Source organism: Bacillus sp. N1(2025), from assembly GCF_053470005.1.
The window spans coordinates 1-56,711 of the sequence record NZ_JBLTJB010000004.1; the positions used below are offsets into that span (position 1 = coordinate 1).

The 56,711-nt window shown below is 47.5% G+C and carries 58 protein-coding genes, 4 riboswitches and 1 other annotated feature (1 of these 63 running past the window's edge); of the genes, 19 read left to right on the forward strand and 39 right to left on the reverse strand.

Features of this window, described 5'->3' with window-relative positions; genetic code table 11:
• Nucleotides 1–22: 22 nt before the first annotated feature.
• Nucleotides 23–916, reverse strand: a complete 894-nt coding sequence (gene htpX / locus ACNFN4_RS10215; RefSeq protein ID WP_007407207.1) for a protease HtpX — start codon at nt 914–916, stop codon at nt 23–25.
• Between the two features lie 148 nt (nt 917–1,064).
• Between htpX and ACNFN4_RS10220 the strand changes: the two genes are divergently transcribed.
• Together ACNFN4_RS10220 and ACNFN4_RS10225 are read left to right on the forward strand one after the other, a co-directional pair.
• Nucleotides 1,065–1,766 (forward strand): DUF1836 domain-containing protein, encoded by a 702-nt coding sequence (locus ACNFN4_RS10220; RefSeq protein ID WP_182072636.1) that lies wholly within the window; start codon nt 1,065–1,067, stop codon nt 1,764–1,766.
• A 135-nt stretch (nt 1,767–1,901) separates the two neighbouring features.
• Nucleotides 1,902–2,096 carry an alpha/beta-type small acid-soluble spore protein gene (locus ACNFN4_RS10225; RefSeq protein ID WP_003154717.1) on the forward strand — a complete coding sequence of 65 codons (195 nt, stop codon included), beginning with the start codon at nt 1,902–1,904 and terminating at the stop codon, nt 2,094–2,096.
• Between the two features lie 6 nt (nt 2,097–2,102).
• Here the strand turns inward: ACNFN4_RS10225 and ACNFN4_RS10230 are convergent, their stop codons facing one another.
• From ACNFN4_RS10230 to ACNFN4_RS10245, 4 genes are all read right to left on the reverse strand, one after another.
• A complete protein-coding gene (locus ACNFN4_RS10230; protein WP_014417566.1) occupies nt 2,103–3,272 on the reverse strand; it encodes an anti-sigma factor domain-containing protein in 1,170 nt (389 codons plus the stop codon).
• On the reverse strand, nt 3,269–4,024 hold the full coding sequence (gene sigI / locus ACNFN4_RS10235) for an RNA polymerase sigma factor SigI (protein ID WP_003154719.1): 756 nt from the start codon (nt 4,022–4,024) through the stop codon (nt 3,269–3,271). The genes ACNFN4_RS10230 and sigI overlap by 4 nt, the downstream gene beginning before the upstream one ends.
• A gap of 276 nt (nt 4,025–4,300) precedes the next feature.
• The gene (locus ACNFN4_RS10240) at nt 4,301–5,083 is read right to left on the reverse strand and encodes a TerC family protein (RefSeq protein ID WP_032874684.1); all 783 of its coding nucleotides are present in this window, start codon (nt 5,081–5,083) and stop codon (nt 4,301–4,303) included.
• Between the two features lie 246 nt (nt 5,084–5,329).
• The gene (locus ACNFN4_RS10245) at nt 5,330–5,965 is read right to left on the reverse strand and encodes a DedA family protein (RefSeq protein ID WP_369878818.1); all 636 of its coding nucleotides are present in this window, start codon (nt 5,963–5,965) and stop codon (nt 5,330–5,332) included.
• 136 nt (nt 5,966–6,101) lie between these two features.
• Between ACNFN4_RS10245 and ACNFN4_RS10250 the strand changes: the two genes are divergently transcribed.
• The 3 genes from ACNFN4_RS10250 to ACNFN4_RS10260 all read left to right on the forward strand — a co-directional run bounded on the left by ACNFN4_RS10250 (nt 6,102) and on the right by ACNFN4_RS10260 (nt 9,231).
• Nucleotides 6,102–6,284, forward strand: coding sequence for a hypothetical protein (locus tag ACNFN4_RS10250; RefSeq protein ID WP_021493792.1), 183 nt, complete (start codon nt 6,102–6,104; stop codon nt 6,282–6,284).
• Between the two features lie 227 nt (nt 6,285–6,511).
• On the forward strand, nt 6,512–7,393 hold the full coding sequence (gene ku, locus ACNFN4_RS10255; protein ID WP_007610913.1) for a non-homologous end joining protein Ku: 882 nt from the start codon (nt 6,512–6,514) through the stop codon (nt 7,391–7,393).
• Between the two features lie 2 nt (nt 7,394–7,395).
• Entirely contained in the window at nt 7,396–9,231 is a 1,836-nt protein-coding gene (locus tag ACNFN4_RS10260) for a DNA ligase D (protein ID WP_182072634.1), read from the forward strand.
• Nucleotides 9,232–9,240: 9 nt separating this feature from the next.
• On the opposite strand, the gene ACNFN4_RS10265 is transcribed toward ACNFN4_RS10260, so the two are convergent.
• The 4 genes from ACNFN4_RS10265 to ACNFN4_RS10280 form a co-directional block, all read right to left on the reverse strand.
• Complete coding sequence (locus ACNFN4_RS10265) at nt 9,241–9,795, reverse strand: YkoP family protein (protein WP_007407215.1); 555 nt, start codon at nt 9,793–9,795, stop codon at nt 9,241–9,243.
• 178 nt (nt 9,796–9,973) lie between these two features.
• Nucleotides 9,974–10,438: a MarR family winged helix-turn-helix transcriptional regulator gene (locus ACNFN4_RS10270; RefSeq protein ID WP_007610911.1), complete on the reverse strand. Its 465-nt coding sequence runs from the start codon at nt 10,436–10,438 to the stop codon at nt 9,974–9,976.
• Nucleotides 10,439–10,580: 142 nt separating this feature from the next.
• Nucleotides 10,581–10,763 carry a Fur-regulated basic protein FbpA gene (locus tag ACNFN4_RS10275; RefSeq protein ID WP_015388327.1) on the reverse strand — a complete coding sequence of 61 codons (183 nt, stop codon included), beginning with the start codon at nt 10,761–10,763 and terminating at the stop codon, nt 10,581–10,583.
• An 89-nt stretch (nt 10,764–10,852) separates the two neighbouring features.
• Entirely contained in the window at nt 10,853–11,008 is a 156-nt protein-coding gene (locus ACNFN4_RS10280) for a hypothetical protein (RefSeq protein ID WP_003154733.1), read from the reverse strand.
• A 193-nt stretch (nt 11,009–11,201) separates the two neighbouring features.
• Here ACNFN4_RS10280 and ACNFN4_RS10285 point away from each other — a divergent pair, with 193 nt between their 5' ends.
• Nucleotides 11,202–11,534: a MerR family transcriptional regulator gene (locus tag ACNFN4_RS10285; RefSeq protein ID WP_014417562.1), complete on the forward strand. Its 333-nt coding sequence runs from the start codon at nt 11,202–11,204 to the stop codon at nt 11,532–11,534.
• Nucleotides 11,535–11,569: 35 nt separating this feature from the next.
• On the opposite strand, the gene mgtE is transcribed toward ACNFN4_RS10285, so the two are convergent.
• The 3 genes from mgtE to ACNFN4_RS10300 all read right to left on the reverse strand — a co-directional run bounded on the left by mgtE (nt 11,570) and on the right by ACNFN4_RS10300 (nt 14,920).
• Nucleotides 11,570–12,925, reverse strand: coding sequence for a magnesium transporter (gene mgtE / locus ACNFN4_RS10290; RefSeq protein WP_007407216.1), 1,356 nt, complete (start codon nt 12,923–12,925; stop codon nt 11,570–11,572).
• 234 nt (nt 12,926–13,159) lie between these two features.
• Nucleotides 13,160–13,325: riboswitch (M-box (ykoK) riboswitch) on the reverse strand.
• Between the two features lie 106 nt (nt 13,326–13,431).
• Complete coding sequence (locus tag ACNFN4_RS10295; RefSeq protein WP_003154740.1) at nt 13,432–13,569, reverse strand: transcriptional regulator SplA domain-containing protein; 138 nt, start codon at nt 13,567–13,569, stop codon at nt 13,432–13,434.
• A gap of 88 nt (nt 13,570–13,657) precedes the next feature.
• Nucleotides 13,658–14,920, reverse strand: coding sequence for a glycoside hydrolase family 18 protein (locus tag ACNFN4_RS10300; protein ID WP_007407217.1), 1,263 nt, complete (start codon nt 14,918–14,920; stop codon nt 13,658–13,660).
• 148 nt (nt 14,921–15,068) lie between these two features.
• A riboswitch (TPP riboswitch) is annotated at nt 15,069–15,182 on the forward strand.
• 179 nt (nt 15,183–15,361) lie between these two features.
• Between ACNFN4_RS10300 and ACNFN4_RS10305 the strand changes: the two genes are divergently transcribed.
• The 3 genes from ACNFN4_RS10305 to ACNFN4_RS10315 are packed head-to-tail and all read left to right on the forward strand — an operon-like array spanning nt 15,362 to nt 18,321.
• Complete coding sequence (locus tag ACNFN4_RS10305; RefSeq protein ID WP_021493795.1) at nt 15,362–15,961, forward strand: ECF transporter S component; 600 nt, start codon at nt 15,362–15,364, stop codon at nt 15,959–15,961.
• Nucleotides 15,948–17,585, forward strand: coding sequence for an ABC transporter ATP-binding protein (locus tag ACNFN4_RS10310; protein ID WP_021493796.1), 1,638 nt, complete (start codon nt 15,948–15,950; stop codon nt 17,583–17,585). Before ACNFN4_RS10305 ends, ACNFN4_RS10310 begins: the two co-directional genes overlap by 14 nt.
• Nucleotides 17,560–18,321: an energy-coupling factor transporter transmembrane component T family protein gene (locus ACNFN4_RS10315; RefSeq protein ID WP_022553447.1), complete on the forward strand. Its 762-nt coding sequence runs from the start codon at nt 17,560–17,562 to the stop codon at nt 18,319–18,321. The genes ACNFN4_RS10310 and ACNFN4_RS10315 overlap by 26 nt, the downstream gene beginning before the upstream one ends.
• A gap of 45 nt (nt 18,322–18,366) precedes the next feature.
• Here the strand turns inward: ACNFN4_RS10315 and ACNFN4_RS10320 are convergent, their stop codons facing one another.
• Nucleotides 18,367–19,200 carry an STAS domain-containing protein gene (locus tag ACNFN4_RS10320; RefSeq protein ID WP_014417557.1) on the reverse strand — a complete coding sequence of 278 codons (834 nt, stop codon included), beginning with the start codon at nt 19,198–19,200 and terminating at the stop codon, nt 18,367–18,369.
• A gap of 219 nt (nt 19,201–19,419) precedes the next feature.
• Here ACNFN4_RS10320 and ACNFN4_RS10325 point away from each other — a divergent pair, with 219 nt between their 5' ends.
• Complete coding sequence (locus ACNFN4_RS10325) at nt 19,420–20,379, forward strand: S8 family peptidase (RefSeq protein ID WP_014417556.1); 960 nt, start codon at nt 19,420–19,422, stop codon at nt 20,377–20,379.
• Between the two features lie 139 nt (nt 20,380–20,518).
• Nucleotides 20,519–20,673, forward strand: a riboswitch (SAM riboswitch).
• 83 nt (nt 20,674–20,756) lie between these two features.
• On the forward strand, nt 20,757–23,045 hold the full coding sequence (metE, locus tag ACNFN4_RS10330; protein ID WP_182072632.1) for a 5-methyltetrahydropteroyltriglutamate--homocysteine S-methyltransferase: 2,289 nt from the start codon (nt 20,757–20,759) through the stop codon (nt 23,043–23,045).
• 48 nt (nt 23,046–23,093) lie between these two features.
• On the opposite strand, the gene yeiL is transcribed toward metE, so the two are convergent.
• On the reverse strand, nt 23,094–23,765 hold the full coding sequence (gene yeiL, locus ACNFN4_RS10335) for a transcriptional regulator YeiL (protein ID WP_053285017.1): 672 nt from the start codon (nt 23,763–23,765) through the stop codon (nt 23,094–23,096).
• An 81-nt stretch (nt 23,766–23,846) separates the two neighbouring features.
• Between yeiL and ACNFN4_RS10340 the strand changes: the two genes are divergently transcribed.
• Nucleotides 23,847–25,031 (forward strand): MFS transporter, encoded by a 1,185-nt coding sequence (locus ACNFN4_RS10340; protein ID WP_014417553.1) that lies wholly within the window; start codon nt 23,847–23,849, stop codon nt 25,029–25,031.
• A gap of 239 nt (nt 25,032–25,270) precedes the next feature.
• Nucleotides 25,271–27,028 (forward strand): BclA C-terminal domain-containing protein, encoded by a 1,758-nt coding sequence (locus ACNFN4_RS10345; protein ID WP_038851967.1) that lies wholly within the window; start codon nt 25,271–25,273, stop codon nt 27,026–27,028.
• A gap of 22 nt (nt 27,029–27,050) precedes the next feature.
• On the opposite strand, the gene ACNFN4_RS10350 is transcribed toward ACNFN4_RS10345, so the two are convergent.
• From ACNFN4_RS10350 to ACNFN4_RS10365, 4 genes are all read right to left on the reverse strand, one after another.
• Nucleotides 27,051–28,178, reverse strand: coding sequence for a glycosyltransferase (locus ACNFN4_RS10350; RefSeq protein ID WP_025649651.1), 1,128 nt, complete (start codon nt 28,176–28,178; stop codon nt 27,051–27,053).
• A gap of 4 nt (nt 28,179–28,182) precedes the next feature.
• On the reverse strand, nt 28,183–28,647 hold the full coding sequence (locus ACNFN4_RS10355) for a hypothetical protein (protein WP_017417627.1): 465 nt from the start codon (nt 28,645–28,647) through the stop codon (nt 28,183–28,185).
• Nucleotides 28,648–28,668: 21 nt separating this feature from the next.
• A complete protein-coding gene (locus tag ACNFN4_RS10360) occupies nt 28,669–29,247 on the reverse strand; it encodes a hypothetical protein (protein WP_071181730.1) in 579 nt (192 codons plus the stop codon).
• 140 nt (nt 29,248–29,387) lie between these two features.
• A complete protein-coding gene (locus tag ACNFN4_RS10365) occupies nt 29,388–29,798 on the reverse strand; it encodes an organic hydroperoxide resistance protein (RefSeq protein ID WP_022553455.1) in 411 nt (136 codons plus the stop codon).
• Between the two features lie 73 nt (nt 29,799–29,871).
• Between ACNFN4_RS10365 and ACNFN4_RS10370 the strand changes: the two genes are divergently transcribed.
• Nucleotides 29,872–30,381, forward strand: a complete 510-nt coding sequence (locus ACNFN4_RS10370) for a MarR family winged helix-turn-helix transcriptional regulator (RefSeq protein WP_014417547.1) — start codon at nt 29,872–29,874, stop codon at nt 30,379–30,381.
• A 27-nt stretch (nt 30,382–30,408) separates the two neighbouring features.
• On the opposite strand, the gene ACNFN4_RS10375 is transcribed toward ACNFN4_RS10370, so the two are convergent.
• From ACNFN4_RS10375 to ACNFN4_RS10410, 8 genes are all read right to left on the reverse strand, one after another.
• Nucleotides 30,409–30,834, reverse strand: a complete 426-nt coding sequence (locus tag ACNFN4_RS10375; RefSeq protein WP_007610880.1) for an organic hydroperoxide resistance protein — start codon at nt 30,832–30,834, stop codon at nt 30,409–30,411.
• Between the two features lie 113 nt (nt 30,835–30,947).
• The gene (gene proA, locus ACNFN4_RS10380; RefSeq protein ID WP_029973060.1) at nt 30,948–32,195 is read right to left on the reverse strand and encodes a glutamate-5-semialdehyde dehydrogenase; all 1,248 of its coding nucleotides are present in this window, start codon (nt 32,193–32,195) and stop codon (nt 30,948–30,950) included.
• Nucleotides 32,192–33,304, reverse strand: coding sequence for a glutamate 5-kinase (gene proB, locus ACNFN4_RS10385; RefSeq protein ID WP_448200150.1), 1,113 nt, complete (start codon nt 33,302–33,304; stop codon nt 32,192–32,194). Before proB ends, proA begins: the two co-directional genes overlap by 4 nt.
• Before the next feature lie 68 nt (nt 33,305–33,372).
• Nucleotides 33,373–33,586, reverse strand: a binding site (T-box leader).
• 85 nt (nt 33,587–33,671) lie between these two features.
• Nucleotides 33,672–34,574 carry a formyltetrahydrofolate deformylase gene (purU, locus tag ACNFN4_RS10390; protein WP_003154764.1) on the reverse strand — a complete coding sequence of 301 codons (903 nt, stop codon included), beginning with the start codon at nt 34,572–34,574 and terminating at the stop codon, nt 33,672–33,674.
• 74 nt (nt 34,575–34,648) lie between these two features.
• A complete protein-coding gene (locus ACNFN4_RS10395) occupies nt 34,649–34,963 on the reverse strand; it encodes a DMT family transporter (protein ID WP_007407235.1) in 315 nt (104 codons plus the stop codon).
• Nucleotides 34,963–35,301: a DMT family transporter gene (locus ACNFN4_RS10400; protein ID WP_053285021.1), complete on the reverse strand. Its 339-nt coding sequence runs from the start codon at nt 35,299–35,301 to the stop codon at nt 34,963–34,965. Before ACNFN4_RS10400 ends, ACNFN4_RS10395 begins: the two co-directional genes overlap by 1 nt.
• A gap of 66 nt (nt 35,302–35,367) precedes the next feature.
• Nucleotides 35,368–35,476, reverse strand: a riboswitch (guanidine-I (ykkC/yxkD leader).
• Between the two features lie 12 nt (nt 35,477–35,488).
• Entirely contained in the window at nt 35,489–36,034 is a 546-nt protein-coding gene (locus ACNFN4_RS10405; RefSeq protein WP_053285022.1) for a GNAT family N-acetyltransferase, read from the reverse strand.
• A gap of 99 nt (nt 36,035–36,133) precedes the next feature.
• A complete protein-coding gene (locus tag ACNFN4_RS10410) occupies nt 36,134–36,652 on the reverse strand; it encodes an acyl-CoA thioesterase (protein WP_021493808.1) in 519 nt (172 codons plus the stop codon).
• 189 nt (nt 36,653–36,841) lie between these two features.
• Here ACNFN4_RS10410 and ACNFN4_RS10415 point away from each other — a divergent pair, with 189 nt between their 5' ends.
• Together ACNFN4_RS10415 and ACNFN4_RS10420 are read left to right on the forward strand one after the other, a co-directional pair.
• On the forward strand, nt 36,842–37,702 hold the full coding sequence (locus ACNFN4_RS10415) for a dimethylarginine dimethylaminohydrolase family protein (RefSeq protein WP_179156007.1): 861 nt from the start codon (nt 36,842–36,844) through the stop codon (nt 37,700–37,702).
• A 70-nt stretch (nt 37,703–37,772) separates the two neighbouring features.
• Nucleotides 37,773–38,822 carry a lactonase family protein gene (locus ACNFN4_RS10420; RefSeq protein WP_448200151.1) on the forward strand — a complete coding sequence of 350 codons (1,050 nt, stop codon included), beginning with the start codon at nt 37,773–37,775 and terminating at the stop codon, nt 38,820–38,822.
• A 27-nt stretch (nt 38,823–38,849) separates the two neighbouring features.
• Here ACNFN4_RS10420 and ACNFN4_RS10425 read toward each other — a convergent pair whose 3' ends face one another.
• The 10 genes from ACNFN4_RS10425 to ACNFN4_RS10470 form a co-directional block, all read right to left on the reverse strand.
• The gene (locus tag ACNFN4_RS10425; RefSeq protein ID WP_007610864.1) at nt 38,850–39,821 is read right to left on the reverse strand and encodes an ABC transporter ATP-binding protein; all 972 of its coding nucleotides are present in this window, start codon (nt 39,819–39,821) and stop codon (nt 38,850–38,852) included.
• A gap of 3 nt (nt 39,822–39,824) precedes the next feature.
• Entirely contained in the window at nt 39,825–40,724 is a 900-nt protein-coding gene (locus ACNFN4_RS10430; RefSeq protein WP_232489561.1) for a C40 family peptidase, read from the reverse strand.
• Nucleotides 40,721–41,818 carry a mandelate racemase/muconate lactonizing enzyme family protein gene (locus tag ACNFN4_RS10435; RefSeq protein WP_115940858.1) on the reverse strand — a complete coding sequence of 366 codons (1,098 nt, stop codon included), beginning with the start codon at nt 41,816–41,818 and terminating at the stop codon, nt 40,721–40,723. The genes ACNFN4_RS10430 and ACNFN4_RS10435 overlap by 4 nt, the downstream gene beginning before the upstream one ends.
• A 6-nt stretch (nt 41,819–41,824) precedes the next feature.
• Complete coding sequence (locus tag ACNFN4_RS10440) at nt 41,825–42,760, reverse strand: S66 peptidase family protein (protein ID WP_022553463.1); 936 nt, start codon at nt 42,758–42,760, stop codon at nt 41,825–41,827.
• A gap of 87 nt (nt 42,761–42,847) precedes the next feature.
• Complete coding sequence (locus tag ACNFN4_RS10445) at nt 42,848–44,467, reverse strand: peptide ABC transporter substrate-binding protein (protein ID WP_115940860.1); 1,620 nt, start codon at nt 44,465–44,467, stop codon at nt 42,848–42,850.
• Nucleotides 44,464–45,492, reverse strand: coding sequence for an ABC transporter ATP-binding protein (locus ACNFN4_RS10450; protein ID WP_448200152.1), 1,029 nt, complete (start codon nt 45,490–45,492; stop codon nt 44,464–44,466). Before ACNFN4_RS10450 ends, ACNFN4_RS10445 begins: the two co-directional genes overlap by 4 nt.
• A gap of 5 nt (nt 45,493–45,497) precedes the next feature.
• A complete protein-coding gene (locus ACNFN4_RS10455) occupies nt 45,498–46,445 on the reverse strand; it encodes an ABC transporter permease (RefSeq protein ID WP_017417615.1) in 948 nt (315 codons plus the stop codon).
• Nucleotides 46,446–46,450: 5 nt separating this feature from the next.
• A complete protein-coding gene (locus ACNFN4_RS10460) occupies nt 46,451–47,377 on the reverse strand; it encodes an ABC transporter permease (protein WP_007610853.1) in 927 nt (308 codons plus the stop codon).
• A 14-nt stretch (nt 47,378–47,391) separates the two neighbouring features.
• The gene (locus tag ACNFN4_RS10465; protein ID WP_007407248.1) at nt 47,392–48,216 is read right to left on the reverse strand and encodes a M55 family metallopeptidase; all 825 of its coding nucleotides are present in this window, start codon (nt 48,214–48,216) and stop codon (nt 47,392–47,394) included.
• A gap of 155 nt (nt 48,217–48,371) precedes the next feature.
• Nucleotides 48,372–49,931: an MFS transporter gene (locus tag ACNFN4_RS10470; RefSeq protein ID WP_022553466.1), complete on the reverse strand. Its 1,560-nt coding sequence runs from the start codon at nt 49,929–49,931 to the stop codon at nt 48,372–48,374.
• Between the two features lie 288 nt (nt 49,932–50,219).
• Between ACNFN4_RS10470 and htrA the strand changes: the two genes are divergently transcribed.
• Both htrA and ACNFN4_RS10480 read left to right on the forward strand, forming a co-directional pair.
• The gene (gene htrA / locus ACNFN4_RS10475) at nt 50,220–51,569 is read left to right on the forward strand and encodes a serine protease HtrA (RefSeq protein ID WP_152908836.1); all 1,350 of its coding nucleotides are present in this window, start codon (nt 50,220–50,222) and stop codon (nt 51,567–51,569) included.
• A gap of 99 nt (nt 51,570–51,668) precedes the next feature.
• Entirely contained in the window at nt 51,669–51,845 is a 177-nt protein-coding gene (locus ACNFN4_RS10480; protein WP_014417532.1) for a hypothetical protein, read from the forward strand.
• Between the two features lie 88 nt (nt 51,846–51,933).
• On the opposite strand, the gene ACNFN4_RS10485 is transcribed toward ACNFN4_RS10480, so the two are convergent.
• The 3 genes from ACNFN4_RS10485 to ACNFN4_RS10495 form a co-directional block, all read right to left on the reverse strand.
• Nucleotides 51,934–52,905, reverse strand: a complete 972-nt coding sequence (locus tag ACNFN4_RS10485) for a glycosyltransferase family 2 protein (protein WP_182072622.1) — start codon at nt 52,903–52,905, stop codon at nt 51,934–51,936.
• An 11-nt stretch (nt 52,906–52,916) separates the two neighbouring features.
• On the reverse strand, nt 52,917–55,094 hold the full coding sequence (locus tag ACNFN4_RS10490) for an ArnT family glycosyltransferase (protein ID WP_182072620.1): 2,178 nt from the start codon (nt 55,092–55,094) through the stop codon (nt 52,917–52,919).
• Between the two features lie 183 nt (nt 55,095–55,277).
• Nucleotides 55,278–56,228, reverse strand: coding sequence for a ring-cleaving dioxygenase (locus tag ACNFN4_RS10495; protein WP_007610844.1), 951 nt, complete (start codon nt 56,226–56,228; stop codon nt 55,278–55,280).
• A gap of 322 nt (nt 56,229–56,550) precedes the next feature.
• Between ACNFN4_RS10495 and ACNFN4_RS10500 the strand changes: the two genes are divergently transcribed.
• Nucleotides 56,551–56,711, forward strand: partial view of an APC family permease gene (locus ACNFN4_RS10500; protein WP_061862107.1) — the 5' end (the start) only. It continues 1,156 nt past the right edge of the window; the window shows 161 of its 1,317 coding nt (coding positions 1–161); its start codon is at nt 56,551–56,553; its stop codon lies off the right edge, out of view.

Consider the following 56,711-nt stretch of genomic DNA (forward strand, 5'->3'; position numbering starts at 1 on the left):
CGATTGTCAGAGGTTTTGTTGATTATTTTGCTTCCAGCCTGCGGATGCGCTCATCGAGATCAGGGTGTGTGGAGAACAGTGACGAATGCTTTTTACCGTTAATTTTTAACGTCTGCACCGCCGTCTGGTCCTCTTCATTCACATGTCCTGTATAAGACTTCAGCGTACGCAGGGCGTGAATCATTTTATCCTTGCCGGCAAGGTCTGCACCGCCGCGGTCAGCGTGAAACTCTCTATGGCGCGAGTAAGCGAAGACGACAAGACTGCCGAGAATGGAAAAGATAATCTGAAACACGATCATCGCGATAAAATGAACGACCGGCGCGAGGTCTTCTTTGACAAAGCGGCTTGCAACCCATGCCGCGATTCGGGAAAGGAATACAACGAACGTATTGACGATTCCCTGCAGCAGCGTCATCGTGACCATATCACCGTTTGTGATGTGTGCGACTTCATGGGCAAGAACCCCTTCCACCGCAGCATCATCCATCTGCTGCAATAAACCTGAAGAAACCGCGACAAGCGAACGGCGCTTAGAAGGTCCGGTCGCAAAAGCATTGACCTCCGGGGAATGATAAATGCCGACTTCAGGCATTTTCGTCATCCCTGCGGCACGGGACAATCTGTGCACACGGTCAACCAATTGCTGTTCTTCATAGCTGAGCGACTGTTTCTTCGGATTTAACACCCGGACGCCCATCATCGTTTTGGCCATCCATCTGGACATTCCGAGAGAAATAAAAGAACCGACAAAACCGACGACAAGACTGAACACGAGCAATGCCATCAGATCAATGCGGCCATTTTGTATATACGAGCCGACACCGGTAACGCTTGTAATAATCGTAAGCACAATTCCGATTGTCGTAATGACCAAAAGGTTCGTTAAAATAAACAGAAATATTCTTTTCGCCATAATTACCTCCGTCTTTTTTAAGATCAAAAGAACTTATTTACTTAAATTATAAATGATCTGTTTGAAAATGCAACAATTTCGACGTATGATGTTAATGTAATTCTCAGTGATATTAAAAAGTGAACACGTAATCAATCAGAGGTGAACCATGAACACGTTTAAACTGACCCGAACTGATATGGTCCGGCTTCTTTACGCGCTAAAAGGCCAAGGAGACGCAACCCCTCTCCAAATCTTATTGCAATCAGCGGATATGACCTTGGATGAGGCGGAAAGCCGTCTGCATATCCCTGAATTTCTGACGAGATTCGAACGAAAAAAAGAGAAAAAGGAATACGGGCTTTCAACTAACGAGATTGTCGAGCTGGGAAATCTGTGCGAGCTGACGTCTTTAAAATCAACCGCCGTCCAAAACTGGGTGAAGCGCGATATTAAAGATTTAATCGGCCACCCCTTACTCGGCAAAAAATATACAATTGAACAAGCTGTCATCCTTCTCATTGTACGTGATTTAAAATCAATTTATGACTTCGAACATATACGCGGCATATTAAAAATCGCTTTTAACACGATCACAGACAGATCAGACGACGTCATCAGCCCGATCAGCTACTATGAAAGCTGCGCCCAAGTGATTGATTATCTTCATCATAAGGCAAACCCGCCGATAAAGGAAACGAGCCTGCAGGAGCTCGTCGAAGAGCAGACGGACAAGCTCAAAGGCTGCTTTAAAGAACTCGGAAGCGGACAATGGAACAATATCAGATCCATAATCGCCGTCACGGTGCTCTCCGTTTTGACTTTCCATATTCAAGCCTCAGCCTACAAAATGACCAGCCATTTATTATAATTCATAATGCTTCTTCGCCCCGGTGTCTGCGCCGGGGTTTTTTTGCTGTACAACAATTGCCAGCATAATCAATACCGTTCCGTTTGAAACTAAAACGCGAAAACACATCTTGCCAGAGAAAAGGAGATGAAAAAGATGGCGAGCAGAAATAAACTCTTAGTTCCAGGGGCTGAGCAGGCACTTGACCAATTTAAATACGAAGTGGCTCAAGAATTCGGCGTGAACCTTAGCTCTGATACAGCAGCACGCGCAAACGGCTCTGTAGGCGGGGAAATGACAAAACGTCTTGTACAGCAGGCTCAATCACAATTAAACGGGAAAAATCAATAATGCAGCTTATTCGCCGGGGCTTCTCGGCGAATTTTGATATTTATCGGCATTCTCCTTTCCGTGCCGGTAGCCGTTCGGATTCCTTCGGTCTGACGAATCTTCATGATGCCGATAGGATTCCCAATGTTCATTGCGATCATGATTCCAGTAATGATTGTAATACTTTTGCTTAGGCTCTTTGTCATTTCCGTTTTCCTGAGGATTTTGTGTTGGGGGCTGCTCTGTTTCCCCATCTTGTTCCTTCTGTGTGTTTTCCTCTGATCCGGAAGCTGCATTTTTTTCGGTTTGCTGATTGCCGTCCTGACTGTCCGGCTTCGCTTCTTCCGTACCGGGCGTTGTTTCATTGTTTCCCGGCTTCTCTGCTGCCTTTTCTTCATCAGGAGCTGTCTTTTCATCAGCCGCCGGCTTGTCTGTGTCCGGCTGCTCGCTTTGATCAGCGTCTGTTTCGGTATCTTTTTGATCTGTTTCATTGCCGTCGGTTTGCTTTTCAGGCTGTTTTTCTTCTGTTTTCTTTTCGTTTCTTCTTATGTAGCTGCCTGTTGACATCCCTTCCTGTTTTGCTTTTTCTCTTGTTTCCATATCAGATTCAAGCGATTGGACCTGGTAGGTGCCCTTATATTTTTCAGTCATGTCAGCCAGCTGTTTTTTAACGCCTTTTTTATATGTATTGTCATCTGTATTTTCATAAACCGTGGAAATTAAAATCTCTTTTGATTCCTTTACATATCCATGCTTGCTGCAATCGGTAATAATATTACTGATGACTTCCTTAAAATCGCTGCTTTTCCAATCTCCGATGTCACTGATGACCTGTTTGGCGTCATGGTTCAGCGGTGTCAGTTCAATGACTTCATATTTGCTGTTTAAAGCCATTTCAATGCTGGGATTAATGTCAAGCGTCATATACGCGTAAGCTTTGTTATCAGAAAAAACCGGGAGCAAAATTAAAATAAACAAAATAATAGCAGTCATCGTAAACACTCCCAATTTAAAAGGGCGCAGTTTCAGAAAATCAAAAAAGCTGGCCCTTCTTCCCATACGCGTTTCGCCTTCGAACGTAATTTCCTCTCCGATTTCACAAGTGCGGTGATCATTTTTTGTTTTTAAAAATTGTCCGTCAGGGGTTAGCAACGTGACGAATTTTTTATTTTTCTCTACTATGATCCCTCTTCTCATGAGTGCAACACCCCTTTAAGATAATCTTTTAAATAAATATAATCACCGGTAATAATAATACTCATGGCGATGATATATTTTCGGTTCCGTTCGATCGTTTTTCTGCTGACCGACACGAGCTGCTCCAGCTGTTTGACAGGAAGCTGTTTTTTCTGGTGCAAAATGGACGCCAGCTCTTCATTTTCAACAAGCGTGTAGGCAACCTTAATCGCATTCTGCCTCGCATCTGTATGCTTCGGCGATTGTTCCAGCAGCTCTTTAAAAGACAGGCCGTATTCTTTCAGCTGCTTCTGAAAAAAAAGAATTTCTTCCCGGCGCTGTTCCTGTTCTATCTGTTTGCGGTATTCATCAATGGAAAGCTCCGCTTCGATAAGGCTCTGCGAAGATTCCTGGTCGTCGCCTTCCTGCACATCCATATTGATATGCTGAGCGGTTCTTGCTTCTTTTCTGATATAGTCTATCACTTTTCTTTTTATAATCAGCTCTGCAAATGCAAGCAGCGAATTACCTTTTTCAGCCGAATACTTTTCAATGGCTTCGTTAAACGCGATCAGCCCGATGCTGAATTCGTCGTCTTTTTCATCTATATATCGTTTACAAACGGATGAAACCGTCTTCGCGATAAAAGGCTTATATTGCTGTATTAAATCGTTCTGCAGATCTTTGTCGCCTTTTTGTATTTTTTCAACAGATGTTTCAAGCGTTTGCTTCTTTTTTCCCAATTTAAACAAAAGGCTAAGCACTGGTTTCACCTCAGTTCCTCCCTATAACTACTCATAATCATAGCTAATTTAGTAGGGATTCGCAAAGGAAGAAAAAGAGAAATCGATTTCATTTGTCTCAATTATGACAAGCCAATAAGACGTACTATACATGATTTCGTGCCCCCATGCAGAATTAAGGGGGTTTTCTCTGTGTTTTTTGTAACAATGCTGTTATAAAATTGTTATCATATGTCTTAAATGTAAGCGTTTCAAACAAAAAAGGGAACCTGCTTTTTAAAAAGCCAGACTCCCTTTTTGATCATTTTACGCGTGTTCTCTTTTTTCCGATTCCGCGCCAGACTCTATTTGTTTTGCTCCTGACATAAACCATCCGCAAACCGCGATGGCAGCCAGAACCGCCCAGAAAATGATTTTCCAGGCCGCCGAATGGATGACATCTGCCGGAATTATACCGAGTTCCTCATGGGCCAATGTATAAAGAGCGAGCTTTACTCCTACCCATCCGACAATCACAAATGCCGCCGTTTCAAGGCCCGGCCTGGTTTTCAGTAAGGATACGAACATTGATGCCGCAAAACGCATAATGATTAAACCGATTACGCCGCCGGCTAAAATAACGAGAAACTGACCGCCGTCCAAGCCGCCGATGGCAGGAAGCTGTGTTCCCGGGAGCGTTACGGCAAGCGCGACCGCCGCTAAAATGGAGTCAACGGCAAAAGCGATGTCCGCGAGCTCCACTTTCAAGACAGTCTGCCAAAACCCGCTTTCTTTCTGCGTTTTCTGACCGTTGTTATCTTTAAATACATACCGCTTCAGCAAATGGCTGACCGCAATGTAAAACAGATATAAAGCGCCGACGGCCTGGACCTGCCAAACATTCACCAGAAAAGAAATGGCGAACAGCGACCCGAAACGCAAAATAAATGCGCCCGCCAATCCGTAAAATAAAGCCTTCTTCCTTTGTTTTTCAGGAAGATGCTTCACCATCACAGCCATCACCAGCGCGTTATCCGCCGCCAAAATCCCTTCCAGCCCGATTAAAACGAGAAGAACCCATCCATACTCCAATAATAATGCAAAGTCCAATCCATTCCCTCCGTTTCTTTTTTCTATCATCCGAGCTTATACCGGCGGTTTTTTTACGCAAAAAAGACCTTTGCCGATATAAGGCAAAGGTCTTGCTAGACATGAATGATTGGCATGCCAACAAAGCCGATGGATATGATCCATGAATTGACGACTTTGTTTCCGGAATATCCGGACGCTACTCCCCTTTGGGATTTCAAGAAATATTTGTTTATACGCTCATGATAAAGCCTGTTTCATCATTTGTCAACGCTTAACTTTTTTAACAAATTGAGAAATTTTTTCTGTTTTGGCCCGCTGTTTTCTTCTCTTTAAAAACATCCAAAGAATGAGAAGCAACACAATGAATATACCGAGCGGCAGCATATATTGATCGAGAATGGAACCGACGCTTTTCCAATTTTCCCCGAGTTTCATTCCCAGGTATACGTAAGCAAATGTAATCGGCAGCATCGCTGCATATGTATATAGAGAGAACACCCAGACATTCATCTTCGCAATGCCGCACGGCAAAGAAATCAGCGTCCTGACCCCCGGTATAAAACGGCCGCTGAACGCGACCAAACCTCCGTGCTTCTGAAAGAAATCATCTGATTTCTGCAGGGATTCGGGTTTTATCCATATATACTTTCCATATTTCAGCAAAAACGGCCGACCGCCCAGCCTGCCGATTCCATATAAGACAAGCGGACCTGAAACACCGCCGAGCGAACCGGCAAACACGGTCCCGGCAAGCGTCATATCCCCTTTTGAGACCCAATAGCCCGCAAGCGGAAGAACAATTTCCGCCGGGATGAATTCTATACTGAGCGCCAAAAAAATCCCGGCGTAAGATAAGCTTTTAAACGCCTCTATTATTGAGATGATGAAATCTTCGATGATCTATCACTCCCGGCTTACGTCTATATTCCGAAACTTAAGAATGATTTTAACACAAAACCTTGAGGCTGAAATATCTTTTAGACATGCCCGTTATAAATGTGAGTCGTTTCAGATCGGTATAGCGGGAGGGAATGACATGAGCAATACAACGTCCCGCCTGTCTCCTGATTGCTTGTCTGGCGGCGTTTACATCACTGAAGATCTCCGGAAAAGTTACCCTTCGCGGGAAGCGGCGGCTGACCGCGGATTCAGTTCATATGGGAGCGGGAAATTCTCTCAGTCACTACATGGGAATGCGTGGGCATTTCCCGGGGAATGATTTTGTATAATCTTTTTGATTACCACTGATGATTTTCAGGGACTTCAGCGCTTTAAAGAACTTACCGATTCACTGATTGTAAATAGAGAATTCATTTGCTTTTCAGCCGACCATTGCCGCCTGAGGAAATGGAACAGCCGCTCCATGAAGGACCGCAACACCCATAAGTTGCTACACATGGAACGGACCCGTTTATCCACAATAAAGACAAAAAGGAGTTTTTATTCATGCACACGATGTGGAAGGGTTCGATCAGTTTCGGTCTCGTCAATATCCCGGTCAAGCTCTTTGCGGCCACTGAAGATAAAGATATAAAATTCCGCAGTCTTCATAAAGAAGACCATGCGCCGATTAAATACGAAAAAATCTGCACCGGATGTGAAAAAAGTCTGGAACCTGATGAAATCGTGAAAGGCTATGAGTATGTAAAAGGGAAATACGTCATTATGACAGACGAAGACTTGAAAGACGTAAAACAGGAACATGAAGAAAAAGCGGTTGAGATTGTTGACTTTGTCCAGCTGCAGGAAATTGATCCGATTTATTTTAACCGGTCGTATTATGTCGGGCCGGGAGATAACGGCACAAAAGCCTATACACTTCTGCGGGAAGCGCTGAGAACGACGGGTAAAATCGGGATTGCCTCCATTACGATCCGCTCTAAACAGCAGCTTGCGATTCTTCGCGTGTATGACAACTGCATCGTGATGGAATCCATTCATTATCCGGATGAAGTCAGAAATGCCGGACATGTGCCGGGCGTTCCCGAGCAGACAGCCGTTAATGAAAAAGAGCTGCAGACGGCGATTACGTTAATTAATGAACTGACAACCGAGTTTGACCCGGAACAATACGAAGACACATACCGGAAAGCCCTTCTCGCTAAAATTAACGATAAGCTCGAACATGAAGAAGCGGGCGTGACACCGGCTGCTGCCGGCCCGCGCGAAGATGTCATTGATCTTGTCAGCGCGCTTCAGGCAAGCATTGACCGGACGAAGCGGCCGGATCGCGAACAGGCTGCACCGGCGCGGACAAAAGACGCCGCGTCAGCAGGCGGCGGAGGCAAAAAGCAAAAGACGACCAGACAAAAAGCCGGAACGTCTTAATCATGGTGCTGACGATGCAGCCGATTTTGACCTCTGTACCGCCTGAAGGCAGTGAGTGGCGCTATGAGGTAAAGTATGACGGATTCCGCTGTCTTCTCCGCATAGACGAAAGCGGCGTTACATTAACCAGCAGAAACGGACAGACGCTGACGAATCAATTTCCGGAAATCACGGCTTTTGCGGCCCGGTGTTTTCAGCACATGAAAGACAGGTTCCCCATTACGCTTGACGGAGAGCTTGTCTATTTAATCAATCCGTACAGAGCGGACTTTGAGCATCTTCAAATCCGCGGACGTTTAAAACGGACGGAAGCAATTGAAAGCACCGCTGATAGACGGCCATGCCGCTTTCTGGCATTTGATCTCCTCGTTCTGGAAGGCGCCGGCACCGTCTCATTACCGTATGTGAAACGGAAGCGCGCCCTTTCCAAACTGTTTAAAGAAGCAAATCTTCCCGCCTGCCCTCATCACTTAGCGGAAGAAGCGATTCAATACATTCCGGAACACACTGACTTTGATGCGCTTTGGGACAAGGTCGTCCGCCATGACGGAGAAGGTGTCGTAGCAAAAAGAGCATCAAGCGGCTGGGCGGAAAATAAACGCTCTCCCGACTGGCAAAAGTATAAACATATGAAAACGGCACATGTGCTATTAACCGGATTTAATCCGAAGAACGGGTATGTAACAGCCTCTGTTTTAAAAGACGGCACCGCCGTCCCGATCGCTTCCGTTTCCCACGGCATGCAGTCGGAAGAAAAAAACGCCGTCAGAACCATTATGGAGACCCACGGAAAAAAACTGCCAAGCGGCGAGTATACACTTGAGCCTTCTATCTGCATGACCGTGCAGTATTTAACCATATTGCAGGACACGCTGCGTGAAGTATCTTTTGTGTCTTTTCAGTTTGAAATGGATTGGACGGAATGCACGTATCAGCAGCTTATCCTCCGCTCTAAAACGCTGCCGCCGAAGCTGCAGTTCACAAGCCTGGATAAGATCGTTTTTAAAAAACGTGAAAAAACGAAAGCAGATTTCCTTAGTTATATGGTGAAAATGAGCGATTTTCTTATGCCCTTTCTTAAAGATCGGGCCGTCACGGTGATCCGTTATCCGCACGGCGCGCCTGGCGAATCTTTTTTTCAAAAAAACAAACCGGACTACACGCCGGACTTTGTCTCAAGCGTGTTTGACGGGAGCCACGAGCACATCGTATGCAGCAGCATACCGTCACTTCTATGGCTGGCCAATCAGCTGGCGCTTGAATTTCACGTTCCGTTTCAGACAGTGCATTCTGAAAGACCCGCAGAGATTGTCATTGACCTTGATCCTCCGTCAAGGAATGATTTTCCCATGGCAGTGGAGGCTGCGCATGTGCTGAAACAGCTGTTTGACTCATTCAGCATTACGTCATTCCCGAAGCTCTCCGGAAATAAAGGCATTCAGCTCTACATCCCGCTTTCACCGGAAGCATTCACCTATGAAGAAACCCGTGCGTTCACAATGCTCATCGCCGATTATTGCGTCAGGACGCGCCCGGATCTTTTTACGACAGAGCGGTTTATCAAAAACCGAAACGGCAGGCTCTACCTAGATTATTTGCAGCATGCCGAAGGGAAAACCATTATCGCCCCCTATTCGACCCGGGGCAACGAATTGGGAACGGTTGCGGCTCCCCTTTATTGGAGCGAAGTCAACTCCTCTTTAACACCTGATGATTATACGATCGATACAGTAGTGAACCGCGTCAGGACAGAGGGAGATCCGTTTTATGATTTTTACCGGAATCCGCAGGACGGCCCGCTTTCAATCGTGCTTGAGCAAATCAAGAGAAAGAGCTGACGCTTTTTGTCAGCTCTTTTCAGTCTGATACGTGCACATCAATTTTTCTTTGGAAATAAATAAATAGCAGGAGTAAGGAATGTTTTTGAGGGTGAGCTGTTTTGCAGTAAAGTATAAAATCGGAATATGGGCCGCTTTCTTAAACAGCCTGTAGCAGCCGCTGGACGGTTTTATCACATCAAAACCGAGTCTCGCCGCTCCTTTATGAAGCATTGTAATGCCGACGACTCCCTTAATCTCGTCTTTCCGTTTATGCTGGTTAATATAATCCGCTAAATGAGGCATGGATTGATATACCTTCTGATATAGCATAATCCCCCTTCTGACCGCGCTTTCAATAGGCTGCAGCTCTTTCAGGAGTTTGACATTATGAAGATGAATCTTAACTAACACGTCGTTTTTTTTAATTCTGGTTCCGTCGCTCAGGATGACTTCTTTTCCTTTATATCTTGTCAAACGGACGCGGAATACATTCGATTGCCGTTTATCAATCAGCGTCAGCCGGGTAAAGAAGAAATAAAGCGGATCAAGTAAGTACCATATAGACAGCAGACAGCTTCTCACATGTTCACCTTCTTTATATTCAAAGCACCCTCATATTTTGGCATGGGGCATGTCACATTATGATTGGTAAATAATGATGCCGACCTGTATCAGCTTATGCAAAAACCGCTTCAGGCTCTACTGTCCGGAACAGAAAAAAACACTCTTCGTGAAGAAGAGTGTTTGTATCCGCTTTCTTTTAACGGAAAAGCAAATGCTGGCTGTGAATTCCCGCTTTTTTCAGTAAGGCTATCAGCTGTTCCTGTTCTTCAGGCATAAGTCCTGAAAACGCTCTCGCAATTCTCAATGAATGAATCGGATAAATTTTATCCAAATACTCGTTTCCTTTATCAGTTAAATGGGCGTAAACAGACCGTTTGTCCTTCGGGTCTTGTTCTCTGACCAAAAACCCGTTTCTTTCAAGCTTGTCGATGACATAGGTGACATTCCCGCTGACAAGCAAAAGACGCGACCCGATTTGCTGAAGCTTTTGCGGTCCTCTCGTATAGAGCAGCTCCAAAACGGCAAATTCAGTCGGATTAAAACCGTGTTCTTTACTGTCGCGGATGCTGTGTTCAGACACACTCTTGAAAGCCCTTGCAAAAACTTTGTACAAATTCATCGAACGCATCACTTCTTCTTCGTTAAATGATAATCTCATCATATCTACCCCGTATTTAAGATTTTTATAAAAAAATAATGTAAACCCTTACAATTCATAAGAGTCGTTCTTTGTTTTATATTCTATTCGTGCCGTTTTTCAGAATTCCTTCTTTTTTATATAAAAAAATACCCTTATACATCATTTAATTTGTATAAGGGTTCCGTTCTTTATAGGGAATGTTCCGAAAAAAATACGCGTATTCCTTTCTCAGCTCCGTAATTGTCATGGAATTGAGTATTTCTTTCGTATAGACTCCGATCTGAAGAAGCTTTTTGGAATAATGGTTTCTCTCTTTGTCCAATGCATTTTGAAGCAAATGACTCATGGCGGCCTCCTTTGTTTTCCGTTATTCTATGATCAGAATAACGCTTTTATATCAAAGACGTATAAAGCCATTGTAAAACTTCTGTAGGATTATGATGTTTTTCGGTAAAGTCCGTTCTGGACGGCTCTGAGCAGCGGAAAAGCATGTTCCCCGGCAAGCTGCATGAACGCCTCCAGCATTTCATCGCGTTTCATATCTAATTCAATGATTTCTTTTGCCAGCGAAACCGCTTTTTCTTTCTCCATTCCTATCCTTCCTCCTCATTGTGTCTGTACAGTAAGCATAAAACGGGGCAAAGGACCATGCATTAACCTTGTCAATTTTTCTGCCGCTTTTTTTCTAAAATTTTCTATTCCGCGTCAGAAAACCTGACAAGCGTCAGGTTTTTTCTCTTTTTTTCTTATATAATATGAGTAAAAGACATCCAGGGGTGGAAAAATGACGGCAGACGAACAATCTTACAAAGATAAAAAAGTAATCTCGATCGGCATTGTAAGCGAATTAACCGGATTGTCAGTCAGACAGATCAGATACTATGAAGAACGGAAATTAATCTACCCGCAGCGATCATCACGGGGAACGAGAAAGTATTCCTTCGCGGACGTTGAGCGGCTGATGGATATTGCCAACAAGCGGGAAGACGGCGTGCAGACGGCTGAGATTTTAAAAGACATGCGAAAAAAAGAACAGGCTCTCAAAAACGACCCGCAGCTCCGCAAAAAAATGCTGGAAGGACAGCTTAATGCTCATTTTAAGTATAAAAACCGCTGATCAAAAAAGTCCGCCTCCTGTGAGACGGACTTTTTTTATAAAGCATGAAGAAATGCAGTTGCAATGCCGAAATAAATTAATAAGGACAAAATATCGTTCAGCGTCGTAATCAGCGGTCCTGATGCAATCGCCGGGTCAATGTTCAGTTTATGAAGAATAATAGGGACGATCGTTCCGGCCATCGTACCGATAATCAACGTTGCAAGCAGCGATGAACCGACGACAAAACCGAGCGTTAAGTCTTTCTGCCAGACGGTTGCGACAATCGTAATCGCGATCGCACAGACGATGCCGATATAGATACCGGTTCTTAATTCACGGAAAATCAGTTTAAAGATGGTTTTTTTATTCATTTCTTCTTTAGCCAGTCCTCTGATGACGACGGCGAGTGACTGTGTGCCTGTATTACCCGTCGTTCCCGCAATCATCGGCATGAAAAATGCGAGGGCGACTACTTTTTGCAATGTATCTTCAAAATAATTCAGAATGCTTCCGGAAATCAATCCGATAAACAAAAGCAGAATGAGCCACGGCAAACGGCGGTACGCCGCAACGTACGCTTTCGTATCAAATGTAATCGCCTTACCGGAGGCTGCGAATTTTTCGTAATCTTCATCGGCTTCTTTAATCACGACGTCAATAATATCATCGACAGTGACAATACCGACAAGCACATGATTTTCTTCCACGATCGGAATGGCTAAAAAGTCATACCGCTGGATCAGCCGGGCGACTTCTTCCTGGTCTTGGAGCACCCCGGCCGAGATGACACGCGTAAACATGAGATCCTGCACTTTATCGTCAGGCTCGCCGAGAATTAAATCTCTGTAAGAGAGCACTCCGACAAGCTGCTTGCTGTCATTAATCACGTACAAATAATTTATTGATTCTGCGATTTCTGCAAAGCTTTTCAGCTTCACGACCGCATCTTTTACTGTATAATGCTGCGGAATCCAGACGAAGCGGTTCGTCATCATCCGGCCCGCCGATTCTTGCGGATAGTTCATCAAAAGCTGTACGGCCTTTGATTCCTCAGCTTCCATGCTGGATAAAAGCTGTTCTTTCAGTTCTTCATCCATCTCTTCCAGCAATGCGGCGAGATCGTCGTTATCCATTTTATTCATTGCGAGAGTGGCTTTCGTTTTACCGACTTTATGCAAAACGGCAAGCTGAAATTCCCGCTCCAGCTCTCCGATCATGTCGGTGATGTCATCAACCGTCATATATGACAGATAGCGGGCCCGGTGCTTTTCCGGCATTTCTTTAAACAAAAATGCCATGTCATAGGGCTGAAGCTCATCTATCATGTTTCGGAATTCTTTTATTTTTCCGTCCCGCAATAAAATGATAATGCGTAATATGAGTTCGTCATAGGTCATGTTTTGGACCATCGGGACTCGTACCTCCTTTACGGAGACGCGCCGTCCGTCAAGGGAAGTGCGGCGGTTTGTCTCCTCATCATGTCGTCACTGGTTATCTGGCTGTATATGGGTACTTCTTCTGACATACTCGAATGGGGAGAATCCATACTCCGCACCTCCTTATCATGCTCAGTCGTGTACGTTTTGAGGCATAAAAAAAACCTTCCGATATGAAGGCGAAAACAAGCACGGCAAATAAACGTGCGGGGCCTCCAATCGTAGAGCTTTAGCACTGTATGGCATAGGACAGCCATCCAGCTGCGTTAAGAATCACCTTATGTCGATGATTCCTGTTGACCCATTGGCGTCTTTGGACATTTTTGGGCAGCAGCGTATCTCCATACAGGAGCCTCACCTAACGAAGTTCTTATTTGAATTGACACACTGAGATTACAGAAAAAAAAGGAATGTGTCAACCTTAAATTTGTGATTTCAGCACATGCCTATAAAATAAACGGAATAAAGGCATAAAGCCCTTATTCCGGCAAATCGCTTTCATCCTCTTCTGAAAGGAAATGATAGGATTCATGCAGCATGAGCGCGTACTCCCCTTCTTTTGTCGGATGCGGTACATACTCAGCCTCGTTGATATACTGCTCTTCCCTTTTCTTCATATGACAGACCTCCTGTTCAATTTTAGATTGTCCAAAAGAAGACCCGTTATCATAGGAAAAAAAATCACTTGCGGAGGGGGACATGCAGCTATATTTTTCGGATCGTGAAAAAGTTCCTAAGCAGCCACGGGCCCGGTTTGAAACCGAGCGTTAATTGCCACGCGCCGATCGCCTGCAGTCCGAACTCCCGAACGAGAACCATTTTTTCACTCATGCTCCGCACATCCTCAAACCACACTTCATGCGTTCTTCCATTTTCATCAGTATACCGGAAGTAAGGGGAACGCTCCTGCTGGGAATAACGGATCACTGATTGATGCTTCATGGCCGTTTCCATGGCGCGCTGATTGGAGATGGCGGATCCGATCGTTCCGGGACGGTACGGAATCACCCAATCATACCCGTACAGCGGAACACCGAGAATCACTTTTCTTCTCGGCACCCTGCTGATGGCAAAATTGATCGTTTGCCTGACCTCTGTCAAAGGCGCCACGGGTCCCGGCTCACTGCCGGCGTGGTGCCAGTCGTACGCCATAATGAACATATAATCGACGACGGCTCCGATTCCGCCGTAATCATATCCCCTCAGCCACGGCACTGCATCACTTGTTTTCGCCGGAACCGATATCGTTAACGCGAGCTGATGCTCTGAAAGCCGGGTTTTTAACTGCCGGAGAAATCCTGTGAAGAGGTCCCTGTCAGCTTCTCTGACCCGTTCAAAATCGATATTTACACCGCCGTATCCCTTTCTTACGGTTAAGGAGACGATATTGTTGACGAGATTCGTTCGTGCCGTCGGATTTTGCAGCACTTGATGGGCTAATTCCGGACTGAATCCCCCTTCTGTCAAATTTGTAATAACGGCAAGCGGGCGCACTCTGTTCTGCCATGTGGTTTCTATTGCGGTTCTGTCGTTTAAATCGTTAATGATATCTCCGTTCGGGCCAAAATGATATTCAAACAAAGAAATCGCCGAAGAATACGGCGCAAAATCATTAATTAACTCTCTATCCGCTTCAGGCGTCCGAATGACATAAAATTGCAGGGTTCCCGCAAGATAGTTAGAGATATCAGGGATCTTCACTTTCATACCCGCCCGCAGCCGGTTCGGCGGAATATCCGGGTTTGCCTGCATCAGCTGCATCTGCGGCACATAAGCCTTACCTGCGATAACGGCATACGTATCATTCGGCTGAACCGTATATTCATTAAGAGGGATTAAAAGCGCCTGCCCCGGAACGATATTCGTTTCCTCAAGCCCGTTGACGCTTCTGATGCTGTCAACAGGGTATCCGTACTTTCTGCTGATGGAAAATAACGAGTCGCCAGACTGCACTGTATGAACAAACATAGATGTCCTCCGTTTCCTTTTGATCAAAAGGGCTCTTCTTATCTTTATGAATGATCATCCGGTCCGATTCCAAACTCTGTTTGGAGAAAGGCTGTTTACAAATCAGACATGATCAACTATGATGATGTCATCATAAAAAACTGTATAGGAAACGCACTAGGGGTGCTGTTATCGGCTGAGATAAAACATGCGGCAGGCGTGTTTTGATCCCTTATAACCCGATCTGGATAATACCAGCGTGGGGAAGTGCAGATTGACCGGAGCGCAGGGTTTTTCCCCATGCGTTTTCGTTCTGCTGCTGCATATTCCCTCGGATATGCAGTTTTTTATTTTTCATTAAAAAACGGGGGAGGACACCGCAATATGAAACTGAATATAAACCGCCTGTAAAATCATCTCTTTCATACATACGACTATCCGATAAGAAAGCAGGAGATCACAATGAAAAATTGGAAAATGAGAGAAATTGTCGTCATGTCCGTCATCAGTGTTGTATTTGCTGTCATTTATTTAGTATCAACTCATGCAAGCAATATAGCGGCAGGGTTTTTCGGCCGAATGAGCTACGAACCGATTTACGGTATCTGGTTTATCGTCTCGGTAATTGCCGCGTACATTATTCAAAAACCGGGAGCGGCTCTTGTTTCTGAAATCATCGCCGCGTTTGTGGAGTGCTTACTCGGAAATCCGTCAGGGCCGATGGTGATTCTGATCGGGATCGCACAGGGAATCGGTGCGGAAGCGGTCTTTTTTGCGACACGCTGGCGGATTTATACCCTGCCCATGCTTCTTTTATCCGGTATGGGATCTTCTGTGACGAGCTTCATTTATGACTTGTTCGTTTCCGGATACTCTGTTTTGAATCCGGGTTTATTAGCCGTCATGCTTCTTGTCCGTCTGATCTCAGGTGCGCTTCTTGCCGGCCTTCTCGGCAAAGCAATCAGTGATGCGCTGGCTTACACAGGGGTGCTGAACGGCATGGCGCTCGGAAAACAATTCAAGAAGAAAAAGAAACAGGTGAACCAAGATGCAGGCATCTGAGCCCCTTCTATCGGCCGGCTGTCTTACCTTTTCTTATGATCAGGATGAAAAGCCGATTCTTCAAAACGTGTCCTTTCAGCTCCGCAAAGGAGAGCGGGCTTTATTGCTCGGGCCGAGCGGATGCGGCAAAAGCTCGCTCGCTCTTTGTTTAAACGGTCTGTACCCGGAAGCATGCGATGGGGTTCAATCGGGCACCGTTTCTTTATACGGAACACCTCTTTCACACCTGACAGAACCCGCCGCCAGATCCATCGGCGTCGTGTTTCAAGATCCGGACCAGCAGTTTTGCATGCTGACGGTTGAAGATGAAATCGCCTTCGGCTTGGAAAATTTGCAATATACAAAAGAAGATATGGACGCAATCATCAATGACGTTTTAGAAAAATTAGAGATCACTCATCTGAAAACGCGAACGATCGCTTCGCTGTCAGGCGGTTCAAAACAAAAAGTGGCGCTTGCCTGTATCATTGCGATGGAACCGGAACTCATTATTTTGGACGAACCGACGGCACAGCTTGATCCATATTCCGCACGTGAATTAGTGCGGCTGATCAAAGATCTACAAGCAAAAAAAGGCTTCGGCCTTCTCGTTATCGAACATCAGCTTGATCATTGGGCGCCGTGGATGGACAGGACGATTGTCCTTGACGAAACGGGTCAGAAGGTGATGGACGGAGAGACGGACGTTATCTTTGAAACAAAGATTGAAGAGCTGATGCAGCTCGGCATTCCGATTCCGCGTGTGATCTCATTGCAGGAGCACGTCAGCATTCCTTTTACATTGTGTAAAGAAAAGCTGTTTCACGAACCTGTACCATCTCTGCCCGAACCCCGGCCCGCCGCGCTTTCGGCAGAAGACGCGCTGAGCGTTCACGAGCTGTCATTCTCAAGAGGAGCAGACGTCATTTTTCAGGATGTGAGCTTTTCCGTAAAAAAAGGTTCAATCACCGCGATTGCCGGCCCTAACGGAACAGGAAAATCCACGCTCCTTTCTGCCGCGGCCAAGCTCATCCGTCCGCTGAGCGGAGACATCAAAATAGACGGCAGACCGATTGATTCCTATTCTGAAAAAGAGCTGCGGCGGCTGACCGGATATGTTTTCCAAAATCCTGAACACCAGTTTGTCACAGATTCCGTCATTCAAGAGCTGATGTTCGGTTTTGAAAGCAGCAGACCCGCAAAGGAGAAAGCTCTTCAGCTGTTAACCCGATTCGGCCTGAGACGCCATGCCTCACAGCATCCGTTTTCTTTAAGCCAAGGACAAAAACGCCGGCTCAGTGTCGCGACAATGCTTATGCACAATGTGAACGTTTTGATGCTTGATGAACCGACTTTCGGACAGGATGCCAAAACGGCGCGGGAGTGTATGCAAATGCTCCGTGAGATTCAAAAGGAAGGAACGGCTGTTTTGATGGTGACACACGATATGGAACTCGTCTCAGATTATGCCGACACGATCCTTGTGCTCTGCGGCACGAAACTGGTATTCCGGGGAACTCCCGACGCTTTATTTTCTGATAACACCGGGATCGCCGAGCAGGCGCATTTGGCTTTGCCGCTGCGGTATGAATGGATGAAACACGACAGGAGGCGGAGAAATGAACTTGCGGCTGGAGGCTGTTAACCCGTCAATAAAGGCGGCGGCTGTATTGTTATGCGTCATTATGCTGTCGTTTATTTATAATCCGTACACCCCTGCTTTGTTTTATATCATCATTGCGGGAGGCGTCCTCTCGGCGGGGCGTGTGCCGCTGAAAAAATGGCTGCTGTTCACGATTCCGTTTGTCATTCTGGCCTTCGGTTCTTTATGGACAGCCGCCGTATTCGGAAACGTCCCGACAACCGGAAGCAACCTGCTGTTTAAGCTCGGGCCGATTGCCGTCAACAGTGATAACGCGGCGCTCGGGATTTCTATCGCGTTTCGTATTTTATGTTTTTCCGCTTTGTCGATGATGTTTCTTTTCACAACCGATCCGATTCTGTTCATGCTCAGTCTGATTCAGCAGTGTAAGCTGCCGCCCAAGCTTGCATACGGCGTTATCGCGGGGTTCCGGTTTCTCCCTCTTCTGAAAGATGAAATCCTGATCATCCGGCAGGCGCACAGAATCAGGGGCGCGGCGTCTGATTCAGGGCTGAAAGGAAAGCTCTCCGCCTTCAGGCGCTTCACCATTCCGCTATTGGCAGGCGCAATCAGAAAGGCGGAACGCACGGCGATCGCGATGGAATCTAAAGGCTTTACGGGGAGCCGAAACCGCACGTTTTACAGAACTGTTACCGTGCGCCGCGCCGACTGGTGTTTTTTCCTGCTCGTGCTTCTGTTATTCGGCGCAAGCTGGCTCATTTCATTGTTGTTTGTATAAAAACAGGCCGCCGGAGTGATTCGGCAGCCTGTTTTGTTATGTATGTTATTGATGATAATTGAGAGCCTGAGCGAGATTGGACTTGATCGTAATATCTGAGAAATTAATGCCGAGCTGTACGGCGGTTTGAGCGATTTCCGGCCTGATTCCGGATAAAGTGGACGTGACGCCGATCAATTTCAGCGCCTCAATTAATTTAAAAATCTGATGCGCCACCATCGTATCGACAACCACTACACCCGATAGGTCAATAAACAGATGTTCAATCAGCCGTTTGGCACATGTGCTCAGCGTATTTTCAAGAATGAATTTGGCGCGCTCCGTGTCAATATCGCCGACAAGCGGCAGCAGCGCCGTCCGTTTGCTCAGCGTGATAACCGGAGAGCTTAACTCCAAAATCATTTCTCTTTGCGCGTTCAGCTGCATTTTCGAGTTATGCTCGGCATGATCGACAAACGTGTAAATCGTAAAATCAAATACTCGTACAATTAAATTCTCCCATTTCTTCCTTTCTCCCTCTGCAAACGAAGATTCATGTTTATCGGCAAACGCATCATAATAACTGATGTATAGCCTCCGGTTTCTCATGAATTCACGGACCACATACTGGACGGGTGTATCCAGATGCTTCTGGTCTTTCGCGAGCTCAATCACCCACTGCTCGAACTCTTCTAAAAATTCTTTTTCCGGCATGATATACATTTTATTAATATGCCGGTAAAATTCTTTATCCTGCTCCGTCAGTTCTTCTGTGATGACAGGATTTGCCAAAGAATAAACCGAATTCGGGTCCGAATCTTCCATCGTTTCGATCCACTCTTCCGCAATTTGATCCGCTTGTTCTGTAAAATAGTCGTATAATGCTTCATTTATCTTCATATCTCTTCTCCTTTCCCATTTCCAATTATAGCGTCAGCGGGTCATGAATGAAAATAAAAGCTGTTAAACTATCCATTTATTTGAAATTTTTTAGTGCAATAGATTACGCCTTTTTTATGAAAATGCTTCAAATGACTCTTTCCGACCGGCATGCTCTGCCATAAAATAGTAGCAACACCCTTGTATCCACTCGCAAGCATAAAAAAGGAGGGCTTTTTTATGAATGGTGAAATGCATTTGATTCCTTATGTCACGGATGAACAGATCATGGATGTGAACGAGCTTCCAGAGGGTATTAAAGTGATTAAGGCGCCAGAGTTGTGGGCAAAAGGGTTTAAAGGCAAGGATATTAAAATCGCGGTGCTTGACACAGGCTGCGACATCAATCATCCTGATTTGAAAGACCGGATTGTCGGCGGGAAAAACTTCACCGATGATGACGGAGGCAAAGAAGACGCGATTTCCGATTATAACGGACACGGGACACACGTTTCCGGAACGATTGCCGCCAATGATTCAAACGGCGGAATTTCGGGTGTCGCGCCGGAAGCAAGCCTCTTAATTGTTAAAGTTCTCGGCGGTCAAAACGGCAGCGGCAAATACGAATGGATCATTAACGGCATCAACTACGCCGTTGAACAAAAGGCCGATATCATTTCCATGTCACTCGGCGGGCCAAGCGATGTGCCTGAATTGAAAGAAGCCGTCGCAAATGCGGTAAAAAGCGGTGTTCTGGTCGTTTGCGCGGCAGGAAACGAAGGCGACGGAGACGAGCGTACAGAGGAACTGTCGTATCCGGCCGCTTACAACGAAGTGATCGCAGTCGGATCAGTCTCAATCGCCCGTAAATCGTCTGAATTTTCAAACGCCAATAAAGAGATTGACCTAGTGGCTCCGGGAGAAAATATTCTCTCCACCCTTCCCAACCATAAATACGGGAAGCTGACGGGCACTTCAATGGCCGCCCCGCATGTGAGCGGAGCGCTTGCCTTAATAAAAGGGCTTGAACAGGACGCGTTTCAGCGGACGCTTTCTGAGGCTGAAGTCTACGCCCAGCTCGTGCGGCGGACCCTTCCTTTGGACATCGCCAAAACATTGGCCGGGAACGGGTTTCTGTATTTAGACGCGCCTGAAGTGCTGATGGAAAGAGCCGAACAGGCACAGCTGCTGTCTTTCTGATATTTTTCTCATATAATGAATGGTCAGCTTGTCACATCACCAATTTTTAAAATGTGAGATTTTCTATTGACAGTGATCTGAATAAGCTGATAAGATAACCAACAAATGATGTAACTTTTCAAAAAAATTGAAATACTTTCTCTTATCGAGAGTTGGGCGAGGGATTGGCCTTTTGACCCCAACAGCAACCGACCGTAATTCCATTGTGAAATGGGGCGCGTGATTTTTGCGCCGAGACGACTGTCTCATAAGGCACGGTGCTAATTCCATCAGACGTGATCTGAGAGATGAGAGAGGCTTACATTTTGAAGTTAAAGCCTCTTTCTCTCATGAGAAAGGGGCTTTTTTGTTACATCTCACTTAAAGGAGGAAACTTAATGACAACAATCAAAACTTCGAACCTCGGTTTTCCGAGAATCGGCTTGAACAGAGAATGGAAAAAAGCGCTTGAGGCTTATTGGAAAGGAAACACTGACAAAGAAACGTTTCTTAAAGAACTTGACGGTTTATTCTTATCAGCTGTCAAAACACAGCTTGACCAGCATATCGATATCGTGCCGGTCTCTGATTTCACCCATTATGACCATGTGCTTGATACAGCCGTCAGCTTTAACTGGATTCCGGAAAGATTCCGCAGCATCACGGATCCCGTTGATACATACTTTGCGATTGCCCGCGGTGTAAAAGACGCCGTTTCCAGTGAAATGACGAAATGGTTTAATACCAACTACCATTACATCGTTCCTGAATATGACGAAAGCATTGAATTCCGTCTGACGAGAAACAAACAGCTTGATGACTACCGCCGGATCAAAGAAGAATTCGGAGCGGAAACGAAACCTGTCATCGTCGGTCCGTACACATTCGTCACGCTTGCGAAAGGATACGAAGAATCAGAAGCGAAAGCGATTCAAAAACGCCTTGTTCCTCTTTATGTTCAGCTGCTGAAAGAGCTTGAAGCAGAAGGCGTCAAATGGGTTCAGATTGATGAGCCTGCCCTTGTGACAGCTTCTTCTGAAGACGTCCGTGCCGCCAAAGACCTCTATGAAGCGATCACAAAAGAGCTTTCAGGACTGAATGTTCTCCTGCAGACATACTTTGATTCGGTTGATGCATATGAAGAACTCGTTTCTTATCCCGTACAGGGAATCGGGCTTGACTTCGTGCATGATAAAGGCAGAAACCTTGAGCAGCTGAAAAAGCACGGCTTCCCGAAAGATAAAGTGCTGGCAGCCGGTGTGATCGACGGGCGCAACATTTGGAAAATCGATGTTGAAGAACGCCTTGATGCAGCTCTGGATATCCTCAGCCACGCTGACGTTGAGGAATTATGGATTCAGCCTTCAAGCAGCCTTCTGCACGTGCCGGTGGCAAAACACCCTGACGAGCACCTTGAAAAGGATTTGCTGAACGGCCTGTCATACGCTAAAGAAAAACTGGCGGAACTCGGCGTCTTAAAAGAAGGGCTTCTGTCCGGCAAAGCGGCCGTCAGTGAGCAGATCGAAGAGTCAAAAGCGGCACTTAAGGCTTTAAAAGCATTCGCAACAGGAGCGAACTCAGCTCAAAAAGAAGAGCTGAATCAGCTGACGGAAAAAGATTTCTCCCGTCCGGCAAGCTTTGAAGAACGATTGGCGCTGCAAAATGAATCACTCGGTCTTCCCCTTCTGCCGACGACGACAATCGGAAGCTTCCCTCAATCTGCCGAGGTGCGGAGCGCACGGCAAAAATGGCGGAAAAAAGATTGGACGGATGAACAGTACCAAGCCTTTATTAATGCGGAAACGAAGCGCTGGGTTGACATTCAGGAAGAAATCGGCTTAGACGTGCTCGTTCACGGAGAATTTGAGCGGACGGACATGGTGGAATACTTCGGTGAAAAACTGGCCGGATTCGCCTTTACGAAATATGCATGGGTGCAGTCTTACGGTTCACGCTGCGTACGTCCGCCTGTCATTTTCGGAGATGTCGAATTTATCAAACCGATGACGGTAAAAGATACGGTCTACGCCCAATCGCTGACGGAAAAACACATGAAAGGCATGCTGACGGGACCTGTCACCATCTTAAACTGGTCATTCCCGCGTGTGGATATTTCAAGAAAAGAAATCGCCTTCCAGATCGGGCTTGCCCTCAGAAAAGAAGTAAAAGCGCTTGAAGATGCCGGTATCCAAATTATCCAAGTGGATGAACCCGCGCTCCGCGAAGGACTGCCGTTAAAAACGCAGGATTGGGATGAATATTTAACTTGGGCCGCAGAAGCATTCCGGTTAACGACGTCTTCTGTGCAAAATGAGACGCAGATTCATACGCATATGTGTTACAGCAACTTTGAAGATATCGTAGATACGATCAATGATCTTGACGCGGATGTCATTACAATCGAACACAGCAGAAGCCACGGAGGATTTTTAGAATACTTGAAAGAACATCCTTACGTGAAAGGCCTCGGACTCGGTGTATACGACATTCACAGCCCGCGTGTGCCGGCAACTGAAGAAATCTATCAAATTATTGATGACGCGCTTGAAGTGTGTCCGACTGACCGCTTCTGGGTAAACCCGGACTGCGGACTGAAAACAAGACAGCAGGAAGAAACCGTTGCGGCATTAAAAAATATGGTCGACGCCGCGAAACAGGCACGAAAAAAACAAGCTCAGCTTGTATAATGAAAACAGCCATCCGCAAATCGCGGGTGGCTGTTTTTTCTGGGCGTGCTACTTATTCTTCAGCGCTTCTGCAAGTTCATATAATGAATCATGCTGCTTAATTTGATAGCCCCGCCCTTCTTTTTGCAAATACCCTTTTTGGCAGAATTGCGTCAGCACATGCAAGAGATGACGGTAAGATACACCCAAATAATCACAGACCGTTACGTGCTTCTCTTTATAAACCCCTTCATAAGCCGTCTGCAAAATAAAATCAGCAAGCCGGTTTTCAAGCGGGAACGCCAGACTTTGTGAATATTTCGAAGCCATAAGCGTTGCCTTAGCACTTAAAAACTTAGCCAACTCACGCAGGAATTTCGCATCCTGCAGCAATTGCGCGCGGCAGCGGTAAATAGGCAGAGCAAAACAAACAGTCTTCGCTGAGGCTTGAATTCCTTTTGTGTAATACACTTCATGTAATAGTTCCATCTCTCCGATGTAATCATTTTTGTTGATAAAATTAATTAAAGAAACTTTCCCGTTTTGATGGGTTACATATATTTTCGCTTTTCCTTCAATCACGTAAAACAGGAAGTCAGGCCTCCTGCCCTCTTGAATCATCCATTCGTCCCGCTCATATTCGTGCACTTCCATAAACTTTTCAGCGGGGAAAGAGAATAAATGCGCGATTGAGTGTTTTTCTAACTGATGCCGCTTTTTCTCGCCTTTATAAATTTCCATCGTCCACCCCAAAAATATGAGATATCTCATATTGTCTTTATGTCTTTACATGATAACATGCCAATTAAAGGAGGAACGGGAATGAAAGCATATCGCTGGATGAGTCTGCATTTTTTTAGTTTTTTTATGACATGGGGTGTTTTTCTGCCCTATTGGACGGGATGGATGGTGCATATAAAAGGGGTTTCCGTATCCGAAGCCAGTTTCATTATGAGCCTGGGCTTGGCGGCAAGAGGGATTTCCACATTATTTTTCTTCCCTTATTTATCAGGAAAATTCAGCAGCAAAGCCTTATTAAACGGCGCCAGAATCGGGACGCTTCTCGCACTTTTATGTTATATTCCCGCTGATTCTTTTCAAAGCCTGCTTCTTGTCACATTAGTGCTGCATGTGTTTTACCCTGCTTTAATGCCTGCTTTAGACAGCGCTTGCGGCGTCCTTGTACAGCATAACGAATTAAAGGCTTATGGGACAAGCCGCCAGTGGGGGTCCGCGGGTTTTGTTTCAGCCGGCGTCATCCTGTCCGTCTTTACAGGTATATTCGGAGATCAAGCGATTTTATGGGCACTGCTTTTGGGCACCCTGATATTCGCATGCCTCAGCTTTATGCATGCACCAGCTGTTCTTTCAAAACGGCCGGAAACAGACCGCGCAAGAAAAGAGGGTATGTTTGCCTTATTCCGCATCAAATATTTCGGTCTGGTGCTCGCAATCGTTATCTTACTGCAGGCGGCACATGCATCTTACTACAATTACGGTTATCTCTTTTTGCAGGAAATCGATGCGCCCGCATATGCCATCGGAATCATCATCAACATCGCCGTTATCGCGGAGATTATCTTCTTTGCAATCGCTGACCGATACTTTCATCAATTTACGGCAGGCTCTTTGCTCGCCTTGGCGGCGCTTGGTGCTACCGTACGCTGGATACTCGTATTTGCCTTTCCGCATGTCATCATTTTCTGTATTGCGCAGACGCTGCATGCCTGTTCATTCGCGATGGGACACTATGCATTTATGAAATACTTAATTAAGAATATTTCACCGGCGCAAATCCCGAAAGCCCAAGGCATATATTCAGCGCTTGCTCTCAGCTGGAGCACTGCGGTATTTACTATTTTCGGAGGTTTTTTATATGAAATTGAACCCCGGTATGCCTTTATCGGAATGATTGTTTGTACGATACCATCCATGCTTCTCGCCCTTTTATACAGAAAACTTGAAATGAAAAAGAGAGTTTTTGCAGGAAACGCTCAAGATATGTAGCCATCGCTTTATAGACGATCACATGTCCCGCTGTCATTTTGACCGATTTGCGAATGCTGTGCGATGTATTTTCTCTATATTTAAAGTATTTCCTTCATATATGATGAATTTAATGCGGGAATTCGTTCAGAAACTTGGACAGAGTCAGTGAATATACTGATACAGTACTGCTTACGCTTATTTCGGGGAACTTTGTTCGTAATAAAATGATTTTCAGCCAACTCATAAGGAGGGACATTGTGTCACAGCCTAATTTGCCTAATATCACCCCTGTCGTTACACTTTCCAGAGACGATACCATTAACCTTCTTCTTTCGTCAATTGCTATGGAAGAGCTGGGAATGGCACATATTCTGAATGCGGAAGGGGAAAAAATCCAATACGCGCTCGGAACGATTCCCGGATTAACAGGGCCCCCGTCAAGTCTTGCGGATATTCTGAACTTGAATGAGAGCGTCCGTGATACGCTTGACAGCTTAATGAAACAGGAGCTTCTTCTCGGTTCAAAATTGGACAGTATCTCAAATATCCCTACACTGGCGGGACCGACTGGTGCTACGGGGCCGACGGGACCAGCCGGCGGGCCCGCAGGACCGACGGGAGCAATCGGCCCGGCCGGAGCGACGGGGCCAACCGGACCGACCGGGCCGACGGGGGTCACCGGTGCGGGTCTTCAAGGGATTGTTGCTTTTAATCCGCTGATTGCTCCCACTTATACACCCGGACAGGTTGTCTTGTATAACGGAAGCTCCTATGTCGTGAACACAGCTTCGCCAGCAGGGATTCCGGATACGTCTGCCGATTATACGCTTTTAGCTGCCGCAGGATCAACCGGGCCGATCGGACCAACAGGCGCTACAGGAGCCGGATTGACAGGATTGACAGATTTTGATCCCGCTGCTGCGCCTTTTTATACAGCGGGGCAGGTTGTATTGTATGAGGGTGCTTCTTATCTCGTAAATATCAATAACCCTTCAGGCATTCCCGGGACATCGCCGGATTATACACTGCTTGCCGCCGCGGGGCCGACCGGGCCGACAGGGGTCACGGGCGCCGGACTGCAAGGCATCGTACCGTTTGATCCCCTCGCCGCCGCTGCCTATACCGCCGGACAGCCAGTTACTTTCAACGGCAGCTCTTACGTCGCAAACGTAAACAGCCCGGCGGGAACCCCTGGAGCCTCAGCTGACTATACACTTTTAGCTGCGGCGGGAATCACCGGCGCTACTGGCGTTACCGGACCGACCGGAAGCACCGGCGCTACTGGCGGCACCGGACCTACCGGGATCACCGGCGCTACTGGCGGCACCGGACCGACTGGATTTACCGGCGCTACTGGCGGCACCGGACCTACCGGAAGCACCGGCGCTACTGGCGGCACCGGACCTACCGGATTTACCGGTGCTACTGGCGTTACCGGACCGACCGGATTTACCGGCGCTACTGGCGTTACTGGACCGACCGGAAGCACCGGCGCTATTGGCGAAACCGGACCGACTGGAATTACCGGCGCTACTGGCGTTACCGGACCGACCGGAAGCACCGGCGCTACTGGCGGCACCGGACCGACTGGAATTACCGGAACAAGTCTGACAGCAACTTCCGGCTATGCAAGCAATACGGGCGGCGGTGTTGTCGCAGTTATTGTCGGCGGCACGACCATTTCTTTACCGAATGAACAAAACCTTTCGGCGGATATAACGGCTAATGCCGCAAATACCGTATTCACCGTTGCTCCGGCGGGACGTTACTATATCTCCTACCATATTAATTTAACGGCCGGCCTGCTTGTAAGTTCGCGTATTTTAATCAACGGCACTCCTCCTGCAAGTTCGATTATCGCCCCGGTCGCGTCTTTGGCAAACTTTAATAACTCCTTTATTGTGACTTTGCCAGCAGGCAGCACCATCCAGCTTCAGCTGTTCGGATTATTGGGTGCGGCCACATTGCTTGGAGGAAGCGTCGGTGCAGCTTTAAACATTATTCGATTATCTTAATGGAACATGCAAAAAAAAAGGATCAGGCGTTTGTCCGCTGATCCTTTTTTAATTGAGACAGAAGCTCTTGCGCGGGTTTAAATTGAGGATTGAACTTCACGGATTTTTTGGCGTAAGCGATGGCCGTCATATCATGGTTTAATTCAGCATGGCATTTTGCCATATAATAAAAAGCTCTGAAATCGGCGGCACCTTTTAAAATTAAGTGATCAGCGTTTTCTCCTTCAACCTGCGTTCCGTTTTCAAATGCTTTGATTGCCGCTCTGTACTTTTCCAAATGATATAATACAAGGCCTTTATAATAATGAAGATTGCTGTAATCAGGATATAGCTTGAGCACTTTTTCAATCCCTTGTTCGGCTTCTTCATACCGTTTGAGCTCAAGCAATATTGTATATTTCAAATAATACAGGAGAGACGGAGGCATTCGTTTTTCGCTTAAAAATTGAAAAATTGAGCCGTTGACAAGATGTAATGCTTTTTCATAGTCTTTTATTCTGTAGCATTCACTTGCCAAATGATAGACAAGCCACGGATCAGGATTTTCCTCTGAAAGCTCTTCATTTAAAATACTGATATTCCGTTTATGTTTTTGCTTGATCTTTTCTTCCTGCTCCAAGTAGCCGTAGTGATGAATCACACATGGGAGCGTGAAAAAAGCATTGTTTTCTTCCTCATTGGAAGCCGAGATATTCTCGTGAATTCTGCCTTGATACAGAAGGCCTTTATGATTGCGGAACAGTCTCGGCTGCATGCTTTCAAACGCTTCGTTTTCATCGAGCTGCTTCCCCGTATAATTGATGATTTTCAAAAGGCCCCGGCTCGGTAATCCGTCATGAAGCAGCGAAGTTAAAAAGCGGCCCGTCTCCTGATCGAGCTCTTCATCCGCGTCAAGCATTAAAATCCAATCCCCTTCGGCATGCTGCAGGGCGTAATTTCTGGCCTTTGCGAAATCATTCTCCCATTCGAAATCAAACACTCTTGCCTGAAAGCTTTTGCAGATATCTTTTGTATTATCTTGTGATCCGGTGTCTGCGATGACGATCTCATCAACGATGTCTTGTACACTTGATAAACAACGGGAGATGTATCTCTCCTCGTTTTTCACAATCATGCAAAGAGTCAGTTTACATTCAGCATTTCCGCTCATTTTCTCACCTTTCCCGATTTTGAAGTTGTTGATTGAACCAAGGCCGTTCAGGAGTGCCGTTCATCGTTATGATGACAGGCCGCACCCATCTGACGGCAGGTTCGGCAGTTGATTCTGCATCCCATTCCTGAAGCTGTCTGACAGCCCGCTTCGTAATGGGATGCGCCCGGAATTCGCGCGGGCTTTCAAAAATGAATTTTTTCGTTCGTTCCGTCACTGTCTTCATTTCATGAAAGTGCCGCTCATACATCTGCTTCTGCTCTTCTTCCAGGCTGACCATTAAAAACAGACGGCCGCCAGTTTCCATCTGCCAGCGGCACAATGCGGAGAACAGCCTGATTTCTTCTTTGTAATCTGAATCCCTTCTTTTATCCACGGTCACAGATAATATATTTAACAGCGCAATCGTGAGGCAATGCATGGCTTCAAAAGATGTCTGTTTCGCTTTTGAGATGCTTGGATACGGCATATGCTTCACCCGTCTCTTTTTTTATGAACGCTCCCCGCCTTTTTTCTTCCAACCGCAGTCCTCACAATCCCCGCACTCACAGCAGCCAATGCGGCCGTAAAACAGGCCGTCACACGGATCTTCAGGATGCGGATTCGGAAAGCACGGGTCGCATGGATCTTCCGGATCATCCGGATCACTGGGATCGTCCGGATTCCACGGGTCATCAGGATCGCCCGGATCACTCGGATTACTTGGGTCGTCCGGATTCCATGGGTCATCAGGATCGCCCGGATTACTCGGATTGCTTGGGTCGTCCGGGTCCATACAGGCTTCAGAATCCTGTAAGAAGATAATGTCCTCAAGCTTCGTCTGCAAAAGGAGTTGTGATTTCATGACGGTGCGCAGGAGCCGTTCAGTGCTTCTATTGATTGATGACAATTCCTCCAAGGAGGGATCGCCGGAAGCGCCGAGAAACATTTGAATCCTTTCCGCTTCCGCCTGCAGAATATGGGATAGTCCGATTTCTTCCATAGCCACGGATGAAAGAAGGAGGTTCAGGGTCTCACATCTGGAGAGTGTAATGTCGGGGGTGATGTTCGGTATGTTTGGAAGAGACATCGATTTCTCCCTCTTTTCTCTTGGTGTCATTATGCAAAAGTGCTATATCGTATTCTTATTCCGGGAGAGAAGAGATCATTACTGATGTTTTCGTTAATAAAATATCCCGGATATAAAATCCGGGATATTCGTTCGTTGATTTATTTTAATTCAAGTTTGACGTCTACATTTCCTCTTGTTGCTTTTGAATACGGACAGAACTCGTGAGCGGCGTGCACTAGCTTCTCCGCCGTTTCTTTGTCAAGATCTTTTGTATCAATGACGAGCGTTACGCCGATTTTGTAACCTCCGTCACTCTCATCTTTTAAAAGGCTGACCTGTCCTTCAATTTCAGAGGTCATGTCGATTTTTTGTTTTTGGGCGGCAAGCTCAAGCGCTCCCCCAAAGCAGGCAGCATACCCTGCCGCAAAGAGCTGTTCAGGGTTTGTGCCGGTTTCTCCGTCTTTTTTTGCATTCGGCATGATGATGTCAAAATCCAGCACCCCGTCGTCGGATTTAATATGTCCTGCTCGTCCGCCGACTGCGGTCGCTTTTGAAGTAAATAATGCCATTATTATCAGCCTCCTCATTGTACTTACTGTATATATTGCCCCTGCTCATATTTTTAAACATGAGGAATAGGAAATGGATCGTTTTTCGGCTACAATAGGGGTAACGTTAACAAACAAAGAGTTGGTGAAAGAAGTAATGGCAGAAAAAGATTTTGAACATATGAAACTTGAGAATCAGCTTTGTTTTTTGCTGTACGCAAGCTCAAGGGAAATGACGAAACGGTACAAACCGCTGCTTGATAAGCTCAACGTAACTTATCCCCAGTATTTGGCGCTGCTTTTATTATGGGAGCACGAAGAACTGAATGTGAAACGGATGGGTGAGCTTTTGTACCTGGATTCCGGAACGCTGACACCGATGCTGAAACGGATGGAGCAGCACGGAATCATCATGAGAAAGCGGTCGGCTGAAGACGAGCGATCCGTGACGATCAGGCTCACAGATGAAGGACGGGCCTTGCAGAAAACAGCGGCGGATATTCCCATTGCCATGCTGGAACAGACGGGACGGTCAAAAGAGGAATTAAAGCAGTTAAAGCAGTCGCTTTATGAGGTTTTGAATACGCTGCACGGCAAAAAATAAGGATGCCCCGAATGGGCATCCTTATTTTTATTCTGCTGCCAGAAGCTTCACTTCAATATTTCCCGCTGTCGCTTTTGAATACGGGCAGACACCGTGCGCTTTTTGAATAAGGGCTTCAAGCTCCTGTTTATCAATGCCGGATGCTTTGACCTCAAGCGTAACGCCTAGTTTATATCCTTGGTCTGCTTCATCTTTCAGCAGACTGACATGCGCAGTGACCTCTGTTTCAATACTCAGACGCTCTTTTCTCGCTACGAGCTGAAGAGCGCTGTCAAAGCAGGCTGAATATCCTGCGGCAAACAGCTGCTCAGGGTTTGTGGCATGTTCGAGCTTTTTTGCTCTTGGCGTTCCCGGCATGGCAACATCAAGATTCAGCACTCCGTCAGAAGACGTGACTTTCCCTTCACGTCCGCCGGCGGCTGATACGGTTGCAGTAAATAATGGTTTTGTCATGTGAATTCACCTCTATTATATTGTGTACAATTTAATATTACACAATATAATAGAAACCGTCAATCTTTCCGCATAAAAAAAGCCTACCCTTTTTGAAGGATAAGCTTAAAAGATTATACGCGGATTTGTCCGTTTCCTTTGATGATGATTTTTGTAGATGTTAACGCCGGAAGCCCCATTGGCCCTCTCGCGTGAAGCTTTTGCGTGCTGATGCCGATTTCGGCTCCGTATCCGAATTCAAAACCGTCCGTAAACCGGGTTGAAGCATTATGATACACGGCGGCGGCGTCAACGGCGGTCTGGAAGTAAGCCGCATGCTCGGCGTTCTCCGTCAGAATGGCTTCTGAATGGTTTGTGCCGTACTGCTGAATGTGGCGGACCGCCTCCTGTACGTCCTGCACCGTTTTCACACTGAGAATCGGCGCCAGGTACTCCGCTCCCCAATCGGCTTCTTCTGCTTGTTTCGCTTGAGGCTCCAGTCTGCAAATCACCTGGTCTCCTCGGAGCTCCACCCCTTTTTCTGTCAGCTGATTCAGCAGCTTTCGTCCGTGTTCTTCGGCCCATTTTTCATGAATCAAAAGAGATTCAATCGCGTTGCAGACCGAAGGACGCTGTGTTTTGGCATTGATGACGACCTCGCTTGCCATTTGAGGATCTGCTGACTCATCTATGTACACGTGGCAATTGCCCGCTCCGGTTTCTAAAACGGGTACGGTTGATTCCCTGACCACAAGATCAATTAAATTTTTACCGCCGCGCGGGATCAATACATCCAGCCCGCCATTTAATGTAAAGAGCTGTTTGGCGGTTTCTTTGCTTGTATCTTCTATGAGCTGAACGGCATCAATCGGAAGCTTTGACAGCCCCAGTGCGCGTTTCATCACACTGACAAGCGCTATGTTGCTGTGGATGGCGGAAGAACTTCCTCTGAGCACAACCGCGTTTCCGGTTTTCAGGCAGAGTGTGGCCGCGTCTACGGTAACGTTCGGTCTGGCCTCATAGATCATGCCCACTACTCCGAGGGGCACGCGGATTTTTTCAATAGATAATCCATTCTCTTTTTGAATGGTCTCCAGCGATTCACCGACGGGATCTTCAAGACCGATTAATAGTTCCACGGCGTCCGCGATATCGAGCAGGCGTTTTTCATCAAGAGTCAGCCTGTCAATAATGTCAGGTGTCAGTCCTCTGTTCCGTCCCGCTTCAATATCTTTCTGATTCTCTGTTAAAATCAGCCGGCGTTCATTTCTGAGTCCGTCTGCAATACATTGGAGCGCTTCGTTTTTTTCAGCCGTCGTTTTCATGACCATTTCGGCAGCCGCTTCTTTTGCCAAAGCCGCTTTTTGCAATACTTCACTCATTTGTGTTCCCCCTCGTCAAATAAATTCACCCAATCATCTCTGTGAATCACTTCCACCTGCTTCGTTCCTGAAAGCTGGTCGCTCCGCTTCCCTTTGGCTTCTAAAATTTCATCGGATGAGTACTGCGTCTGCCCTTTGCCGATAATGCCGCCGGGCCCTCTGACTTCCACTACGGCCCCTTTCGGAAAACTGCCGCAGACACCGGCGACGCCGGCCGGGAGGAGACTTGACCCGTTATGGATCATCGCCTGCTCCGCTCCCCCATCAATGATGATTTCCCCTGATATCGGAGAATGAAACATGATCCATTGCCGTGTATTATTCACTGAGGACAGGTCTTTATCGCCGATATAAGTGCCGTCGCCTTTTCCGTCTAAAATTCCCATCAGTTTTTCCCGTCCGGAGCCGGTTCCGATAAACACCTTCACCCCGAGCGACAATGCGGTCTGGGCGGCGAGAAGTTTTGACTTCATGCCTCCGGTGCCGACCTTTGAGCCTGCTGATCCGGCATATCCAAGCAATTCAGGTGTGATGTCATTCAGATAGTCGAACCGCTTTGCGTCCGGGTTTTCATTCGGATTGGCATCGTACAGCCCGTTAATGTCTGTGATAATCATTAATTGGTCTGCATGAATCAACCCGCTCACCAGCGCCGACAGCATGTCGTTATCACCAAACGTCAGCTCTTCGACTGATGTGGAATCATTCTCATTAATAATCGGCACGACGCCACGCTCCAACAGTTCCATTACAGTGGCATAGGCATTTCTGTACCGCTCTCTTTTTGAGAAATCATTTCTTGTTAATAAAATTTGTGCCGGTGTCAGACCGTATCTTTTTAAATGGTCCATATATTGCTGCATTAAAAGCGTCTGGCCGACTGCGGCAGCTGCCTGCTTTCCTTTTATCGTAACGGGTCGCGACGGATAGCCGAGAGCGGAAAAACCCGCTGCCACGGCGCCTGAGGTAATGAGGATCACTTCATGCCCGTTTTCTTTTAATAAAGAAATGGCTTCCGTATGTTCCTTGATTTTTGCTTCATCAATACTTCCGTTACTGTTGGTGAGCGAGCTGCTCCCGATTTTCACAACAATTCTTTGTTTTTTCATCATTTCTCCTCCGTGGCAATCAATCCAAACCGGCTCTGTCAATAAAAAAAGCCCATTCCGTCCTGAAAAATAAGGACGAAATGGGCTTTCCGTGGTACCACCTTGTTTGAACGCGTTTTTCACGCGTCCCGCTTTCCTGTAACGCCAGGTTATCGCGCCTGAGTTTTCCCCTCAGGACTCCAAGGCAGGTTCGGCAGGTTTCATGCGGCAAAATGTTTCAGCGGGTCATTTTGCTCTCTGTCACAGAAAGTTCTGCGTACTGATCCTCTTCAACGCTCAATGATTTTTTTATATTATGCAAAGAAAACAGGTTCTTGTCAAGACATTTTCATCCATAAAAAACAGTCCGCCTCCCCGCGGACCGTCATTAATTAAATACGATCGTTTTGTTTCCGTGAACGATGACGCGGTCTTCCAGATGCCATTTTACGGCTCTTGCCAACACGCTCCGCTCAATCGTTCTGCCGATATTCTTCAGATCCTCTGCGTGATCTCTGTGATCGACGCGTTCAATATCCTGTTCAATAATCGGCCCTTCGTCAAGATCGTCCGTCACATAGTGAGAAGTCGCGCCGATTAATTTCACTCCGCGCTCATAAGCCCGTTTATACGGATTAGCGCCGATAAAGGCCGGCAGAAATGAATGGTGGATGTTAATAATCCGATTCGGATGGGCAGATACAAAATCAGACGTCAAAATCTGCATGTATCGGGCAAGAACGATCACATCAATCTTATACTGCTCCAGCAGCTCAAGCTGGCGCCGCTCCACTTCGGCGCGGATGTCTTTGTTAGCTTTCATGTAATGGAACGGAATATTCAGCGGTTCGACCACTTCTTTGGCCTCTTCGTGGTTGCTGATGACGACCGCAATTTCGGCCATCATATTGCCGCTTTGCCATTCCCAAATCAGTTCATGAAGGCAGTGCAGCTCCTTCGATACAAAGATCGCCACTCGCTTCAGCTCACTTGCCAGAGACAGGCTCCATGTCATGCCGAATGTCTGGGCGATTGAGGCGAACGCCTGCTGTAAGTCCTCTTTTTTCTCACGAATGCCCTTACAGTCGAATTCGATCCTAAGAAAAAACCGTCCGCCTTCAGGGTCAGTCGTGTATTGATTTGATTCAATAATGTTTGCGCCATGTTCAAACAAAAACGCCGACACGGCCGATACAATTCCCGGCTGGTCGGGGCAGCTGACAAGCAGGCGCCCTTTTTCCTCATTCCCGCGGCGGTATTCTTTCAGCCGCTGTGTCATATATGAATTCATCTGTTTTAATCCCTCGTATCTTCATAATTCGTAACTTACTAATAGATTATACTGAAGATTTGATAAAAATCAATTTACGAAAGAATTTTCAGCCCTACGGCAGCGCATAAAATAAGCGCAATGAAAAAGATGCGCTTCGCATCCTTCTGCTCGCCGTAGAAAAGAATGCCGGCTAATGCGCCGCCCGCTGTGCCGATACCGGTCCAGATCGCATAGGCCGTGCCCATCGCGATCGTCTCCATCGCATAAGAAAGCAGGGAAAAAGAAGCCGCAAATCCGGCGATAATGAAAAGAATCCATTTGACTTTCTTTTCTTTTTGAAATTGATTCATTAAAATGACCCCGAGCATTTCACAAAGACCCGCGGCTATCAGGCTGATCCAATGCATTACGCCTTCTCCTCCTTCGTCTCAGGCTTATCCTGTGTGACCAGCTTTAATCCGATGACACCGATCAGCAAAACGCCGATCAGCACGATTTTCACCGGATCGGCCTGTTCTTTGAAAAGCAGGATTTCACTGAGCACGGTGCCCGCTGTCCCGAGTCCGGTAAAGACCGCGTATACCGTTCCTACGGGCAGGCTGTCTGTCGCCTTGATTAATAGATAAAAACTGATGATGATTCCCATAATCGTGCCGCTCCACGCCAGTGCTGAATCAGCATGTTTCAGGCCGGTGACCCATACCACTTCAAATACGGCCGCTATGACCACTAAACCCCATTTCATGTTCTTCACCCTTTCTGTATCCGGACAATACAAAAAAGCCCGGATAGTCGTCTCTCATGAGATTGACTCTCCCGGGCTTTTTTCCCTCCGTGTGCATATGCGGGATATGTCCGCATATGTGTTTTCTCTCGGACCAGGCCATGTATGAACATGCGGAACCCTAGAAAACATGTCTGTTCGTATCATACTACATTTCGCCGAAACGTTCAACGTCAGATGTGATGTCAAAAACCGTCAGCTGCCTCTCCCATTTGGTAACGGTCTCACCGGGCACCATGCCGATTTTTTCCGCGACACGGACGGAGGCAGCGTTTTCCGGATCAATCAGCGCCGCTATGCGTCCGTATTGCTGCATATGAAAACCGTAGTCCAGACAGGCGTTCGCCGCCTCTGTCGCATAGCCGCAGCCCCAGTGGCGGCGGGCAAACATATAGCCGATTTCCATCAAAGTGTTTCCGTTTACCGTCTGCGGAACGATTCCGCATTGACCGAGAAATGCGCCCGTCTCTTTATCCTCTCCGATCCAAAGACTGACGCCGTATCCTTTCGCCAATCGTTTGTTCCAGGCAATCCATTCCTTCGTTTCCCGTCTGCTTTTAAGAGAAGGATAATATTTCATGACCTCTCTGTCGGTAAACAGCCCGTACAAATTTTCTTCATCGTCATCCCGCATAGTCCGCAGACGGATACGCCCGGTTGTCAGGATGGTGCCGGAAGACTTATGTTCCATCATGCACGCCACGTCTCCTTTCCCTGTAATAGATTATGGATCCGGCAGGAAAAGTCCTTTCTCAGCATAAAAAAACCGCTTTTTTAAAAAGCGGTTTGACGATTACCAAGGTTTATCTGTTCCGAGCGCCTCGGCCAGGGCTTTGCTGTGTTTTAAGCGGTTTTTTCGTTCTCCGGCGCGCTGAACGGCCGTATTGTGAAGCATGACTTCTTCCTCGGTTTCCGGCACGATCCGCGGAACGGGTACCGATTTCCCGTTTGAATCAAGCGCGACAAAGGTCAGAAACGACGTTGCCGCAAGCTCGCGTTCGCCCGTCATCAGATGCTCTTTAATGACTTTGACAAACACCTCCATAGACGATGTGCCGACCCATGTGACGTAAGATTCAAGGCATACGGAATCCTGTTGGCCGATGGGGCGCAAAAAATCTACAGAATCCATTGAAGCCGTGACTGTTTCACACCGGCAGTGGCGGGCCGCGGAAATTGAAGCGATATCATCAATGTAGCTCATCAGCTTTCCGCCAAACAGCGTATTGTGATTATTCGTATCAAGCGGAAAAACCCTGCTTGTTTTAACAACCCTTGTTTCTTTGCAAAATCTTGATTCTGGCAACTTCATATTATTTAAACTCCCCTTTGGTGTCTGGTCGTTTTGACTCATTCATCTGTACCCTATTAAACAATACTTTGATCGTTTTGTCTAAAATTTTAAATATTAAGTTGGTTAGATATTCTCTCAGAAATGTTTCATTATTCATCACATCCGGGAATAATAAACGCACATTGAATACCGATAGGAGGATATCACATGGACGTATCCATTCCCAAATCCACGCGGAAACCGGCTTGCCGCAGTGAGTTTGATGCTTTGCAGACAGTCATCTTATGCCGGCCGGAACACATGGCCATCAAGGATATTATTAACGGAACGCAGAAACATTTCAAACAAGAAAATATTAACATACCCGTTGCCCTCAAACAGCATAGTGAGTTTATTGACATTTTAAGATCTCATCAGATTGAAGTCGTCCTGCTGCCTGCCGATCCCGCATTGCCTGAGCAGGTATTCACCCGGGATATCGGATTTGTATTAGGCGAGACGGCGTTTATTTCAAACATGGCGGCTTCAGTCCGGCAGGGAGAAGAAACAGTGTTTCAAGGCCTGCTTGACAATAAGAAAATCCCTTATACGCGACTGAAAAAAGCGAACATTGAAGGCGGCGACATCTTGATCGCAGACGGCACCGTTTACGCCGGGCTGAGCAAGCGCACGGATAAAGCGGCTGTCCGGGAGCTGCAGGAGGCGCTGCCGGAGATGACGGTTGTGCCGATCCCTCTCAAGGAGGATTTCTTACATTTGGACTGTGTATTTAATATGATCTCGGAAACGGAAGCGCTATACTGCAAAAATGGCTTGCGGCAGAAAGAAATTGATCTTCTCACCGAACGTTTTGAGATGATAGAAGTGCCTGAAGAAGAGCAATTCACGCTCGGCCCGAATATCCTGTCAATCGGCAATCAGACAATTATCAGCCTGCCGCAGCACCGTCATACGAACCGCGAGCTCAGAAAAAGAGGTTATACGGTCATTGAAACCGAGTTTTCCGAAATTATTAAATCAGGCGGTTCCTTCCGCTGCTGCACCTTGCCGCTTGTCAGAACATCTTAAACATTTACAAGGCAGTTTCCTTCAAGATACGTTAATATAGAGAAGACAAGACTCTAAAGGGGGAAACCGAATGGCTAAGTACATAGGATACGCGGGAACATATACAAAAGGCGGAAGCGAAGGCATTTATTGTTTTGAACTTGATACAGAAGCGAAACGGCTCAGCCGGCCGAAGCTGGCAGCAAAGCTCGGCAACCCGACATACGTCACTCCGAATTCTGATAACAGCATGCTGTATTCCATTGAAAAGACAGACGGAAAAGGCGGCGTCGCAGCCTATCAGATTCATCAGAACAGCGGGGAATTAACTTTTGTGAACCACCAGCTGATTGAAGGCCCGTCTCCATGCCACGTCAGCATTGATGATAAACATGAATATGTGTTAACCGCTAATTACCACAGCGGAAAAGTGCACGCCTTTCCCGTCAATGAGGACGGAAGTCTGCGGGAGCCGGCTGCCGAAGCCGCTCATACGGGAACAGGTCCTCATGAAAGACAAGAGAAACCGCATACCCATTTCGCAGGCTATACACCTGAGCATAACTACATTGCAGCCGTCGATTTAGGGACGGATACGCTTTATACTTACCAAATGAAAAACGGTTCGCTCACAGAGGTGAAAACTCACTCTTTCACACCGGGTTCAGGGCCGCGCCACATCGTTTTCCATCCGGCGGAAAAATATGCCTATGTCATGACGGAAATCAGTAATGAAGTCATCGCGCTTGAATACAACCCGACCTTAGGTGAATTCAGAGAGCTCCAGGTCATTTCCGCTTTGCCTGAAGGCTTTACGGACAAATCGCAAGGCAGTGCGATCCGCATATCTAAAGACGGCAGATTTCTTTATGCCGCCAACCGCGGACATGACAGCATCGCCATCTTTAAGATCAACCAATATTCCGGTGAATTGTCTCTTATTGAATGGGTGCCGACAGAAGGAAACTGGCCGCGTGATTTCGCGTTTGACCCTTCCGAGACATTCCTTGTCGCGTCAAACGAAGAAACGGGAAATCTGGTTTTGTTTGAACGTGATCCGGAAACAGGCAAATTGACTCTGCTTCAATCTGACATTCCGGTTCCGTATCCGGTCTGCGTGTCATTTCTGCATCAGGTTTAATCAAAAAAGAAAGCTGACTTTATATTGTCAGCTTTCTTTTTTGTATAAATGGCAGGCAACAAAACGCCCCGCCTTCACTTCTTCAAGCTCAGGCGTTATCTTACCGCAGAGCTCCATCGCTTCAGGACACCGCGTCCTGAATACACAGCCGCTCGGCGGGTTAAGGGGGCTCGGCAGCTCCCCTTTCAGAATAATCCGTTCACGCTTGTCCTCAAGAAGCGGATCAGGAATCGGGATTGAGGATAAAAGCGCCTTCGTATAAGGGTGAAGCGGTTCCCGGTAAAGCGCAGCGCTTTCTGTAATTTCCATCATGCGGCCCAAATACATCACGCCGATCCGGTCGCTGATATGCTTGACCATTGATAAATCGTGGGCGATAAATAAAAATGTCAGCCCTTTCTCTTTCTGAAGCCTTTTTAAAAGGTTGACGACCTGAGCCTGTACCGACACATCCAGCGCTGAAATCGGCTCATCCGCCACGATAAATTCGGGATGCAGAGAGAGCGCTCTGGCAATCCCGATTCTCTGCCTCTGTCCGCCGCTGAATTCGTGAGGATACCGGCTGCCGAAATCCGGATGGAGCCCGACAGCTTCAAGCAGTTCATCCGCCATCATCAGACGGGCTTTTCTTGTATTGTAAAGATTGTGGATTTCCATCGGCTCCATAATAATTTCCCTTACGGTCAGGCGCGGATTTAACGAGGCGTAAGGGTCTTGGAAAATCATCTGCAGCTTGCGGAAGAAGACCGACCGCTGTTCTGCCGCGGCACGGTGTATATCCGTCCCTTCATATGATACCGAACCGGCCGTCGGGTCATACAGACGGAGAATAACCCTTCCGAGCGTCGATTTACCGCATCCCGATTCTCCGACAAGTCCGAATGTTTCCCCTCTTTTAATGTGAAAACTGACACCGTCGACTGCTTTTACGGCTTTCTTTCTTCCTGCGTCAAAATGCATTTTCAGCCCGCTGACTTCAAGGAGCGGAGATGCCGTCATTTTCTATTCCCCCTTTTCGCTTATACAGCGGCGTACGGTGCATAATTCTTTTTGATAGACGGTTCCTTCCAAAGACAGCACTTCGATTGTTTTTCCCGTTTTCGGGGAGTGCAGCATTCGGCCGTCTCCCAGCGCCAAACCGACATGGTGGATCGCGCCTTTTCCTTCTTCATAGGCGAAAAACAAAAGGTCGGCCGGCCGGATATCGTTTACCGCCGCGCCGCACCCGGCTTTTGCTTGGTCCTTTGCATCACGGGGAAGGGTATAGCCGTTTGCTTTAAATATCGAATACATAAACCCGGAACAGTCAAACCCGAAACCGCTCAGTCCTCCCCATAAATACGGAAGCCCGAGAAACATCATGCCCGTTTCGATGACATCGGCCGCCCGTCCTTCCGTATGCCGGCACTCGTCTGCGTCAGCTTCATTTACGAACCTTTCTCCGAGGGGCGTCACCACCCGGAAAAAGCCTTTCTCACGTCCTGATGCCGGAAGACGCGTTAAGAAACTTACTTCCAAGTCCGGTTCGCCGTTTGTGTGATATAAAATAGCTGTCGGTTTGGTAATCCATACGGCGGGGGAAGATGTATGAAAGCCGTCTTTTGAAAGCTGGTTTTTTTTCATCCAGCCCGGATATCCGCGCGCGTCCTTGTTTGAAGGCTGGCCGGGAACGGCGACAAAAGCCCATTCCCCTTCCTCTTTGAGAATGATCACTTCTTCTCCGAAAAGCGCTTGCGTTTGGACAAGGTTGTCTGTGCATAATTGCAGCCGCTCTTCATATCCCATAGACACTAACCATTTTCTGATCTGCGGCGGGTTTTCGAGCATCGGCGCATCATCCGAACGGGGAGATGACGGCAGCGTCCATACGTTGGCTGCCGCCGCTGTAACGGCTGCTCTCATCTTTTCGCCTCCTCTTGTATCGACACACCGGTAATGCCGAGACCCGGTTCATCGGGAATCGTAATCTGACTGCCGCTGTATGTGATGCCGCCTTGAATCAAATCATCTTTCAGCATAAGCGGCGCATCAAAATCAAACCTTGTCACATTCCGTTTGCCCGCGGCAAAATGAGCCGCGGCGGTGATGCCGAGCTTGGTCTCAATCATGCTGCCGACCATGCATTCCACGCCGCACGTTTCGGCCATCGCATTGATTGTTTCCGCCTGCTTTATGCCGCCCGCTTTCATCAGCTTAATATTGATTAAATCGGCGCTTCTCGTCTGCAGCACGTGAAAGGCCTGACGGGGGGTAAAGACGCTCTCATCCGCCATAATCGGCGTGTCTACGGCATCTGTGACCTGCTTCAGCCCGGCGATATCGTCTTTATGAACAGGCTGCTCGACCAGCTCAATGCCCAGGCCGGCGTCTTCCATCTTTCGGATCGCAGTCACGGCTTCTTTCGGCGTCCATCCTTGGTTGGCGTCCAATCTCAGTTTGACGTTTCCGCCGACACGTGATCTGATCGCCTGAATCCGGGCAACATCGTCCGATATGTCACCTATGCCGACTTTTATTTTTAAAATATGAAATCCTTTGTTCACATAACGGTCTGCATCCCCCGCCATCTCCTCAGGAGAATTAACGCTGACGGTAAAATCTGTTTCCAGTGTATTCCGATAGCCGCCGAGAAGCCGGTAAAGCGGCTGTCCGTGCATTTGCGCCCATCCGTCATATACAGCCATATCTACCGCGGCTTTTGCGCTTTGATTTCTTTCCAACAGCCGGCTGATATCATACAGAACAGCTTCCGTGCCGAAAAGGCTCCGCCCCAAGAGAACGGGCTTCAGCACATCGTGGACGGCGCTTTCAATACCGGCCGTGCTGTCGCCTGTAATGACAACCGTCGGCGGCGCCTCCCCCCAGCCGGTCAGACCGTTGTCAAAAGTGAGCTTCACAATGACCGATTCAGCATTGTAAACCGTGCGCAAAGCGGTCTTAAACGGCTTTTTCAGCGGCACGGACATCCGTCCCGTTTGAATATCTGTAATCTTCACGCCTGATCACTCCCTTCCGGAAACCCCCGATTCAATCGTTACCGCTTTGGCCGCCGTATCCATAACCGCGCGGACTCCGATCGGAACGGCGAAGCTCGGTGAACAATGGCCGATTTTAAAGCCTTTAAGCGCGGGCTTCCCTGATTTGACAATGTAATCATTCAGCACTTGCTCTAAGGTAAGGGACTTTTCTTTGTTTTTCGGTTCGCATTGGTGAAAGTCACAGACCAGGATTCCGGCTGCATCTGACAGTTTTCCTGCCATCTTTAATTGATTCAGCATTTTGTCGATTTGATACGGCTCCTCATCAATATCCTCGATAAACAGCAATTTGTCTTTCGTATCGATTTCAAACGGCGTGCCGAGCGTGGACGTAATGAGCGACAGATTGCCGCCCGCAAGCTCTCCCTCGGCCCTTCCGCCTGTCAGCACCTCTAAGGGAGAAATGTCCTCCGTATAGGTGAATTCCGTTTCTGCAAAAAGCTGATGATACGACGCTTTTGTCAGGGGATCAGCGTCTTCAAGCCCGACATCCGTGCTCAGCATCGGGCCGTGAAATGTGACGAGCCCCGTATTTTGATGAATGGCGGTATGTAAAAACGTAATATCGCTGTATCCCCAGAAAATTTTCGGATTGCGGCGGATTAAGCCGAAATCGATGTCGGCGGCAATGCGGCCCGTGCCGAATCCTCCGCACGCGCATATCACCGCTTTGACATTCTGATCACTAAACATGTCATGGAGATCATCGAGACGCGCCCGGTCCTCTCCCGCCAAATAGCCGTGACGAGTCTTCAGCGCCCGGCCGAGTTTCACTTGAAGGCCAAGCTCATTCTCTAAAAAACGCAGCGCGGTTTGCAGCGTCCCGCTCTCAGGCGGGCTTGCGGGCGCAATCACACCGACCGTGTCGCCTTTTTGCAGTGCTTTCGGTTTATGGTTCATGACTTTTTCAATCTCCTTTCCGGATTGAAAAGTGAAACACGCCGCTCCTTTAATGGATAAAGAGCGGCATATGTTTCCGCTGTAAGATCAGGACTTTTCCGCCCATTTCAGATCAATGTAACCGACGGGGTGCCGGACAATGCCCTTCACGCCGCTGTTCTGCAGATGCACCTGATTGTAAAAGTAAATCGGAATGATCGGAGCCTCATTCATGAGCAGCTTTTCCGCTTTATGCATGAGCGCAAAACGTTTTTTGGCATCGGCCTCCTGTTTTGCCTGCTTGATGCAGCCGTCGTATGCCGCGCTTCCCCAGCCGGTGCGGTTCATGGAATTATCCGTTTGGAAAGCCTCAAGAAAACTGATCGGATCTGCGTAATCCGGTAAAAATGAGCTTTGAGAGAACTGGAACTTCAGTCCTTTCTGCTCTTCTAAAAAGACGTTCCATTCCATATTGGCGAGCTTAACGTCTATACCGAGCACACTTTTGAGCTTCTGCTGAACCGCTTCCGCTATTTTCTTATGCTCCGGTTTTGTGCTGTATGTCAATGTAACGGCGGGCAGCTTGTCATAATGCTCTTCCGCCATGCCTTTTTCCAGCAGTTTTTTGGCTTCTGATTCATCCGGATTTAATAAACTGCCGCCCGCTTCGCGGAAATCTTTCCCGTCAGGCTGAGTAAATCCCGGGGATACAAAGGCATGTGCCGGCTTTTCACTGTTTTTGGTCACATAATCCGTGATTTCTTTCTGATCAATCGCTGCGGCGAACGCTTTTCTGATCTTCTCATTTTGAAACGGCTCCATTTTTACGTTAAAACGATAGAAATAGAGTCCGGCCTGATCCCACGTGCGGACATTTTTTCCTCCCATCAGCTGCTCGCTCAGCTCTGCCGGCACAAAGGCGGTATCCAAATCCCCCGACTGGAACATCTGATAGTCGGTATTCCGGTCACTGACCATCGCCCAGGTGACTTTATCCAGTTTCACCGTCTTTTTATCCCAATACGTCTCGTTTTTGACCATCGTCATGCTGTCGTCATGCTTCCATTCCGTCAGTTTGAACGGCCCGTTGCCGACAAAGGTTTTTGCTTCAGTGAACCATTTCGGATCAGCCTTGGCGACCTTCTCATTAATCGGGAAATACGCCGGATTGGACACGACGCTCAGAAAATAATCCTGCGGTGCCGCCAATGTGACGACAAGCTTTTTTTTATCTTTTGCCGTGATTTTCACGTCTTCTTTTTTGCCTTTTCCGCTGTTAAATTCTTCCCCGCCTTTGATCATATAGCCGAGAAATGCGGAAGATGCGCCCGTTTTCGGATCGAGCATCCGTTTCCAGGCGTACACGAAGTCTTCCGCCGTAACGGGATCGCCATTTGTCCATTCGGCGTTATCACGGATATTGAAGGTATATGTCAGCTTATCAGCGGACACCTTCCAGCTTTCCGCCATGGCCGGTTCGGGTTTATTATCTTTTCCGAGCCTCGTCAATCCTTCCATGATGTTATTCAGCGGCTGCCAGGAAACATTATTAAATCCGATCGGCGGATCAAGTGAGGTCGGCTCATTTTCGTTATTGAGCCGCAGCACCGTTTCACCCCCCTGTTCTTTTGCTTTGCCGGGTTCTGTCCCCGCCTGTTCATTGGCTGTACAGCCCATCAGAGCAAACGAAACAACAGCAATCACACCGATCGCCCATCTCTTTTTCATTTCAATCCCCCTTTTTCCTCTGCTGCCGTCAGCTGCTGCTTCAGCCGCTCTGCACGGTGATCCTGAAGCCAGCAATTAACGATATGGCTTTTGGATTTCACGGTTGTTGCCGGGTATACCTTTTCACAGACGATCATCCTGTCCGGGCAGCGGGCGGCAAACGGGCAGCCCGGCGGCGGATCGAATAAATCAGGCGGCGTCCCGTCAATCGGCGACAGCTCACTATCCTCCATATCCAGCCGCGGCACTGAACGAAGCAGCCCCTTTGTGTATGGATGAGCCGGACGGTAAAAAATATCATGCCTCGTGCCGATTTCGGCGATTTTCCCCGCATACATGACGGCGACTCTGTCGGCGGTCTGAGCGACGACGCCGAGATCGTGCGTGATCAGAATAATAGACACGCCTGTTTTTCTTTGAATCTTCTTAAATAATTCAAGGATTTGTGCTTGAATCGTCACATCAAGAGCCGTTGTCGGTTCATCGGCGATCATAATTTCCGGCTCGCAGATCAGAGCCATCGCGATCACGATCCGCTGCCGCATGCCCCCGCTTAATTGGTGGGGGTACTGCTTCAGGCGGGATTTCGAGTCCGGGATACCGACCAGATCCAGCATGGCGAGAACTTCGGATTCAGCTTTTTTTCTTGTCATGGCGCGGTGTTCCAACAGCGCTTCTGAGAGCTGATCCCCTATGGTCAAAGTCGGATTGAGCGCCGTCATCGGGTCCTGAAAGATCATAGAAATATCGCGCCCCCGAATTCCCCGCATTTCCCGATCCGACATTTGGCAAAGGTCTTTCTGTTTAAATTGTATGCTTCCGGATTCAATCTTTGCCGAATGTTTCGGAAGAAGGCCCATCACGGCTTGTGACGTCACGCTTTTTCCGCAGCCCGATTCACCGACGATCGCAAACGTTTCACCTTTATATAAATCGAAGCTGACGCCTCTGACGGCTTTTACAGTGCCTCCGTATGTTGAAAAAGTAACATGCAGATTTTGAACGGAAAGAACTTGCTGCGCCATTTTTCCTACCTCCTCAGTTTCGGGTCTAACGCGTCCTGCAAGCCGTCTCCAAGTACGTTAAACGCGTACATCGTTAAGGAAATGAAAAAAGCGGGAAAAAACAGCCGCCACCAATGGCCTGATAAAATCGCCGGCAGCCCGTCGTTTGCCATGACGCCCCAGCTTGCAAACGGCGCCTGAATGCCGAGTCCGAGAAAACTTAAAAATGATTCCGCAAAAATCGCCGCCGGCACCGTAAGCGTCATTTGGACAATAATGGCTCCCATCGTATTCGGCAGCAGATTTTTCTTGATGATCCGAAATGTTTTCGCTCCAAACGTTTTCGAAGCCAATACGTGTTCATCATGCTTCATCCTCAGCACCTGCCCTCTGACAATCCGCGCCATGCCGACCCATCCCGTCACGGTCAGAGCGACGATAATGGAACTGAGCCCCGGCCCCATCAGCACCATTAACAAAATGACAACGAGCAGGTACGGCAATCCGTAGAGAACCTCGATGATTCTCATCATGGCGCTGTCTGTCCGGCCCCCTTTGTATCCGGCGACGCCTCCGTAGATAACGCCGATCAAAAAGTCGATCAGCGCCGCCATCACACCGACAAATAAAGAGATCCTCGCTCCGTACCACGTTCTTGTAAACACGTCCCGGCCAAGTTCATCGGTTCCGAACCAGTGTGAAAAAGACGGCGGAAGATTCTGCTCGGCGAGCGTCTGCCTTGTCACGCTGTGCGGTGATATCAGCGGACCGAACACAGCCGATAGAAACAGGCAGCATAAAATCACAAGCCCGGCCATCGCCAATTTGTTCTTTTTAAGCCGCCGCCACGCATCCTGAGTGTAAGACAGGCTCGGACGCTTGACCGACTCGGTTTCACCCTTTCTTTCCGCGCCCGGCTGAAACCAGTCATCAGGCACTTCTGTGTGTTTTACCGTTTCTTGCGGGAGATTCATCAGGATCACCCTTTCTTATGAAGTTTTATGCGCGGGTCTAACAGGCCGTATGCCAAATCAACCAGAAACAGCAGGACGATCAGAATCACACTGTAAAATACAGTCGTTCCCATGATGACCGGGTAATCACGCTGATTGATGCTTTCTACGAAATATTTGCCCATTCCCGGTATGGCAAAAATTTTCTCGATGACGAAACTGCCCGTTAAAATACTTGCGGCAAGCGTCCCGAGTACTGTCACAACAGGCATAAGAGCGTTTTTTAATGCGTGTTTGATCACAATTTTGACGGGAGAAAGCCCCTTTGCTTTTGCCGTGCGGATGTAATCCTGAGTCAGCACTTCGGCCATGCTTGATCTTGTCAGCCTCGCGATAATGGCCATGGGACCGACGGCAAGCGCAACAGTCGGCAGGACCATGTGAACGGGACTCGTCCAGGTAGCTGCCGGAAACCATTTCAGATGAACCGCAAATTGCTGAATCAGCAGCGTAGCCATAATAAAATTCGGAATAGAAATCCCGAGCACCGCAAGGCTCATGGCCGCATAATCGAGAAAGCCGCCGCGCCTGAGAGCGGCCATTATGCCGAGCGCGAGCCCGGAAATAACAGCGATGATGATCGCCGTTATCCCAAGCTCAAATGAGACCGGAAACCCGCGTTCAAGCATGGCGTTTACACTGTCTGACGGTTTTTTAATTGAAGGACCGAAATCAAAGGTAAGAATGGATTTTAGATAGATGGCGTATTGAGTGATAAGAGGTTCGTTCAGATGGTAGTAGGATTCGAGATTTCGCTGGACCGCTTCGTTTGTGCCCCGCTCTTCGTTAAAAGGCGAGCCGGGTATCACTTTCATCATGACAAATGTCAGAGTGGTGATGACGAGGACGGTCATAATCATGGCGATAAAACGTTTGATAAAATACCGCAGCAATGCCGTTCACCCCTTTAACAGAATGTTGTTCTCATGGCGAGTTCTGTCATGACGAGCATGGCCTGATAGGCTTCCGGCATGTCTTTTGCCTGAAATTGAACGATTGTCGTTCCCGGGATGATTTCTGTGCCCGGCATTAAATGGGCCCATTCAGCCTGTCCGTAGTTGGCAAATTCAATGCCTAATACAGGTCTTTCAGGCGGAGTCAGCGGTTTGACCTTATCTTTATTTTTGAGCGCATAGGCTGTTTTTTCCGTCAGGAGCCGTCCGGCTTTTTGAGGGGACAGGCATTTGACCGCGGTTCTTGAAATGGTTTGTTTGACGGCGGCAGTCGTCACATTCGGGATCAGCTCCTCCGCTTCTTTTGCGGCGCAATCATCTCCGGCAGCCATGATGACCGGGACATCGTAAAATCCGGCGAGATAGGCATTTAACCCCAGTTCACCGACCGGCTTATCATTTATGTAAAAGTGGCGGACGCCGAATATCATGCTGTGCGACATGACGCCCGGCATCGACGCTCTCGCATGATAGCCGATAAACATCACACCTGAATACGATTCATCAAGCCCCTGCATCATGGAAAACGGCTTGACATCCCCCGTAATCAGCTCTGCCTCAGGGTGAAGTTTTTCCGCGAGCAGATTATTCATCTTTGAGTGGCTGTCATTCACGGTCACTTCCGTGCATCCGTTATTAAACGCTTCTGCGATGCACCAGTTTGCTTCTTCGGTCATCAGAACTCTGCCGCGCTCATAATTGTGCATGCGAGAATTGACAAATGTTTCATCAGGCAGTCCGGAAATCCCTTCCATATCCACAGATAGATACAGTTTCATGTAATGCCTCCTTTTTTACTTAAAATTTCGATATTAAATTATGAATATTCTAACAAATTATATTAAAAAAGGATGAAACATGCAATATACCATTCTGCTATTATGGGAAAAAACAAACCCTTTTCACCGGGAAAAGGGTTTGCTGATAGAAAAAGTTACATACCGTTTTTGCTTATATGATGACGCTGAAACTGTCTGACCGCACTTCTGTATTCACGATCGGGAATGACCTGATGCCTGATCGGTTCAGGAGCCTGCGGCGAAGGCTCTTCAGCCGCCTGCTTACGGACGGCATGCGGTTTATGCGCCAGCTTATGTCCCATGCCGGTCGCATTCATGACAAATGATAAACACACTAAAAGCAAGCTTAAGATGAAAGCAATAAGAAACAAATCGCTGTATGTTCCCATCAGCAGGTCATGCGGCGATTGTGTGCCGCGCGCGCCCCGAAGCATGCCGGAAACATCTCTTTTCGTAAAATACCCTATTAAAACAGGTGCGCCCATATAAATGAACAGCCTTAAAAACTGAACTGCCGTCATGCGTTTCACCAGTTCCGGAAGCGGTCCGCCCAACGCGGCTCCCATCAGTCCGGCTGCCACAATAAGCCCTGTCCCGGCCGCCAGCATCACGAAAAGCCCCGCAAATAGAATAAGCGGTATATGATGATCTGTCGTTATCCATTGGAAATTCACGAACACCAGTATAACAGAGCCTGTTATGCCGAGCATGCCCGGACCGACTTTATCATATGCTAATGCACTGATGACAGCGGCGATGGCCACGCCTCCCAAAAGGCTCGCATATAGGAATATCAGTTGAGTTTGTGACATATGATATGCGGTCTGAAGCTCCCCGTGAAATGCAGAAAGACTGACCGCTATGGAAATACTGCCCGCAGCGATCATGAAAACACCCAGAATCGGCTTTGGAATCAGCATAAGTTTAATCGAAATCAGCGCATGTTCGTTTCTGTACTGCATGATCAGCAAGATCAGAAGAATGACGATGCTTCCTCCAAATCCCGCCAATGTCTGCCATGATGAAAAGCCCCATTTCGGCAGATGAATAAATGTATAGGCGGTCAGCACGGCTGATACACCCGCTAACAGAAAACCGATGCCGTCAAATGGAGATTTTTCAGCATTTTTATGAGCGTCATCCCGCAGCCACATATAACTGAAAATGAGGCCGAAAAAAGACAGCAGGCCAAAAATGCCGAACAGCCAATGCCAATGGCCGGCGCTTGCCGCCGCCGTGCCTAAAACGGTCCCCATAATGACGGACCCGTAAAATCCGCCGATTAACACAAATAATGCGTAATTCCGGCGCTCAATCGGAAACGAAAGCACCAGCATCGGGATCATAATCATCAGCATAGTGCCCGCCGCAGCTCCCTGTAAAAAACGGCCCGCGGCGAGCGGATAAATATCATTTGTCACAGCAGCAAGGAGCGCTCCGATGACACCCGCGGCCATCGAAATCATATAGACAGGCCGGGAGCCGAATCTTTTTCTTAAATACGGCCCCGCCGGCACGAATAAGGCAAATGCCATATTACCGATAATAATCGGATGAAAAGAGTCAAAGTTTTCCCCGCCGACCGTCTGCCGGACAAGGCTTTGGACAGCCGAAAGTGCGGTATTCGACATCAGCCCCGGCCCGACCGCCAATACAGCGAGCAGAGAAATAATCCAATGATGTTTTTCTTTCATTTGACAACTCCTTTCTGACTATTTAACAAAGTGAAAAAGCTAACAGATTTCCCCCATTAGCTTGACAGAATTTTTCATATCTTTTCATGTGAAGGATTGAACATAATATCTCATTTATTATTTCAAATCCGATGGAAATTGTCAATATAAAGCGCCTCCGTCCGATTACGCCTTTTTCACAATTTCCCACAATCTTTTCATTATTATCCCACACTTTTTGTTTAAGATGGAGTCAGTAATAATAGGCAAATCATGCTATGATGAAAATAGAGAAACGGAGTGAACATGATGGATAACTATCGTGATGAAAATCGGACAGACCAAAAAGAACAGGAAGTCCTTTTAGTAAAAGAAAACCCGCAGCCGGCCAGATATTCCGCGCCGGACGAGGACAAGAAAAAAAGAAGCTTCGGCTGGTTCAGACCGCTTCTCGGCGGAGTGATCGGCGGAGGGCTCGCCCTCGGCATCTATACATTTACGCCGCTTGGAGACCATCAGACTCAAGATACTTCCAATACGGCTCCCGCTCAGGAAACGTCATCGGTAACCGCCAAGCAGACATCTTCTGATTCCGGCAGCAGCAAATCGGCAAACAGCTCATCGGCAAATTCAAGCAGCATTTCGAATATGGTGGAAGACATTTCACCGGCGATCGTCGGGATCACCAATCTGCAAAAGCAGCAAAGCAGTTCCGATTTATTCGGATTCGGATCAAGCTCAGATTCAAACTCAAATTCATCGGGTGAAGATGCGGAAACGGGATCGGGTTCAGGCGTTATTTTTAAGAAAGCAAACGGCAAAGCGTATATCATTACGAATAACCACGTGGTCGAAGGCGCCTCTTCCCTTAAAGTGTCATTATATGACGGCACCGATGTAACAGCTAAACTCGTCGGCAGCGACTCTCTGACAGACTTGGCCGTTTTAGAAATCAGTGATAAACACGTGACAAAAACGGCAAGCTTCGGCAGCTCATCCGCTCTCAGAACGGGTGAATCCGTCATCGCCATCGGTGATCCGCTCGGAAAAGACCTTTCCCGCACCGTCACACAGGGCATCGTGAGCGGCTTAAACAGAACCGTCTCGATCTCTACGTCAGCCGGTGAGTCAAGCATCAACGTCATCCAAACCGATGCCGCCATCAATCCCGGAAACAGCGGCGGACCGCTCTTGAATACAGACGGCAAAATCATCGGCATCAACAGCATGAAAATCAGCGAAAGTGATGTAGAAGGCATCGGCTTTGCTATCCCGAGCAACGATGTAAAACCGATCGCCGAAGAGCTTCTCACGAAAGGACAGGTGGAGCGCCCTTATATCGGCGTGAGCATGATCGACTTGGAACAAGTGCCGCAAAACTATCAGGAAGGCACACTCGGGCTTTTCGGCAAACAGCTGAATAAAGGCGTTTATATTCGCGAAGTGGCGCAGGGCTCACCTGCAGCCAAAGCCGGATTAAAAGCAGAAGACATCATTATCAGCTTAAAAGGGAAAGAAACCGACACGGGCAGCGAACTTCGCAATATTCTCTACAAGAATACGAAAGTCGGCAGCACCGTTGACGTGAAGATTATCAGAAACGGCAAGGAAATGACGAAAAAAATGAAACTGACTCAAAAAGAAGAAACATCTTCTTAACAAAAATCCAAGGCAGCCGCCTTGGATTTTTTATATACGGATGAAACTTTAGGCCTGGATCAGCCGTATGACTTAGTGTACAAAGGAGGATACACACACATGAAACAAACCGGACTTTTGCTGGTCGTTACCGGTCTGATCTTGCTGCAGCTGAGCATTCAGCTTCCTCAGCAAAACGCTGCTTGGGGAATGACGCTTGGTGCAAGCATTTTACTGAACCTTTCGGGAACCGGACTGATCATGCGCTCTCTGCACACGCAGACCGGCCGCAGATGAATAAAAAAAGCCGCGGGACATTCTGTCATCCCGCGGCTTTTATTTCACATAAAAGCACCCTGTCCGCTGGCCGGACAGGGTGCTTCGGTTAAGACATGTGCTGGTCCCGATAAATCTTTTCGTTTTTAATGCCGTACGCTTTTTGCACGATATAGAGCGGACGGTCTTTTGCTTCGTCATAAATCCTTCCGATATATTCGCCGATCATTCCGAGCATTAATAGAACGATGCCGCTGAATAACAGCTGTATCACAATCAGAGAGGACCAGCCCGTAATGGTGCTGTTCGTAAACAGCTTCATGTATAAAACAATAAACATATAGAGAAAACCCGCTCCGGACATGACCATTCCCGCATAACTTGCCGCCTTGAGCGGTTTATGAGAGAACGTTGTGATCCCGTCCATGGAAAGCTTCAGCATTTTTTTAAGCGGGTATTTCGTTTCCCCCGCAAGCCGCTCATCTCGTTCATATTCTACAGCAGTCTGCTTAAAGCCAACCCAGCTGACGAGCCCTCTGACAAAAGGATTTTTTTCTTTTAATTTTTTCATCTCATCACAGACTTTTCTGTCCAGCAGGCGGAAATCTCCGGTGTCGAGCGGAATATCAATATCAGTCACGTTCCGCAGCAGCCGGTAAAACATAGAGGCCGTCTGTTTCTTGAAAAAGGTTTCTCCCTTTCGTTTCGTTCTGACGGCGTACACCACATCGTAGCCTTCTTTCCACTGCTCAATCATATCAAGGATTAATTCAGGAGGGTCCTGCAAATCGGCGTCAATGACGACGATTGCATTCCCCTCTGCATAATCCATACCCGCTGTGATCGCGATCTGATGTCCGAAGTTTCTGGAAAAATCAATAATTTTCACTCTCGGATCAATCAGACTTTGCTCTCTTAAAATCTCAATACTGCGGTCTTTGCTTCCATCATTGACAAAGATCAATTCATAATGCTCTTTTGTTTGATCCATCACTTCTTTCAGACGCTGATAGGTTGTCTGAATGACGAGTTCCTCGTTATAAACCGGGACGACTATTGAATATTGAATATGTCTGCTCATGTTTTTTCCTCCTATTCATCAGATTGAAGTTCGTATAGTGAAGCTGATTGATTCATTCCGCCCGGCCCGCCGCTCATTCGGCTGTTTTTACCTGAGGCCTTGCTGCTTTTTTTATCAGCTGCATCACTATTTTTCGTTTTCTGATCTGTGTTTGATTGCCATTTATCTGAAGATACTTTCTTTCCGTTTTTCTCAACCCACTGCACAATATCGTTATTTCCGCCTTTGCCCATTCCGGATGCTAAGAAGTATTTTACTTTCCCTTCTTTTACGAGCTTTTTAAATTGGGCCAGCGTAATGGCCGGGTCAGACCCGCTGTATCCGCCGATCGCCATGACCGCTTTTTTCGTTTTAATAATGTAAGGCGCCGCAGTGTTGGAATCGGTTGTTGCAAATAGATAGTCCGCTCCGGCGTTGTGCTTCTCTAAATAGTTGATCAGTTTTGTATTGACAGATGCGTTATCCATTCCCATGCCTTTTCCGCTTGTTGAAGCGAGCTGAGGGCCTGTTTCAGGCAATGAGCTGTTGCCTCCGTACAGAAGCGGTGTGCTCGCCCAATAAATCGGCATGACCATCAAGACGAGAAGGGCTGCAAGTGAAACATAATAACTGAGCGGTTTTTGGCGCTGTTTGAATACGAACAGAGCGATTGCTGCCACTGCGCCGATAACGCCTATTCCGATGCTCCAGCCTGCGCCGATTTGATCATTGTAGTTTCTGAGGATAAACAGCTCAAATCCGGTTGTCACAAGAATAGCGGCCGGCAATAGCCAAGTTTTCCATCCCGCCTGCTTGCGGTACAGATGAACGAGGGCGACCCATCCCGCACCGACAAGTGCCGCGATCGGAGGCGCCAGCATAATGAGATAATAATGGTGGAAAAATTCTGCGACACTGAAGAATCCGGCAATCGGCACAAGCCACGCTGCCCAAAAGATCGTTTCCTTCTGTTCTGCTGATAATCGTCTTCTTTCTCTCGCCCCGGCGATCAATAAACCGGCCATTCCAAAAATCGCAAACGGCAGGAGCCAGCTGATCTGATCAGATAATTCCGTTTGGAAAAGGCGCAGCGGACCAGGGGTTCCCGTACCGAACATTCCTGAACCTGATTGCATTTTCGAGCCGGTGCCTGTACCGCTTTTTCCTCCGCCGCCGGGACCGCCTCCGCCGCCATCTCCGCCGCTTGGAGGGCCTCCTTGACCGCCGCTTGGCATTTCGCCGCCGCTTGGCATTTTCCCGTTAGATGGAGGTGCCGTCATACTGCCGTTTTGTGATTTGTCTCCGCTTGCTGAACTGCTGCTTGAAGACTGGCCAGGCGGTTTTTGCATTTGTGAAGAACCGCCGGAAGAAGACATCTCTTTCGATGCGTTTCCGTCCGGCCCGCCCTGGCCGCCGCCGGAACTTTGCCCTGTCAGCCGCTGAATCCCGTTATATCCGAAGGCCAATTCCAATACGGAGTTTGTCTGGCTGCTTCCGACATATGGCCTTTTGCTGGCAGGAATATTGTCAACAATGAGCGGCCATGACAATGAAACGGCTGCTAAAACGGCTAACGCGCTTACCAATGAAATGATTTTTTTCTTAATCGTGGTGTTTGCCGCAATCATATAGAACAGCAAGAAGGCCGGCAAAATCATATAAGCCTGAAGCATTTTTGTGTTAAAGCCTGCTCCGACGACAAAAAATGCCGCCAAAAGCCAGATCAGTCTGCCTTTTCTGATTGCTTTAAAGAGAAGCCATGTGGCGAACAAGAGGAAAAAGACCAGTAAAGCATCGACATTGTTCGTCCGCGCGACCGCTACTGCGATCGGTGTACACGCCATGACAAATGAGGCGATGCGCGCCGCCGTTTTTCCGAACGTCGGCTTTATTAATAAGTACATGAATAGAACTGAACCTACACCCGCCAATGCCTGAGGCAGGATGACGCTCCACCCGTGCATACCGAATATCAGCGCGCTGATCGTTTGAATCTGGTATGTCACAGGCGGTTTATCTACCGTGATAAACCCGGCTGCGTCAAATGAAGCGTAAAAGAAATTATGAAAGCTTTGAAGCATACTCGTTACCGCTGCGGTGTAATAAGGATTCACCGTATCGTCATTCCAGATGTTGTACATATTCAAGAATGCGGAAGCGAGTAAAATGAGAATTAAGACTGCGTCTATCTCGCGTTTTTTCATTTTCACCTGTGTTTTCACTCCTTTTGTTTAACTTTGAACAAGTGTAACAACCAAATGTGAAAAATTTATTAATAAACAAAGACAATTATTTTGCCGTTTACAAATAGGTAAAAAGAATGACAAAACGGGTAAAAAAGCAAAAAAAAGATGCCCCCGTCAAGCCGGGAGGCATCTGTCATGATTTCTGATTTACTGAATCGGTTTCAGCCGTGCTTCTATTTCAGAACGGCGGTGTTCGAGATAAGGCGGGAGCGCAACCGTTTTGCCCAGCTCTTCAGGTTTTTCATCAACCATAAATCCCGGACCGTCCGTTGACAATTCAAACAGAATTCCGTTCGGCTCCCGGAAGTACAGCGCTTTGAAATAATAACGCTCTACAATGCCTGAGTTGCTGAAACCTTCTTTCGTAATGATGCGGTGCCATAAAGCAAGCTCCTCTTCATTCTGGACGCGGAAGGCCACATGGTGCACGCTGCCTTTTCCAGGACGCTCGCGCGGAAGATCGTTTCTTTCAATGAGATGGACTTCTGTACGCGCGCCTCCGTTTCCGGATTCGAGCACCGTAACCGTGCCCCGGTCTTCATGCGTTTCTTTCCCGATTTCAGTGAAGCCCAGCACATCGGTTAACACACGCAGCGTCGGTTCTGCATACGGGACGGTCAATTCAACGGGACCAAGACCGCGGAAAGAATATTCTTCCGGTATGCCGCTTTGCTTCACCGCTTCACCGATGTCTTTTCCTTTTTCGTCAGCTGTCAGCACAAGCCGCTGTCCTTCATGATCCTGAAAAGCGAGTGTGTCCCTGCCCGCTATTTTCACGATCTCACTGTGAGAGACCTGATGCTCTTCAAATCGTTTTTTCCAATATTGGAGCGCTTGTGCATCCGGGACACGCAGGCCGATTGAAGAAATACTGTTTGTTCCCGCATGAAACGGCGCAATCCGCGGAATCTCGAAAAACGTCAATTCAGATCCCGGATTGGCTGTTTCATCACCGTAAAACAAATGATACATCGTCGGTTCATCTTGGTTTACGGACTTTTTCACAAGCTTCAGTCCCAGGATGTTCCGATAGAAATCTAAATTTTTCTGCGCATCAGCCGTCAATGCTGATACATGGTGTATTCCATTAACTTTCATTATGTTATCCTCCAGTCAATTATCTCGATTTCGAGATATTTTATATATACAATTTATGTTATCCGGATCGTAAAGTCAACCCATCTGCTTCACAGACGGTCTGCAGAATACCGCTCCCTAAATAACGAACTTTTGATATAAAAAAACCATTAATGTTCGCTTTTAAAACGGTATTTTTTCCTTCTCAAAAGCAGAAACCTTTATCTTTTAGGGAAAACAACAAAATCAGAAAATTTATTTTATTCGTGTTTCAGCAATTAGGGTTTACAATATGGAAAATAGTTTTTTCATCATGACGATTTTACATCTGGAGGGAAAGGATATGCAGATTGAAGAGAACGGACTTAAAAAAGAGATCGGCCTTACCATCGCCCTCTCACTTGTTATCGGCACCATCATCGGTTCCGGCGTATTTATGAAACCAGGCGCCGTGCTTGCCTACTCCGGTGATGCGAAAACCGCGCTTATCGCGTGGCTGTTAGG

Bases quoted from the DNA above. Each gene is read 5' to 3' on its own strand.
- ACNFN4_RS10420 (WP_448200151.1), top strand. From the start codon at position 37,773: ATGGCTAAGTACATAGGATACGCGGGAACATATACAAAAGGCGGAAGC.
- ACNFN4_RS10280 (WP_003154733.1), bottom strand. From the start codon at position 11,008: ATGGAGAAAGAAAAAGCGGTTTCGCTGGCAAAAGAAATCATTGAATTA.
- ACNFN4_RS10370 (WP_014417547.1), top strand. From the start codon at position 29,872: ATGGATCGTTTTTCGGCTACAATAGGGGTAACGTTAACAAACAAAGAG.
- ACNFN4_RS10225 (WP_003154717.1), top strand. From the start codon at position 1,902: ATGGCGAGCAGAAATAAACTCTTAGTTCCAGGGGCTGAGCAGGCACTT.
- ACNFN4_RS10305 (WP_021493795.1), top strand. From the start codon at position 15,362: ATGAAAAATTGGAAAATGAGAGAAATTGTCGTCATGTCCGTCATCAGT.
- ku (WP_007610913.1), top strand. From the start codon at position 6,512: ATGCACACGATGTGGAAGGGTTCGATCAGTTTCGGTCTCGTCAATATC.
- ACNFN4_RS10230 (WP_014417566.1), bottom strand. From the start codon at position 3,272: ATGAGAAGAGGGATCATAGTAGAGAAAAATAAAAAATTCGTCACGTTG.
- proB (WP_448200150.1), bottom strand. From the start codon at position 33,304: ATGAAAAAACAAAGAATTGTTGTGAAAATCGGGAGCAGCTCGCTCACC.
- yeiL (WP_053285017.1), bottom strand. From the start codon at position 23,765: ATGGAAATTTATAAAGGCGAGAAAAAGCGGCATCAGTTAGAAAAACAC.
- ACNFN4_RS10405 (WP_053285022.1), bottom strand. From the start codon at position 36,034: ATGATGGAACATAAGTCTTCCGGCACCATCCTGACAACCGGGCGTATC.
- ACNFN4_RS10285 (WP_014417562.1), top strand. From the start codon at position 11,202: ATGACGGCAGACGAACAATCTTACAAAGATAAAAAAGTAATCTCGATC.
- ACNFN4_RS10465 (WP_007407248.1), bottom strand. From the start codon at position 48,216: ATGAAACTGTATCTATCTGTGGATATGGAAGGGATTTCCGGACTGCCT.
- ACNFN4_RS10440 (WP_022553463.1), bottom strand. From the start codon at position 42,760: ATGAACCATAAACCGAAAGCACTGCAAAAAGGCGACACGGTCGGTGTG.
- htpX (WP_007407207.1), bottom strand. From the start codon at position 916: ATGGCGAAAAGAATATTTCTGTTTATTTTAACGAACCTTTTGGTCATT.
- ACNFN4_RS10480 (WP_014417532.1), top strand. From the start codon at position 51,669: ATGAAACAAACCGGACTTTTGCTGGTCGTTACCGGTCTGATCTTGCTG.
- ACNFN4_RS10425 (WP_007610864.1), bottom strand. From the start codon at position 39,821: ATGACGGCATCTCCGCTCCTTGAAGTCAGCGGGCTGAAAATGCATTTT.
- htrA (WP_152908836.1), top strand. From the start codon at position 50,220: ATGGATAACTATCGTGATGAAAATCGGACAGACCAAAAAGAACAGGAA.
- ACNFN4_RS10270 (WP_007610911.1), bottom strand. From the start codon at position 10,438: ATGATGAGATTATCATTTAACGAAGAAGAAGTGATGCGTTCGATGAAT.
- ACNFN4_RS10495 (WP_007610844.1), bottom strand. From the start codon at position 56,228: ATGAAAGTTAATGGAATACACCATGTATCAGCATTGACGGCTGATGCG.
- ACNFN4_RS10295 (WP_003154740.1), bottom strand. From the start codon at position 13,569: ATGAAGAAAAGGGAAGAGCAGTATATCAACGAGGCTGAGTATGTACCG.
- ACNFN4_RS10325 (WP_014417556.1), top strand. From the start codon at position 19,420: ATGAATGGTGAAATGCATTTGATTCCTTATGTCACGGATGAACAGATC.
- ACNFN4_RS10260 (WP_182072634.1), top strand. From the start codon at position 7,396: ATGGTGCTGACGATGCAGCCGATTTTGACCTCTGTACCGCCTGAAGGC.
- ACNFN4_RS10395 (WP_007407235.1), bottom strand. From the start codon at position 34,963: ATGCATTGGATCAGCCTGATAGCCGCGGGTCTTTGTGAAATGCTCGGG.
- ACNFN4_RS10355 (WP_017417627.1), bottom strand. From the start codon at position 28,647: ATGCCGTATCCAAGCATCTCAAAAGCGAAACAGACATCTTTTGAAGCC.
- ACNFN4_RS10275 (WP_015388327.1), bottom strand. From the start codon at position 10,763: ATGAGTCATTTGCTTCAAAATGCATTGGACAAAGAGAGAAACCATTAT.
- ACNFN4_RS10365 (WP_022553455.1), bottom strand. From the start codon at position 29,798: ATGGCATTATTTACTTCAAAAGCGACCGCAGTCGGCGGACGAGCAGGA.
- purU (WP_003154764.1), bottom strand. From the start codon at position 34,574: ATGAATTCATATATGACACAGCGGCTGAAAGAATACCGCCGCGGGAAT.
- metE (WP_182072632.1), top strand. From the start codon at position 20,757: ATGACAACAATCAAAACTTCGAACCTCGGTTTTCCGAGAATCGGCTTG.
- proA (WP_029973060.1), bottom strand. From the start codon at position 32,195: ATGAGTGAAGTATTGCAAAAAGCGGCTTTGGCAAAAGAAGCGGCTGCC.
- ACNFN4_RS10485 (WP_182072622.1), bottom strand. From the start codon at position 52,905: ATGAGCAGACATATTCAATATTCAATAGTCGTCCCGGTTTATAACGAG.
- ACNFN4_RS10415 (WP_179156007.1), top strand. From the start codon at position 36,842: ATGGACGTATCCATTCCCAAATCCACGCGGAAACCGGCTTGCCGCAGT.
- ACNFN4_RS10220 (WP_182072636.1), top strand. From the start codon at position 1,065: ATGAACACGTTTAAACTGACCCGAACTGATATGGTCCGGCTTCTTTAC.
- mgtE (WP_007407216.1), bottom strand. From the start codon at position 12,925: ATGGTCCAAAACATGACCTATGACGAACTCATATTACGCATTATCATT.
- ACNFN4_RS10250 (WP_021493792.1), top strand. From the start codon at position 6,102: ATGAGCAATACAACGTCCCGCCTGTCTCCTGATTGCTTGTCTGGCGGC.
- ACNFN4_RS10360 (WP_071181730.1), bottom strand. From the start codon at position 29,247: ATGTCTCTTCCAAACATACCGAACATCACCCCCGACATTACACTCTCC.
- ACNFN4_RS10315 (WP_022553447.1), top strand. From the start codon at position 17,560: ATGAACTTGCGGCTGGAGGCTGTTAACCCGTCAATAAAGGCGGCGGCT.
- ACNFN4_RS10445 (WP_115940860.1), bottom strand. From the start codon at position 44,467: ATGAAAAAGAGATGGGCGATCGGTGTGATTGCTGTTGTTTCGTTTGCT.
- ACNFN4_RS10310 (WP_021493796.1), top strand. From the start codon at position 15,948: ATGCAGGCATCTGAGCCCCTTCTATCGGCCGGCTGTCTTACCTTTTCT.
- ACNFN4_RS10450 (WP_448200152.1), bottom strand. From the start codon at position 45,492: ATGGCGCAGCAAGTTCTTTCCGTTCAAAATCTGCATGTTACTTTTTCA.
- ACNFN4_RS10375 (WP_007610880.1), bottom strand. From the start codon at position 30,834: ATGACAAAACCATTATTTACTGCAACCGTATCAGCCGCCGGCGGACGT.
- ACNFN4_RS10430 (WP_232489561.1), bottom strand. From the start codon at position 40,724: ATGAGAGCAGCCGTTACAGCGGCGGCAGCCAACGTATGGACGCTGCCG.
- ACNFN4_RS10455 (WP_017417615.1), bottom strand. From the start codon at position 46,445: ATGAATCTCCCGCAAGAAACGGTAAAACACACAGAAGTGCCTGATGAC.
- ACNFN4_RS10400 (WP_053285021.1), bottom strand. From the start codon at position 35,301: ATGAAATGGGGTTTAGTGGTCATAGCGGCCGTATTTGAAGTGGTATGG.
- ACNFN4_RS10340 (WP_014417553.1), top strand. From the start codon at position 23,847: ATGAAAGCATATCGCTGGATGAGTCTGCATTTTTTTAGTTTTTTTATG.
- ACNFN4_RS10320 (WP_014417557.1), bottom strand. From the start codon at position 19,200: ATGAAGATAAATGAAGCATTATACGACTATTTTACAGAACAAGCGGAT.
- ACNFN4_RS10410 (WP_021493808.1), bottom strand. From the start codon at position 36,652: ATGAAGTTGCCAGAATCAAGATTTTGCAAAGAAACAAGGGTTGTTAAA.
- ACNFN4_RS10350 (WP_025649651.1), bottom strand. From the start codon at position 28,178: ATGAGCGGAAATGCTGAATGTAAACTGACTCTTTGCATGATTGTGAAA.
- ACNFN4_RS10300 (WP_007407217.1), bottom strand. From the start codon at position 14,920: ATGTTTGTTCATACAGTGCAGTCTGGCGACTCGTTATTTTCCATCAGC.
- ACNFN4_RS10470 (WP_022553466.1), bottom strand. From the start codon at position 49,931: ATGAAAGAAAAACATCATTGGATTATTTCTCTGCTCGCTGTATTGGCG.